The 57671-nt window shown below is 63.6% G+C and carries 49 protein-coding genes, 1 tRNA gene and 3 pseudogenes (2 of these 53 running past the window's edge); 28 read left to right on the top strand and 25 right to left on the bottom strand.

All coding sequences use genetic code 11. The features are described from left to right. The 5 genes from lepB to rpoZ all read right to left on the bottom strand — a co-directional run. A protein-coding gene (lepB, locus tag IVA96_RS28630) for a signal peptidase I (protein ID WP_247277041.1) crosses the window boundary here: on the bottom strand, positions 1-759 show its 5' portion. It extends 6 nt beyond the left edge of the window; 759 of the gene's 765 nt are visible here — the first part of the coding sequence; it begins with the start codon at positions 757-759; its stop codon lies off the left edge, out of view. Between the two features lie 248 nt (positions 760-1007). Continuing rightward, a complete protein-coding gene (gene acpS / locus IVA96_RS28625; RefSeq protein ID WP_247277040.1) occupies positions 1008-1427 on the bottom strand; it encodes a holo-ACP synthase in 420 nt (139 codons plus the stop codon). Then, positions 1424-2176, bottom strand: coding sequence for a pyridoxine 5'-phosphate synthase (locus IVA96_RS28620; protein WP_247277039.1), 753 nt, complete (start codon positions 2174-2176; stop codon positions 1424-1426). Before IVA96_RS28620 ends, acpS begins: the two co-directional genes overlap by 4 nt. A gap of 45 nt (positions 2177-2221) precedes the next feature. Beyond that, the gene (locus IVA96_RS28615) at positions 2222-4507 is read right to left on the bottom strand and encodes a bifunctional (p)ppGpp synthetase/guanosine-3',5'-bis(diphosphate) 3'-pyrophosphohydrolase (RefSeq protein WP_247277038.1); all 2286 of its coding nucleotides are present in this window, start codon (positions 4505-4507) and stop codon (positions 2222-2224) included. A 206-nt stretch (positions 4508-4713) separates the two neighbouring features. Then, on the bottom strand, positions 4714-5106 hold the full coding sequence (gene rpoZ / locus IVA96_RS28610) for a DNA-directed RNA polymerase subunit omega (RefSeq protein ID WP_007603391.1): 393 nt from the start codon (positions 5104-5106) through the stop codon (positions 4714-4716). 329 nt (positions 5107-5435) lie between these two features. Here rpoZ and IVA96_RS28605 point away from each other — a divergent pair, with 329 nt between their 5' ends. Together IVA96_RS28605 and IVA96_RS28600 are read left to right on the top strand one after the other, a co-directional pair. After that, positions 5436-6080, top strand: coding sequence for an NYN domain-containing protein (locus IVA96_RS28605; RefSeq protein ID WP_247277037.1), 645 nt, complete (start codon positions 5436-5438; stop codon positions 6078-6080). Then, the gene (locus IVA96_RS28600; RefSeq protein ID WP_247277036.1) at positions 6061-6735 is read left to right on the top strand and encodes a uracil-DNA glycosylase; all 675 of its coding nucleotides are present in this window, start codon (positions 6061-6063) and stop codon (positions 6733-6735) included. Before IVA96_RS28605 ends, IVA96_RS28600 begins: the two co-directional genes overlap by 20 nt. A gap of 8 nt (positions 6736-6743) precedes the next feature. On the opposite strand, the gene IVA96_RS28595 is transcribed toward IVA96_RS28600, so the two are convergent. Genes IVA96_RS28595 through dapA form a run of 4 tightly spaced genes read right to left on the bottom strand, consistent with a single transcriptional unit; the run spans position 6744 to position 9221 of the window. Beyond that, the gene (locus IVA96_RS28595; protein WP_247277035.1) at positions 6744-7325 is read right to left on the bottom strand and encodes a peroxiredoxin; all 582 of its coding nucleotides are present in this window, start codon (positions 7323-7325) and stop codon (positions 6744-6746) included. A gap of 3 nt (positions 7326-7328) precedes the next feature. Further along, positions 7329-7802, bottom strand: coding sequence for an SsrA-binding protein SmpB (gene smpB, locus IVA96_RS28590; protein WP_145629990.1), 474 nt, complete (start codon positions 7800-7802; stop codon positions 7329-7331). 59 nt (positions 7803-7861) lie between these two features. Next, positions 7862-8278, bottom strand: a complete 417-nt coding sequence (gene mscL / locus IVA96_RS28585) for a large conductance mechanosensitive channel protein MscL (protein ID WP_247277185.1) — start codon at positions 8276-8278, stop codon at positions 7862-7864. 52 nt (positions 8279-8330) lie between these two features. Continuing rightward, entirely contained in the window at positions 8331-9221 is an 891-nt protein-coding gene (dapA, locus tag IVA96_RS28580; protein ID WP_247420669.1) for a 4-hydroxy-tetrahydrodipicolinate synthase, read from the bottom strand. Positions 9222-9500: 279 nt separating this feature from the next. On the opposite strand from dapA, the gene IVA96_RS28575 reads away from it, so the two are divergent. Next, positions 9501-11930 carry a lytic transglycosylase domain-containing protein gene (locus tag IVA96_RS28575; RefSeq protein ID WP_247277184.1) on the top strand — a complete coding sequence of 810 codons (2430 nt, stop codon included), beginning with the start codon at positions 9501-9503 and terminating at the stop codon, positions 11928-11930. A gap of 270 nt (positions 11931-12200) precedes the next feature. Here the strand turns inward: IVA96_RS28575 and IVA96_RS28570 are convergent. The 9 genes from IVA96_RS28570 to IVA96_RS28530 all read right to left on the bottom strand — a co-directional run bounded on the left by IVA96_RS28570 (position 12201) and on the right by IVA96_RS28530 (position 20441). Further along, positions 12201-12294: transfer RNA gene (locus tag IVA96_RS28570), tRNA-Ser, on the bottom strand. Positions 12295-12694: 400 nt separating this feature from the next. Then, complete coding sequence (locus IVA96_RS28565; protein WP_247277033.1) at positions 12695-12961, bottom strand: hypothetical protein; 267 nt, start codon at positions 12959-12961, stop codon at positions 12695-12697. A gap of 1535 nt (positions 12962-14496) precedes the next feature. Then, entirely contained in the window at positions 14497-15975 is a 1479-nt protein-coding gene (gatB, locus tag IVA96_RS28560; RefSeq protein ID WP_247420665.1) for an Asp-tRNA(Asn)/Glu-tRNA(Gln) amidotransferase subunit GatB, read from the bottom strand. Continuing rightward, positions 15972-16274, bottom strand: a complete 303-nt coding sequence (locus IVA96_RS28555) for a hypothetical protein (protein WP_247277031.1) — start codon at positions 16272-16274, stop codon at positions 15972-15974. The genes gatB and IVA96_RS28555 overlap by 4 nt, the downstream gene beginning before the upstream one ends. Next, a complete protein-coding gene (gatA, locus tag IVA96_RS28550) occupies positions 16265-17740 on the bottom strand; it encodes an Asp-tRNA(Asn)/Glu-tRNA(Gln) amidotransferase subunit GatA (RefSeq protein ID WP_247420662.1) in 1476 nt (491 codons plus the stop codon). Before gatA ends, IVA96_RS28555 begins: the two co-directional genes overlap by 10 nt. Next, positions 17737-17949, bottom strand: a complete 213-nt coding sequence (locus tag IVA96_RS28545) for a hypothetical protein (protein ID WP_247277029.1) — start codon at positions 17947-17949, stop codon at positions 17737-17739. Before IVA96_RS28545 ends, gatA begins: the two co-directional genes overlap by 4 nt. An 18-nt stretch (positions 17950-17967) precedes the next feature. Further along, positions 17968-18255, bottom strand: coding sequence for an Asp-tRNA(Asn)/Glu-tRNA(Gln) amidotransferase subunit GatC (gene gatC / locus IVA96_RS28540; RefSeq protein WP_247420659.1), 288 nt, complete (start codon positions 18253-18255; stop codon positions 17968-17970). A 77-nt stretch (positions 18256-18332) separates the two neighbouring features. Beyond that, positions 18333-19409: a nitronate monooxygenase family protein gene (locus tag IVA96_RS28535; RefSeq protein ID WP_247277027.1), complete on the bottom strand. Its 1077-nt coding sequence runs from the start codon at positions 19407-19409 to the stop codon at positions 18333-18335. A 24-nt stretch (positions 19410-19433) separates the two neighbouring features. Continuing rightward, the gene (locus IVA96_RS28530) at positions 19434-20441 is read right to left on the bottom strand and encodes a nitronate monooxygenase (RefSeq protein ID WP_247277026.1); all 1008 of its coding nucleotides are present in this window, start codon (positions 20439-20441) and stop codon (positions 19434-19436) included. Positions 20442-20537: 96 nt separating this feature from the next. Here IVA96_RS28530 and IVA96_RS28525 point away from each other — a divergent pair, with 96 nt between their 5' ends. Continuing rightward, complete coding sequence (locus tag IVA96_RS28525) at positions 20538-21428, top strand: LysR family transcriptional regulator (RefSeq protein WP_247277025.1); 891 nt, start codon at positions 20538-20540, stop codon at positions 21426-21428. Between the two features lie 200 nt (positions 21429-21628). Beyond that, a pseudogene (locus IVA96_RS35920) lies at positions 21629-22562 on the top strand (cyclase family protein). A 206-nt stretch (positions 22563-22768) separates the two neighbouring features. Here IVA96_RS35920 and IVA96_RS28510 read toward each other — a convergent pair. Beyond that, positions 22769-23022 (bottom strand): annotated as a pseudogene (locus IVA96_RS28510) (hypothetical protein). A gap of 45 nt (positions 23023-23067) precedes the next feature. On the opposite strand from IVA96_RS28510, the gene ruvX reads away from it, so the two are divergent. Together ruvX and IVA96_RS28500 are read left to right on the top strand one after the other, a co-directional pair. Further along, positions 23068-23559, top strand: coding sequence for a Holliday junction resolvase RuvX (gene ruvX, locus IVA96_RS28505; RefSeq protein ID WP_247277022.1), 492 nt, complete (start codon positions 23068-23070; stop codon positions 23557-23559). Between the two features lie 3 nt (positions 23560-23562). Further along, positions 23563-24486: an AEC family transporter gene (locus IVA96_RS28500; RefSeq protein WP_247277021.1), complete on the top strand. Its 924-nt coding sequence runs from the start codon at positions 23563-23565 to the stop codon at positions 24484-24486. Here IVA96_RS28500 and IVA96_RS28495 read toward each other — a convergent pair. From IVA96_RS28495 to IVA96_RS28485, 3 genes are read right to left on the bottom strand one after another with little or no spacing between them, the layout of a single operon-like run. Further along, the gene (locus tag IVA96_RS28495; RefSeq protein ID WP_247277020.1) at positions 24483-25247 is read right to left on the bottom strand and encodes a type II CAAX endopeptidase family protein; all 765 of its coding nucleotides are present in this window, start codon (positions 25245-25247) and stop codon (positions 24483-24485) included. The two genes, IVA96_RS28500 and IVA96_RS28495, sit on opposite strands and share 4 nt — an antisense overlap. A gap of 23 nt (positions 25248-25270) precedes the next feature. Next, a complete protein-coding gene (locus tag IVA96_RS28490) occupies positions 25271-26914 on the bottom strand; it encodes an acyl-CoA dehydrogenase family protein (protein WP_247420646.1) in 1644 nt (547 codons plus the stop codon). 22 nt (positions 26915-26936) lie between these two features. Next, positions 26937-27650: a M15 family metallopeptidase gene (locus IVA96_RS28485; protein ID WP_247277183.1), complete on the bottom strand. Its 714-nt coding sequence runs from the start codon at positions 27648-27650 to the stop codon at positions 26937-26939. A 222-nt stretch (positions 27651-27872) separates the two neighbouring features. Between IVA96_RS28485 and IVA96_RS28480 the strand changes: the two genes are divergently transcribed. The 4 genes from IVA96_RS28480 to IVA96_RS28465 all read left to right on the top strand — a co-directional run bounded on the left by IVA96_RS28480 (position 27873) and on the right by IVA96_RS28465 (position 32201). Further along, positions 27873-28820, top strand: coding sequence for an aspartate carbamoyltransferase catalytic subunit (locus IVA96_RS28480; protein ID WP_157334028.1), 948 nt, complete (start codon positions 27873-27875; stop codon positions 28818-28820). Positions 28821-28825: 5 nt separating this feature from the next. After that, positions 28826-30136, top strand: coding sequence for a dihydroorotase (locus IVA96_RS28475; RefSeq protein ID WP_247277182.1), 1311 nt, complete (start codon positions 28826-28828; stop codon positions 30134-30136). A gap of 38 nt (positions 30137-30174) precedes the next feature. Next, positions 30175-30771 (top strand): glycerol-3-phosphate 1-O-acyltransferase PlsY, encoded by a 597-nt coding sequence (gene plsY, locus IVA96_RS28470; protein WP_247277018.1) that lies wholly within the window; start codon positions 30175-30177, stop codon positions 30769-30771. Between the two features lie 215 nt (positions 30772-30986). Then, positions 30987-32201, top strand: a complete 1215-nt coding sequence (locus IVA96_RS28465) for a patatin-like phospholipase family protein (protein ID WP_247277017.1) — start codon at positions 30987-30989, stop codon at positions 32199-32201. Here IVA96_RS28465 and IVA96_RS28460 read toward each other — a convergent pair. Beyond that, entirely contained in the window at positions 32193-33437 is a 1245-nt protein-coding gene (locus tag IVA96_RS28460) for an amidase (RefSeq protein ID WP_247277016.1), read from the bottom strand. The genes IVA96_RS28465 and IVA96_RS28460 overlap by 9 nt on opposite strands. A 91-nt stretch (positions 33438-33528) precedes the next feature. On the opposite strand from IVA96_RS28460, the pseudogene dprA reads away from it, so the two are divergent. Next, positions 33529-34669, top strand: a pseudogene (gene dprA, locus IVA96_RS28455) (DNA-processing protein DprA). A gap of 71 nt (positions 34670-34740) precedes the next feature. On the opposite strand, the gene IVA96_RS28450 reads toward dprA, so the two are convergent. Then, positions 34741-35514 carry an SDR family oxidoreductase gene (locus tag IVA96_RS28450; RefSeq protein ID WP_247277014.1) on the bottom strand — a complete coding sequence of 258 codons (774 nt, stop codon included), beginning with the start codon at positions 35512-35514 and terminating at the stop codon, positions 34741-34743. Between the two features lie 122 nt (positions 35515-35636). Here IVA96_RS28450 and IVA96_RS28445 point away from each other — a divergent pair, with 122 nt between their 5' ends. Next, positions 35637-36107 (top strand): helix-turn-helix domain-containing protein, encoded by a 471-nt coding sequence (locus IVA96_RS28445; protein WP_247277013.1) that lies wholly within the window; start codon positions 35637-35639, stop codon positions 36105-36107. A gap of 165 nt (positions 36108-36272) precedes the next feature. Here IVA96_RS28445 and IVA96_RS28440 read toward each other — a convergent pair whose 3' ends face one another. After that, positions 36273-36512, bottom strand: a complete 240-nt coding sequence (locus IVA96_RS28440) for a hypothetical protein (protein ID WP_247277012.1) — start codon at positions 36510-36512, stop codon at positions 36273-36275. Positions 36513-36740: 228 nt separating this feature from the next. Between IVA96_RS28440 and topA the strand changes: the two genes are divergently transcribed. The 15 genes from topA to IVA96_RS28365 form a co-directional block, all read left to right on the top strand. Further along, positions 36741-39491, top strand: a complete 2751-nt coding sequence (gene topA, locus IVA96_RS28435; RefSeq protein ID WP_247277011.1) for a type I DNA topoisomerase — start codon at positions 36741-36743, stop codon at positions 39489-39491. Positions 39492-39498: 7 nt separating this feature from the next. Then, positions 39499-41856: a ribonuclease R gene (gene rnr / locus IVA96_RS28430; RefSeq protein ID WP_247277010.1), complete on the top strand. Its 2358-nt coding sequence runs from the start codon at positions 39499-39501 to the stop codon at positions 41854-41856. Continuing rightward, positions 41850-42290 carry a DUF983 domain-containing protein gene (locus IVA96_RS28425; protein WP_247277009.1) on the top strand — a complete coding sequence of 147 codons (441 nt, stop codon included), beginning with the start codon at positions 41850-41852 and terminating at the stop codon, positions 42288-42290. The genes rnr and IVA96_RS28425 overlap by 7 nt, the downstream gene beginning before the upstream one ends. Before the next feature lie 32 nt (positions 42291-42322). Then, a complete protein-coding gene (locus IVA96_RS28420) occupies positions 42323-43075 on the top strand; it encodes an NUDIX hydrolase (RefSeq protein ID WP_247277008.1) in 753 nt (250 codons plus the stop codon). Between the two features lie 249 nt (positions 43076-43324). Continuing rightward, entirely contained in the window at positions 43325-44650 is a 1326-nt protein-coding gene (locus IVA96_RS28415) for an LLM class flavin-dependent oxidoreductase (RefSeq protein WP_247277007.1), read from the top strand. Positions 44651-44774: 124 nt separating this feature from the next. Next, a complete protein-coding gene (gene rpmG / locus IVA96_RS28410; RefSeq protein ID WP_007603295.1) occupies positions 44775-44942 on the top strand; it encodes a 50S ribosomal protein L33 in 168 nt (55 codons plus the stop codon). Between the two features lie 456 nt (positions 44943-45398). Then, positions 45399-46859, top strand: a complete 1461-nt coding sequence (locus IVA96_RS28405; RefSeq protein ID WP_247277181.1) for a glucan biosynthesis protein G — start codon at positions 45399-45401, stop codon at positions 46857-46859. Beyond that, positions 46742-48997 carry a glucans biosynthesis glucosyltransferase MdoH gene (gene mdoH / locus IVA96_RS28400; protein ID WP_346015465.1) on the top strand — a complete coding sequence of 752 codons (2256 nt, stop codon included), beginning with the start codon at positions 46742-46744 and terminating at the stop codon, positions 48995-48997. Before IVA96_RS28405 ends, mdoH begins: the two co-directional genes overlap by 118 nt. Positions 48998-49333: 336 nt before the next feature. Beyond that, a complete protein-coding gene (locus tag IVA96_RS28395; protein ID WP_247277005.1) occupies positions 49334-51103 on the top strand; it encodes an adenylate/guanylate cyclase domain-containing protein in 1770 nt (589 codons plus the stop codon). A 1151-nt stretch (positions 51104-52254) separates the two neighbouring features. Next, a complete protein-coding gene (locus IVA96_RS28390) occupies positions 52255-53976 on the top strand; it encodes a PQQ-binding-like beta-propeller repeat protein (RefSeq protein ID WP_247277004.1) in 1722 nt (573 codons plus the stop codon). A 79-nt stretch (positions 53977-54055) separates the two neighbouring features. After that, positions 54056-54424, top strand: coding sequence for a cytochrome c (locus IVA96_RS28385; RefSeq protein ID WP_247420638.1), 369 nt, complete (start codon positions 54056-54058; stop codon positions 54422-54424). 32 nt (positions 54425-54456) lie between these two features. Beyond that, positions 54457-55224, top strand: a complete 768-nt coding sequence (locus IVA96_RS28380) for a transporter substrate-binding domain-containing protein (protein WP_247277002.1) — start codon at positions 54457-54459, stop codon at positions 55222-55224. A 59-nt stretch (positions 55225-55283) separates the two neighbouring features. Then, positions 55284-56168, top strand: coding sequence for a sugar phosphate isomerase/epimerase (locus tag IVA96_RS28375; protein WP_247277001.1), 885 nt, complete (start codon positions 55284-55286; stop codon positions 56166-56168). Between the two features lie 174 nt (positions 56169-56342). Continuing rightward, positions 56343-57239 (top strand): alpha/beta hydrolase, encoded by an 897-nt coding sequence (locus tag IVA96_RS28370; RefSeq protein ID WP_247277000.1) that lies wholly within the window; start codon positions 56343-56345, stop codon positions 57237-57239. A 220-nt stretch (positions 57240-57459) separates the two neighbouring features. Further along, on the top strand, positions 57460-57671 hold the 5' end (the start) of the coding sequence (locus IVA96_RS28365) for a nitronate monooxygenase (protein ID WP_247420633.1). 820 nt of this gene lie beyond the right edge of the window; the window shows 212 of its 1032 coding nt (coding positions 1-212); its start codon is at positions 57460-57462; its stop codon lies beyond the right edge, outside the window.

Raw genomic sequence — 57671 nt, 5'->3', positions numbered from 1 at the left:
GACGATATTGAAGAAACGATTCCAGCGCACCGCCCAAGGCCAGCGCCAGAACATCCAGGCATGCTCGCCTTCGGCGATGGAGAAGAAGATCATCTGCGCGCGGCCGATCAAGTTCTCCTGCGGTACATAACCGACCTGGCCGAGGAAGCGGCTGTCGGTCGAGTTGTCGCGGTTGTCGCCCATCATGAAGAAGTGACCGGGCGGCACCGTGTAGACGTTGGTGTTGTCCATGTAGCCGTTGTCGGCGCAGTCCAGCGTCTCGTAGGACACGCCGTTCGGTAGCGTCTCCTTCCAGCGCTTCACCCGGGAGATGCCCCCGCCTTCGGAGCCGCACGGATCCTCGCCGACGAACTCGCTCATGCGCTGCCGCTCGACCGGGGTATCGTTGATGTAGAGCAGACCGTCCCGCATCTGGATGCGGTCGCCGGGAAGACCGATCACGCGCTTGATGTAGTCGGTGGAATCGTCCTTGGGCAGCCGAAACACGACGATGTCGCCGCGGTCGGGGTCAGAGCCCCAGACCCGCCCCGAGAACAGCGGCGGCGAAAACGGGATCGAATAGTGACTATAGCCGTAGGAATATTTCGAGACGAACAGATAGTCGCCGACCAGCAGCGTGGCCTTCATCGAACCGGACGGGATGTTGAACGGCTGGAACAGGAACGTGCGGATCACCAGCGCGATCAGCAGAGCATGGATCACGACCCGAATCGTTTCGCCGACACCGCTCTCAGTTTTCGTTCCCGAAGTCACGCTCATTGCTCTCTCAATTCCGGCCGGCGGTCACAGAGCGCCCTCCTCCCGCGAACAGCCGATCGGCTCGCGGCCCAAGGAGATTGTCCTGATTCTGATAGTGAGGGCCAATTCCGGCGTAAAGCCGAATTCACCCAGCCTGATTTGCGTCGACGGACTTTTAGACGGTTGTCGGAGACCGCGCAATCAAGGATCGCATCAAAACTGCATAAGATATTGGTATTTCAAATGAATTATGAGATTACAGGATCCGGTCAGGGCTTGGCCAGCGGGACGGCGGAAATGACGACGAAGGCCTGCGCGAGCGGCCAGTCGTCTGTGATCGAAACATCGATCCGCGCCTCGAACCCTTCCGGTGTCAGGGCCTGAAGCCGAGCCAAGGCGCCGCCGGTCAGTTGCATGGTCGGCCGTCCGCCCGGCAAGTTGACCACCCCCATGTCGCGCCACCAGACGCCGCGCCGGATCCCGGTACCGAGCGCCTTGGAGCAGGCCTCCTTGGCGGCAAAGCGCTTGGCGTAGGTCGCCACCACCATCTTCTCGTTCTTGGCGCGCCGCTCCGCCTTGGCCCGCTCGGCCGCGGTGAAGATGCGGTCGAGGAAGCGCTCGCCATGGCGCTCGATCACCTTGCCGACGCGGGTGATGTCGATCAGGTCCGAGCCGATTCCGATGATCATGCCCGGCTCCGGCCGCGGTCCATCGCCGCGCGCATGCTGCGCACGGTCTCGGCGAGCCCTACGAACAGCGCCTCGCCGATCATGTAGTAGCCGATGTTGAGCTCCATGATCTCAGGCAGCGCCGCGATCGTCTCCGCCGTCGTATAGTCGAGCCCGTGGCCGGCATGGACCTCGAGCCCCGCTTCCTTCGCCAGCTTCGCCCCCGCCACGATCCGCTGCCATTCGGCATCGGCCTTGCCGGTCGGGCCGTCGAGGACGGCGTCGCACCAGGCGCCGGTGTGGATCTCGATCACGGGGGCGCGCAGCCGCGCCGCCATCTCGATCTGCGCGGGGTCGGCGGCGATGAACAGCGAGACCCGGATGCCGGCATCGCTCAGCCGCGCGATGTAGGGCGCGAGCGCATCGTGCTGGCCGACGACATCTAACCCACCCTCGGTCGTCACCTCCTGCCGCCGCTCCGGCACGAGGCACACCGCGTGGGGCCTTGTGGCGAGCGAGATCCGCATCATGTCGTCGGTCGCCGCCATCTCGAAATTGAGCGGCTTGGAGATCTCCGCCTTTAGCCGCGCCATGTCCTCGTCGCGGATGTGCCGGCGATCCTCACGCAAATGCGCCGTGATGCCATCCGCGCCGGCCTCGATCGCCACCAGCGCGGCGCGCACCGGATCGGGATTGCGGCCGGCGCGGGCGTTGCGCAGGGTCGCGACATGGTCGACGTTGACGCCGAGGCGGAGCGGAAGTGCGGGCATTGCAGGACTCTCGAGCTCAGGGGGACAGACGCATGCGAGAAGCGTCTATCCATTAACACGTTCGACGCGGGCGACGACCGCCTTGGCGCGCAATTGGGCCAGGATCGCGCTCAAATGCTTCAGATCGTAGACTTCGAGGTCGATCGTCGTCTCCGTGAAATCAGGTGAGCGGCGCTGCATGCTGATGTTGTCGATGTTGCCATCGTGCTCGGCGATCACGGTCGCGATCTGTGCCAGCGCGCCGGGCTCGTTGACGTTCTCGACCTTGATGCGGGCCGGGAAGCGCTGCGGCAAGGAATCCTCGATGTCCCAGCGCACGTCGAGCCAGCGCTCCGGCTCCTCCTCGAAATCCTTCAGGGCGGGCGCCTGGATCGGGTAGATCGTAATGCCCTCGCCCGGCGTCACGATGCCGACGATGCGGTCGCCGGGCACGGCGCCGCCGTTCGGCGCGAACTTCACCGGCAGGTCGGAATTGATGCCGCGGATCGGAATGGCGACCGGGCTGCGTGGCGACTCCGACGACTTCTCCTTGAGCTTGGCGGCGAGCCCCTTCTTGATGCCGTAGCGCGCGATGCGCTCCTCCTTGTAGTCCGGATACATCGCGCGCGCGACGTGGGAAGCCTTGATCTCGCCGCGCCCGACCGCCGCCATGACGTCCTCGATCGAGGTCCGCGCCAGCCGCGGCAGCGCGCCCTTGAGCTTGTCGTCGGCATATTCGATCTTGGCGCGCTCGAACAGGCGCTCGACGATGCGCCGGCCGAGACCGACATATTGATCGCGCATGGCGGTGCGCGTGGCGCGGCGGATCGCGGCGCGCGCCTTGCCGGTGACCGCGAGCGTCTCCCAGGCCGACGGCGGTGCCGACTGCGCTTCCGAGGTCAGCACCTCCACCTCGTCGCCGTTCTGGAGCTCCGAGGACAGCGGCGCGAACTTGCCGTTGATCTTGCAGCCGACCGCGCTATTGCCGACGTCGGTATGCACCGCATAGGCGAAGTCGATCACGTTGGCATGGCGCGGCAGCGCGATCAGCTTGCCCTTGGGGGTGAAGCAGAACACCTGATCATGGAACAGCTCGAGCTTGGTGTGCTCGAGGAATTCCTCGGGATTGGCGCTCTCGGAGAGGATGCCGATGGTGTGGCGCAGCCAGGCGAAGGCGTTGGATTCGCGCTTGAGGTATTCGGTCGGCGAGCCTACGCCCTCCTTATAGAAGACGTGCGCGGCGATGCCGCGCTCGGCGATCTGGTCCATCGCCTCGGTGCGGATCTGGAGCTCGACGCGCTGGTTGCCGGGGCCGATCACGGTGGTGTGGATCGAACGGTAGTCGTTCTGCTTCGGCGTCGAGATGTAGTCCTTGAAACGCCCCGGCACGACCGGCCAGGTGGTGTGGACGATGCCGAGCGCGCGATAGCAGGCTTCGATGTCGCTGACGACGAGGCGAAAGCCGAAGATGTCGGACAATTGCTCGAAGCCGACCGACTTGCGCTCCATCTTGGTCCAGATCGAGAACGGCTTCTTGCGGCGGCCATAGACCCTTGCGCCCAGCCCCCGGTGGCGCAGATTGTTGGAGAGCTGGTCCTCGATCTCGCCGATCAGATTGCGGTTGCGCTCGGCGAGCGCATCGAGCCGCTGCATCACCACCGAATAGGCTTCGGGATCGAGCGTGCGGAAGGACAGATCCTCCAGCTCTTCACGCATTTCCTGCATGCCCATGCGGCCGGCCAGCGGCGCATAGATGTCGAGCGTCTCCTCGGCAATGCGCCTGCGCGATTCCGTCGGCACGAAGTCCAGCGTGCGCATGTTGTGCAGGCGGTCGGCGAGCTTGACCAGAAGCACTCGGACATCGTCGGCAATGGCCAGCAACAATTTGCGCAGGTTCTCGGCCTGTTTGGCCTCCCGCGACACCAGCTCCAGCCGCTTCAGCTTGGTCAGGCCCTCGACCAGAGCGCCGATCTCGGGCCCGAAGATCTGGTCGATCTCGGCCCGTGTCGCTTCAGTGTCCTCGATCGTGTCGTGCAGCAGCGCGGCCACGATGGTGGCGTCGTCGAGCTTGAGGTCGGTGAGAATCGCCGCCACTTCAAGCGGGTGCGAGAAATACGGATCGCCTGAGGCGCGGGTCTGCGAGCCGTGCGCCTTCATCGCATAGACATAGGCACGGTTGAGCAGGTCTTCGTTGGTGTTGGGATTGTAAGACCTGACGCGCTCGACGAGGTCATATTGACGCATCATGCGTGCGCGAGGCTTCGCCGGGCGCGCCACCGGCGCAGTCGGGGCCACGGCAACCGATTCGGTTGCGGCCTGCATCTGCATTGGTTTCCAGCGCCGATACACCATAAGTCCTGCCTTCAAACGGACCCCGACGCGACCCGTTGCATACATCTTAACGCCGATCCCCGGCGCGTCCGATCAATTCAGTGACAGGGCGCAGCGCGAACCGACAACACTATGGTAACCACGAAAACGCCAACAAAAGCAAAGGCCCGAACAACGGTTCGGGCCTTGATAAGATCACAAGAGGTCGATGATTGCGACGGGACGACCTACTCGTCCTCCTCCGGCTGCTCCTCGGGCGGTGCGAGGCCTTCGAGACCCTTTAGGAGCTCCTCTTCGGTCATGCGTTCGACGGCGACCTCGGTATCGTCCGCATCGACGCTCGCGCCCGCGGAACCGATCAGCGGCACCGTATCAGGCTCCGGCTCGTCGACCTCGACGAACTTCTGGAGCGAGTGCACCAGCTCCTCGCGGAGGTCCTCCGGCGAAATGGTCGTCTCGGCAATTTCGCGCAAGGACACAACAGGGTTCTTGTCGTTATCGCGATCAACCGTTAGTTGTGAACCGGACGAAATCATGCGGGCGCGGTGGGCGGCCAGCAGGACCAGGTCAAACCGGTTGTCGACCTTGTCGATACAATCTTCTACGGTGACGCGAGCCATGGACTGTCGCTCCGTTGTGGGTGGGACGAAATATGTGGGTGATCGGGGCTAGTTATAGGGACCGGGCCGCTTTCGCAAGGCCAATTTGTGATTTGGCCTCGCCAAACGGCTCTGCTACCCCCACATTGGGGCTGGGATGGGTGATTTCCCGGGCTGCCATCGAAGGTAACGCCGGGCGTGTGGAAGTCCGCCATAACTATACCTTGATTGCCCCGACTTCTCCGGATTTGCGGTTTCGACGGCTTTCGACGGCGCCTTAGAACTGCGCGGCTTGCTGCCGCCGCGCCAACAATAAACGATCAATCACGACCACTACGCGAGCAAACTGAATGTCAATTTCTCCTACCAACAAGATCGCGCTCTTCATCGATGGCGCCAATCTCTACGCGACGGCGAAAACTCTGGGCTTCGACATCGATTACAAGCGCCTGCTGAAGGAGTTTCAGAGCCGCGGGACTCTGCTTCGGGCGTTCTACTACACCGCTATCATCGAGGATCAGGAATACTCCTCGATTCGCCCGCTGATCGATTGGCTGGACTACAACGGCTACACCGTCGTCACCAAGGCGACCAAGGAATTCATCGACGCCTCCGGCCGCCGCAAGGTCAAGGGTAACATGGACATCGAGCTCGCCGTCGACGCCATGGAGCTCGCCGAGCATATCGACCAGATGGTGCTGTTCTCGGGTGACGGCGACTTCCGCTCCCTGGTCGAGGCCGTCCAGCGCCGCGGCGTGCGGGTCACCGTGGTCTCCACCATTGCCAGCCAGCCGCCGATGATCGCCGACGAGCTGCGCCGCCAGGCCGACGTCTTCACCGACCTCGTCGAGCTGCAATCCAAGCTCGGCCGCGACCCGTCCGAACGCCCCGCCCCGCGTGATCGCGGCGAGCGCGAGGGACGCCACCACGCCCCGCAATTCCTCCAGCGCGCAACCACGATGGCGCCGAGGGGCGATGACGACTTCGAGGAGTGAGGCGGCCCGGCCAAGCCGCCAGCCATCCACCGTCGTTCCCGACCGTGACTGCCCCCTCTGTCCGCGCCTGGTCGCCTTTCGCGAGGCCAACCGCGCGCGTGAGCCGTCGTGGCACAATGCGCCGGTTGCGCCCTTCGGTGACATAAAGGCGCGCCTGCTGATCGTCGGCCTTGCGCCGGGGATGCAGGGAGCCAACCGCACCGGTCGTCCCTTCACCGGCGACTATGCCGGTGATCTCCTTTACGCGACGCTGCTCGAATATGGGTTCGCCAAGGGCACCTATCAGGCGCGCCCCGATGACGGCCTGAAGCTGGTCGATTGCCGGATCGCCAATGCCGTGCATTGCGTGCCGCCGCAGAACAAGCCGCTTCCGATCGAGATCACCACCTGCCGCCGGTTTCTCGTCGCCAATCTGGCGACCATGCCGAACCTGCGCGCCATCGTCGCGCTCGGGCGGATTGCGCACGACAGCGTGCTCAAGCCGCTGAATCTGAAGGGCTCGCAAGCTCCCTTCGGCCACGGCGCCGTGCACCAGGCGGGCGCGGTCAAGCTTTACGACAGCTATCACTGCTCCCGCTACAACACCAACACAGGGGTGCTGACGCCCGACATGTTCCGGTCCGTGTTCGCGAAGGTGAAAGCCGACCTCGATTAGGCCCCGACCTAGCCCCTGACTGGATTGGCCTTCAGCCAACCGAGCACATCGCCGGCGTTCCGGTCCGGCGGAAACACCGGATAGAACACGTGCGTGATCCTGGCGTCGTCGATGATCAGTGCAAGCCGCTTGATCAGCGTCAGGCCTGCGACCTGCATCGTCGGTAAATTCAGGGCGCGCGTCAGCTTCAGCTTCTCGTCCGACAGCACCGGGAACGGCAGATGCAGCCGCGAGGCCATCTCGATCTGGTAGTCGTTGCTCTGGGCCGAGAGACCGAACACGTGCGAGGCGCCAGCCGCCTTCAAATCGGCAAACAGGTCGCGAAACGCGCAAGTCTGAGGGGTGCAGCCGCGCGCGCCCGGGATCATGTCCCAATCGTCGACCAGTGCGATCTTGCCGGGCTCGCCTGTGCGGGGATAGGCGAACACCACGGTCCGGCCGCGCAGCGCCGACAGCGTGACTGACGTGTCGTCCGTCGCGCGCAGGCCGATCGCCGGCAACGTCATGCCCGTCAGATGCGCGGCGCCGCCGTCGTCGGCCGGCGCGGGAATCTGGCTCCAATCGACCTCGAGCAGGTTCCTCTGGATCATCCCCTATCCCCTTGCCCGCATCAGGCGGCCCTTCTCCCGGCTCCAATCGCGCTTCTTCTCGGACTCGCGCTTGTCGTGCAGCTTCTTGCCCTTGGCAATCGCCAGCTGCAATTTGGCCCGACCGCGCTCGTTGAAGTACAGCTTGAGCGGGATCAGCGTCATGCCTTCGCGGTCGACCGCGCCCATCAGCTTGTTGATCTGTCGGCGGTGAAGCAGCAGTTTTCGCGGCCGTTTGGGCTCATGATTGAAGCGGTTGCCCTGGAGATATTCGGGAATGGTGGCGTTGATCAGCCAGATCTCGCCGTTCTTCGAGTCGGCATAGGATTCCGCGATCGTGCTCTTGCCGTTGCGGATCGACTTGACCTCGGTGCCGGTCAGCGCGATGCCCGCCTCGATCGTATCCTCGATGGCGTAGTTGAAGCGGGCCTTGCGATTTTCCGCCATGACCTTGATCGGACGTTCGTTCTTATCGGCCATCGCAGACAAACCTGATCAAGATGCGCACGGATTCTAACAGGTCGGATGAAGCGCGCGCGTCAAGACTTCTTGAGGAGATCACGGATCTCGGTCAGCAGCTCGACCTCGGCCGACGGCTTCGGCGGAGCGGCAGGTGCCGCCTCCTCTTTGCGCTTCAAGGTATTCATGGCGCGGATCACCAGGAAGAGCACGAAGGCGATGATGATGAAGTTGATCGTCAGCGTGAGAAAGCTGCCCCAAGCAAGTACGGCGCCTTGCTTTTTTGCATCGGCTAAGTTGGTGGCTGTGACCTTCGCCGACAAGGGGGTGAAGTAGTTCGAGAAGTCGAGTCCGCCGGTGACGGCGCCGATGATCGGCATGATGACATCGCCGACCAGCGAGTTGACGATGGCACCGAAGGCCGCGCCGATGATGACGCCGACCGCGAGATCGACGACGTTCCCCTTCATGGCGAACTCGCGGAACTCCTTGAGCATACGCGTGCCCTTTTCCTCGACGCTCATGAAAGGCTCCCCGAAGGCCAACGCGTCAGTTGATCAGGCCCGCGTGCACCATCGCGCTGCGCACGGCAACGCGGGTCGGCTCGGAGACCGGCACCATCGGGAGCCGCAGCGTCTCGTCCAGCTTGCCGAGCAGCGACATCGCGTATTTGATCGGCGCAGGATTGCTCTCGATGAAAAGGTTGTTGTGCAGCGGCATCAGCTTGTCATGCAGCTTCAAGGCGGTGGCATGGTCGCCCTTCTGCCAGGCGACGTGGAACTCCGAACACAAGCGCGGCGCGACGTTCGAGGTCACCGAGATGCAGCCGTGGCCGCCATGGGCCATGTAGCCGAGGGTGGTTGCGTCCTCGCCGGAGAGCTGATTGAAATCCTCGCCCATCGCCGCGCGCTGCTGCGACACGCGGACCATGCTGGCGGTGGCGTCCTTCACGCCGGCGATGTTGTTGAGCTCCCACAAGCGCTTCATGGTGTCGACCGACATGTCGATCACCGAGCGCGGCGGAATGTTGTAGATGATGATGGGGATGCCGATCGCGTCGTTGATCGCCTTGAAGTGCTGATACATGCCTTCCTGGGTCGGCTTGTTGTAGTAGGGCGTGACGACCAGCACGGCATCGGCGCCCGCCTTCTCGGCGTGCTGGGAGAGTTCGATGGCCTCTTTGGTCGAGTTGGAGCCGGCGCCCGCGATCACCGGCACGCGGCCCTTGGCTTCAGCGATGCACCATTCGACGACCTTCTTGTGCTCGTCGTGGCTGAGCGTCGGGCTCTCGCCGGTGGTGCCGACCGGGACCAGGCCGTTGGTGCCCTCTGAAATCTGCCAATTCACCAGGGAGCGGAACGCCGCCTCGTCCAGCGAGCCGTTCTTGAACGGCGTGACCAAGGCGGTGAACGACCCCCGGAATTTCGTCTTGGCTGCCATGGACTTCCTCCGTACGCGGCGATCTCTTGAGCAAGGCCCATTCATATCGGGTCTGTCCGGCCGGTAAAAGGCCCGCCGCGTGTGACTCACCGTTTAGGCCGCGATTTTGCCGCGGTGATGGTGCAAATCGGCCCGAGGTAAGCGGCTGTTGGTATTTTGTCCGCATATTCAATCAAATTCAGCTAGATCTTGGGCCACTTGACTGATTCGGGGCGACGAAACGCCGTGACCTCCCTCCCTCGTGCCGCATGGCGATCCACCGGTCTGGTCGTGTGCCTGATGGCAGGGCTGTCGGTCGGCTGTGCTGCCTTGGCCAAGTCCAATGACAAGTCCAACGAGACGACTGCGGACGAGGCTAAGAATTCCGCGAAGCCAGCCGCCAAGGACTCGTCCAAGGGAACCGGCAAGGCAACTTCGAAGGATACGGCCAAGGGGGCCAGCAAGGGTGCCGCCAGCGCCCCGGCGAAAGATACCGCGAAGAAATCTGCCAAGGACGCTGGGACGAACGCCGGCAAGGAACCCGCGAAGGACAGGCCAAAACCCGCGGCAGCGCCCAATCCCACGGCAGCGTCCAAGCCCGCGGCAGCATCCAAGCCCGCGACAGCTCCCCCCGCGCCAGCATCAAAACCGGCCGCCAACGGCGCGCCGCCCAAAACCGCACCCGCCCCGGCTTCAACGGCCACCGTCAGACCGGCCGCCCCGGCCGCGGCCAAACCCGTCGCAGCTCCCGTGCTGGCTCCTGCGACCCGCCAGCATGCAGCGCCGCGCAAGCCGGTCATACCGGCTGCGGTCGCCGCAACGTCGTCGACCTCGCAGGCCGACAAGGACACGCTGGAGACCGTCATCGAGCTCGTGCGCAAGCGCAAGGCGGGCGATGCCACCAATTATGCAGCTTCGATCTTGGATCCCGTCGCGCGAAAGCTCGCGGAATGGATCATCCTGCGCAGCGAGGACAATGGCGCGACCGTGGAGCGCTACCGCGCCTTCCTGTCCGCCAATCCGAGCTGGCCGTCGCAGACTTTCCTCCGCCGGCGCCTGGAGGCCGCGATGTGGGACGACAGGCGCGACGATTCAGTTGCGTGGTCGTGGTTCGAGAATGAGTCGCCGATCTCCGCCAAGGGCCGCTTCACGCTCGCCAAGGCGATGCTGGCGCGCGGCGACCGCGCCAACGCCGAGCGGCTGGTGCGCGACGCCTGGCGCAGCGATCCGATGTCGGAGGACACCGAGAACAACGCGCTCGACCAGTTCGGCGCCCTGCTGACGCCAGGCGATCAGAAGGCGCGGATGGACACTTTGCTCTACGGCAGCGAGAACGAGGCCGCGCTGCGCGCCGCCAAGCGCCTTGGCGCCGGCTATGTCGCGCTCGCCAAGGCTCGCATCGCCGCCGTCAAGAAGGCGCCGAACGCGCGCGCGCTGCTCGACGCCGTGCCGCGTGAGCTGCACAACGATCCCGGCTTCGTCTTCAGCAAGATCCAGCTCCTGCGCCGCGAGGAGAAGTTTGCCGAAGCGGCGCAGCTCATGCTGTCGGCGCCGAAGGATCCGAACCGGCTCTACAATCTCGACGAATGGTGGATCGAGCGGCGCCTCCTGGCGCGCAAGATGATCGACACCGAGGAATTCCGCAGCGCCTATCTGATCGCGCGCGATGCCGCCCTGCCCTCGCGCGACATCTACAAGACCGAGCAGGAATTTACAGCGGGCTGGATCGCACTCCGCTTCCTCAACGATCCCGCGACCGCCGCCCAGCATTTCGCCCGCATCGGGGTCGGCAGCGTCAATCCGACGACGCTAGCGCGCGCCGGCTATTGGCAGGGCCGCGCCGCGGAAGCGATGGGCCGCCAGCAGGAGGCGCGCAACGCCTATGCCCGCGCAGCCGAGCAGTCGACCAGCTATTACGGCCAGCTCGCGCGCGCAAAACTCGGACTGCCCCAGATCGAGCTCCACAGTCAGCCGCGGGGCCGCGGCGCCGAGCGGCTCGAGATCGTGCGCGCCGCGCAACTGCTCTACGAGCTTGACGAGCGTGAGATAGCAGTGCCGTTGCTCGCCGACATGGGCGAGAACGGCGATCCCGAAGCGCTTGCCGGCCTTGGCGAGCTCACCCAGCGCTACGGCGACGCGCGCGGCATGCTGCTGCTCGGCAAGGCCGCACTCAATCGCGGCCTGCCGTTCGACTTCTACGCCTATCCCGTCAACGGCATTCCGCAGTTCACGCCGATCGGGCCCGAGGTCGAGCGCAGCATCGTCTATGCGATCGCGCGACAGGAGAGCGCGTTCAATCCGTCGGTGGTCTCGCCGGCGCAGGCCTACGGGCTGATGCAGGTGACGCCGGACGCCGCGCGCTACGTTTGCAAACGCCACGGCGCGACTTACGACCTGTCCCGGCTGAAGAACGATTCGGTCTACAACGCCACGCTCGGCTCGGCCGAACTCGGTGGGCTGCTCGAGGATTATCGCGGCTCCTACATCATGACCTTTGCCGCCTACAATGCCGGTCGCGGCAGCGTGAAGAAATGGGTCGAGCGCTACGGCGATCCACGCGATCCGAAAGTTGACGCGGTCGATTGGGTGGAGCTGATTCCGTTCTCCGAGACGCGCAATTACGTGCAGCGGATCATGGAAAACCTTCAGGTCTACCGCGCCCGCTTCGGCGGCGGCACCCGGTTGCAGATCGAGGCCGACCTGCGCCGCGGCACCGGCAGCGTGGAATAGCCGCGCCATCTTTCGGGTGAAAGCATGCCCGCCGTATCTGGTCGCCGTGCGCGGGTCGATGCCCGAATCTTGTTCCAGATCAGCTGGATGGCGGCGTCCTGAGCTTGGCTCCCTTGGCCTTAACTCCGGTTAGCCGCCTTCCCTCTCGCAACATACTGTCCTGGTTACAGTTTCTGCGATAGCGCCATGCGGTCACGGCGACACCCGCCGTAGAGGCGGCAGTATTCTAGGGGCGGGCGCGGGGGATATTGAAGATCAGTACAGCTCGGCTGGCGGAGACGGAGGGATTCGAACCCTCGATAGGCCTTTACAAGCCTATAACGGTTTAGCAAACCGCCGCCTTCAGCCACTCGGCCACGTCTCCAATATGCCGGGTATGCCCGACACGGCGGCGAGCCGCAAGCGGCAGAATTGAGGTCGGCGGGTTCTTTTCACCTGAAAGCTGCCAGGCGGGCGGCTGCTCAGGCACGCGAAAGGATCCGCAGCGCGCGACCACCGATGCGTGCCGCCTTATGTATGTCTCCGCCTCGGGCGACCGGACCGCCGGATCGCCAATGCGAGGACGAGATCGGCACCGCCTCGCCGGCCAGACGTTGAACCAGACGCCGGATTGCGCCGGCATGGAAAGTCCGAGACCTTGATCTTGGACACACCGGCCTCGTGCAGCCGGCAGGGTTCCAGGTCATCAGGCGATCTGAATCGCAGCCCTGCCCCATGCTCAACCGGACGTACCCGTAAGGGCGGTTCCGGATGCGATTTTCCGCTCAGTGAGCGGAAACCCACGCCCTCGCCTCACGCTGCGCGGCCGAGATCTCGGCCTCCGACATCTGCCCGGCGACTTCCTGGCGCAGCGCGACGGCGTCCTTGCGGCCCTTCAGCGCGGCGAGGTTGAACCATTTATGCGCGGCGACGAGGTCGACGAGGCCGGAGCGGCCGCTCGCCCAGTACATCCCGCGTTCGAACAGCACGTCCGAGAGCGCGCTCGCGCCGATCGGCGTCGCCGTCTCCAGATCGAAAGTACCCTGAAACATGTCGCATCCCCTTTTTCTTATGCCGCCCCGTTTCCCCGAGCGCGGCTCCCGTCCAACTCTGATTTCGCATGATCCTTCCCGGAAAACCGGAAGACCACTTTTGCGCTGTTCAACTCATCCCCAAGGCTTTTGCCCATGCCGTTTGCCGGCTTGTGGAGCGATGATGGCGGGCAAATTTGAATGGCAGTTTAAGTATCGCGATGAAGCAGACGTAAACGCGAGCGCGCGGTGCTTGCGCACGGAATTCAAAAAGCGCCTGATTTGCAAGCACTTCTGCGCTTCGTCAGATTCGGTTTACCCTGCGATTTTGGGAGAACGATAACCATCGCGCAGGGTCGGACGCGCATTGTGGGGGTCCCGCGTGCCGCTTGCTGTCCTCGCCCGCGCAGGCGCGTGACCCGGTGTTCCGCCGATAGCAGTCATCAGTCGAGACGCCGCAGGTACTGGATCGCCCGGTCCAAGCCGGGCGATGACACCGCACACGTAGAACGGCGCTCGGGCTAGAGCAGACAGGCGACGTGGGCGCACGCCCCAGCCTTGCCCAAGGCAGGGCGAGCAAGCGCGCGGCCGCGTCGCAATCAGATCAGCAATGTCTGGGGAAAGGAATGCCGGCAATGCCCCGGCCTCAAGAGAACGAGGGCGTCGGCGAACACGTCAGGACCAGATTTCACGTTGGCGCGAAGGCCGCTTGTGAAATTGCGGAGCCCTTGAGGAGAACCGCACCGAACGAAGAAAACTCGTTTCTTCTGCCGGGCCGCAAGAGACGACCCGACCGTTGACCTGATGTCTCGCCGACACCCTCTATCGTCGACCAGAACCCTTAGGAGGCGCTGATGACGTGCCGGCTATCTAGAGCCGGCAACTTCAGAAGCGAAGTTACTTCTTCTTCTTCGCGACCTTGCGGGTCTTCTTCGCAGTCTTCTTCACTGCGCTCTTCGCCTTCTTCGCCTTCTTCGCTTTCTTGGCCATGTTGCCCTCCGATGTGTGAGATGGCTTTAATCGCTGCGTGCACTCGGGGATCGAATGCACTCATCCCGAATACACCAACACGAAGAAAAAAACAGCGTCTCGCTTAAAGAAGTGTTGACGACGCAACGCGCGTGCGCTTGGCGAGCGCGGCGCAAGCGCACTGCATTACATGTGCTTGCGATCGCAGAGAGTGGGCGCATCGTCGGCGTCTGCAACAGATGCGATTGCAGAAAAACACTATGCAGAAAGTATTTTTCTGCACACATGCATCGCGCATGATCGATGTGATGACGTGCCTCTTCGATCCCACGATTGCCGCGCGAAGGCGTTTCGCGGACTCTGAGTCGCGAGTTTTGGCAACGAAAAAATTTTCATGCTTAACGGCACGAAGGCCCGCCTGATCGTGTGCAAACCGCCGTTTTGCGCGAATCGCGTGCCTGCGATTCGGTCGCCGCATCGCTGTCGATGCGATGAAGTTCTGCCGCCGAGGATGCGCGCGAGCGCCGCACCGAGAGCCGACAACGAGGTGACGAAGCGTACTCGTCACCTCGTTCGAATGCGCGAGGCTAGACGCCGAGCTTGGACTTGAGCAGGTCGTTGACGCTCTGCGGGTTGGCCTTGCCGCCCGACGCCTTCATCACCTGGCCGACGAACCAGCCGAGCGACTGCGGCTTGTCCTTGACCTGCGCGGCCTTGTCGGGATTGGCCGCGATGATGTCGTCAACCACCTTTTCGATCGCCGAGAGGTCGGTGACCTGCTTCATGCCGCGGCTTTCCACCAGCGCGCGGGGGTCGCCGCCCTCCTGCCAGACGATCTCGAACAGATCCTTGGCGATCTTGCCTGAGATCGTGCCCTCGCCGATCAGGTCGATGATCGCGGCGAGTTGCTCGGCGTTGACGGGAGAGCCCGTAATATCCCGGCCTTCCTTGTTGAGACGGCCGAACAGCTCATTGATCACCCAGTTCGCCGCCATCTTGGCGTCGCGCGCGCGGTTGGCGAGCTTGTCGAGCACCGTCTCGTAGAACACCGCGCTCTCGCGCTCGGCGACCAGCACGCTCGCGTCATAGGCCGACAGGCCGAAGTCGGCGACGAAGCGCATCTTCTTCTTGTCCGGCAGCTCGGGCAGCTTCGCCTTCAGATCGTCGACGAACTCCTGGCTGAACTCCAGCGGCAGCAGGTCGGGATCGGGGAAGTAGCGGTAGTCATGCGCCTCTTCCTTGGACCGCATCGAGCGTGTCTCGCCCTTATTGGGGTCATAGAGCCGCGTCTCCTGCTCGATCGCGCCGCCGTCTTCCAAGATCTCGATCTGACGCCGCGCCTCGTACTCGATCGCCTGACCGATGAAGTTGATCGAGTTCATGTTCTTGATCTCGCAGCGGGTGCCGAGCGGACCGCCGGGCCGGCGTACCGAGACGTTGACATCGGCACGCAAGCTTCCCTTCTCCATGTCGCCGTCGCAGGTGCCGAGATAGCGCAGGATCGAGCGCAGCTTGGTCACATAGGCCTTGGCCTGCTCGGCATCGCGGATGTCGGGCTTGGAGACGATCTCCATCAGCGCCACGCCGCAGCGGTTGAGATCGACAAAGGACATGCTTGGCGACTGGTCATGCAGCAATTTGCCTGCATCCTGCTCCAGATGCAGCCGCTCGATGCCGATGGTGACGCTGCGGCCGCCGTCGAGCTCGATCAGCACCTCGCCCTCACCCACCACCGGCGATTTGTATTGGCTGATCTGGTAGCCTTGCGGCGAGTCCGGATAGAAATAGTTCTTGCGGTCAAACACCGAACGCAGATTGATCTTTGCGTTGAGGCCAAGCCCGGTCCGGACAGCCTGCCTGACGCATTCTTCGTTGATGACGGGCAGCATGCCCGGCATCGCGGCGTCGACCAGCGACACGTGGCTGTTCGGCTCCCCGCCGAATGTGGTCGAGGCGCCCGAGAACAGTTTTGAGTTCGAGATCACCTGGGCATGGATCTCCATGCCGATGACCATCTCCCAATCGCCGGTGGCGCCCTTGAGAAGCTTGTGCGTGGCCGTGCTCATGTCTTGCTCCCAAGCAGCGTGGCAGCGATCCGCTCCCACTCTGCTTCCAATGAATCCTTTGCCGCGGGCTGACCGGCCTGGCGGTACCAGTAGCCAGCATTGCCGAGATCACCTTCGACGCGGTGCAGATACGCATGCACCCACGCCGCCTCGCGGCTGCTCTCGTCCTGGACTATTCTGTGTGCGCGCTCCCAGTCGCCCTTGGCCGCCCACCAGAGGCCGGCGAGCGACGCGTTCAATTCCGGCGCAGGCGCCGCGCCGTCAAGGCTCGCGATGAACGCGGCGACATTCACCACCACCTCGCGGGCCTGAAGCGGCCGGCAGCCTGCTCGATCACCTCGCCGAGCGAGAACAGCGTCTCTTCGTCGAAGGGACGGCCGATCAGTTGCAAGCCGAGCGGCAGGCCCTGCGCGTCCTTGCCGGCGGGCACGGCGATGCCGGGCAGGCCCGCCATGTTCACGGTCACCGTGAAGATGTCGTTGAGGTACATCTCGACCGGATCGGCGCCGCCCTTCTCGCCGATGCCAAAGGCAGCCGACGGCGTCGCCGGCGTCAGGATGGCATCCACGCCTTTGGTGAAGCAGTCCTCGAAGTCCTTCTTGATCAGCGTACGTACTTTTTGCGCCCGCAGGTAATAGGCGTCGTAATAGCCGGCCGAGAGCACATAGGTGCCGATCATGACGCGGCGCTTCACCTCTGCGCCAAAGCCCTCGGCCCGGGTGTTTTCGTACAGCTCGATGATGTTCCTGCCCTGCTCGCGCAGGCCGTAGCGCACACCGTCATAGCGCGCGAGGTTGGAGGACGCCTCTGCCGGCGCCACGATGTAATAGGCCGGCAGCGCATATTTGGTGTGCGGCAGCGACACCTCGACAAGCTCGGCGCCGGCGCTCCTGAGCCAGTCCGCGCCCGCGCTCCAGAGTTTCTCGATCTCGGCCGGCATGCCGTCGAGACGATACTCCCTGGGGATGCCGATCTTCATGCCCTTCACGGACTTGCCGATCGCAGCCTCGTAGTCCGGCACGGGGATGTCGACCGAGGTCGTATCCTTCGGATCGTGCCCGGCCATCGAGCGCAGCAGCATCGCGGCATCGCGCACACTGCGCGCGATCGGGCCGGCCTGGTCGAGCGAGGAGGCAAAGGCGACGATGCCCCAGCGCGAGCAGCGGCCATAGGTCGGCTTGATGCCGACGGTCGCGGTGAACGCGGCCGGCTGGCGGATCGAGCCGCCGGTGTCGGTCGCGGTCGCGCCCATGCAGAGCAGCGCCGCTACGGCCGAGGCCGAACCGCCGGACGAGCCGCCCGGCACCAGCGTTGCGTTCGAACCGTCGCGCCGCCAGGGATTGCCGACCGGGCCGAAGCACGAGGTCTCGTTCGACGAACCCATCGCGAACTCGTCATTGTTGAGCTTGCCGAGCAACACCGCGCCGTCGCGCCAGAGCTGCGACGTCACGGTCGATTCGTAGGTCGGCACGAAATTGTCGAGGATCTTCGAGCACGCTGTGGTGCGCACGCCCTTGGTCGCGAACAGATCCTTGATCCCGAGCGGGATGCCGGCGAGCGGACCGGCGTCGCCCCTGGCGATTCTGGCGTCCGCCTCGCGCGCCATGCTGCGCGCCTGGTCCGGCGTCTCCATGACGAAGGCATTGAGCACGCGCGCAGCTTCGATCGCGGAAAGATGCGCATCGGTCAGCTCGAGCGACGTGAAAGTCTTGTCGGCGAGACCCTTGCGGGCCGCGGCGAGCGTCAGCGATGTCAAATCGGTCATTTATTGATCGGGCTACAGAAGAACGGAGACAGGGTCTTGTCGTTGGCCGGGTCGTCTTTTTTGGCGGCTGCTTTTGCGGCGGCCTCGATCTCGTCGAGCACGGCATTGACGGCGACGTCGGGATCGGCAGCCTTGCCCTGCCGCTCCATCTTGTCGAGATAGGTCATGTAGGCCTGATAGGCCTTCTCATCGTCGCAAAGCAGACACATCGGACCACGTCCTAAAAGTTACTCGACGACCTTCGGCACCTGGAAAAAGTGACCTTCGGTCGCGGGCGCGTTGGCAACGATATCATCGGCGATCCCGCCGTCCGTGACGACGTCCTGCCGTTTCTTCATCTGCATCGGCGTGACCGAGGTCATCGGCTCCACGCCCTCGACATTGACGTCCGAGAGCTGCTCGACGAAGGCGAGCATGGCGTTGAGTTCGCCCTGCAAATGCGGAACCTCGTCCTCGGAAACCGCAATGCGCGCCAGATGCGCGATGCGGCGGACGGTCGTGGCGTCGACGGACATTATATAAGGCCTCTCACGGCAAAACCTATGTGCCGTATAGCAGAGGCCGGTTTTGCGCCGCAACCGGCGCTTCCCACCTATCCAGCGAGCGCTTTCATGCGAGCTAGCGCCGATTTGGCGAGATCGCGGGTCAATTCGGCCGCGGGGACGTCCCGGCCGAGGGCCACGGCCTGCCCAGCCCAGAGATTGGTGAAATCCACCCTCCCCTGCTTTTCGGCAGCCGCTTTCAGGGGCCCGAGCGCGGTCGCAGCATGGGGAAAGGGAGGTGCATCCGGCGAGATCGGGCCAGCCTCGCGCATCAGCCGGTTCTGGACACCGCGCGCCGGACGACCGGTCATGACATTGGTGATGACAGTGGATTCGTCGCCCGCCTCGGCGAGGGCCTTGCGGCCTCCCGCCGTGACCTTGGATTCAGGACAGCGCAGATAGGCGCTGCCGATCTGCACACCGGATGCACCGAGCGCAAAGGCCGCGGCAATGCCGCGCCCATCCGCAATACCGCCGCAGGCGATCACCGGCACCTTCACGGCATCGACGACCTGCGGCACCAGCGCAAAGGTGCCGGGCTGCTCCGCGATCTTGTCGGTCAGGAACATGCCGCGATGACCGCCCGCCTCCGCGCCTTGCGCGATGATGGCGTCGACGCCGCGCTGCTCGAGCCAGACCGCTTCCTTCACCGTGGTGGCCGATGAGATCACGAGGCAGCCGGCTGCCTTCACACGCTTGAGCAGAGTTTGCTCCGGCAAGCCGAAGTGAAAGCTGACGACTTCCGGCTTCAGCTCCTCGACGACCTCACAGAAGGCCGCGTCGAACGGCGCACGGTTCGCCGCAGCGATCGGCGCCGCCGGATCAAGACCGTGCTCGGTGTAATAGCCCGCGAGCCGCTGCTTCCAGCGTGCCTCGGCCTCGGTCGTGAGTTCGACCGGCGTGTGGCAGAAAAAGTTCAGATTGACCGGCGCCTTCACGCTCTGGCGGATGAGACCAACCTGCTCGCGCGCCTTCTCCGGCGAGATCATCGCGCAAGGCAGCGACCCCAGCGCCCCGCCCCGCGCGGCCGCAATCACCAGCTCTGTATCCATCACGCCCGCCATCGGCGCTAGCACGATCGGGAATTCGATCTTGAAGAGATCGATCAGTCGACGGTCAGGCCACATGGTGTGTCTCTTTCTCGTTTTTGCTTACCCTCCCCTGGAGGGGGAGGGTGAAGAATTCTGCGCCGCGACTATCGAATTCCGCCGGCCCTCCAGCAACTGCTCCGCCTCAAGCGCAATCCGCTCGACGATCTCCGCGGCGGACGGAATGTCATGGATCAGTCCGACCGCCTCGCCGGCAAAAACCGCCGCGATCTCGAAATTGCCCGCGGCCTTCGCCGCAGCATACTCCACGGCGACCTCGCTTGCGCGCTGCATCAACTCGATCTCGCGGCCGGTCCAGCGCTTGATGTGATCATTGACCAGCGAGCGCGCGGTGAACGGCGCCGGCCAGAACAGATTTCGCGACCAGTCGAAGACGACGCCGCGCACGGTATTATTGCTGTCGGCGTCACGAATGCGCCGCTTCGCTTCCTCCGCGCCATTGGCCTCCACGCTCGCATAAAAGCGCGTGCCGATCAGCACGCCGGATGCGCCCAGCATCAACATTGCAGCGAGACCCCGGCCATCCGCGATACCGCCGGCCGCAACGACCGGCACGCGCCCTGCCGCGAGATCGACGATCGCAGGCACGATGTCGATCGTAGTGCGCGATGCGCCATGGCCGCCAGCCTCGGTACCCTGTGCGATCAGGATGTCCGCGCCAGCATCGAGCGCCTGCTTCGCCATGTCCTCACTCTGCACCTGGCAGATCAATCGCGCGCCGCCCGCCTTGATGCGCGGCGCGAACGGCGCGGGATCGCCAAACGACAGCATGATGGCCTGCGGCTGGGCGTCCAACGCAATGTCGAGGAGCTCCGGCTGTTTTGCCAGGCTCCAGGTGATGAAGCCGACACCGAACGGCGCAAGACCCTTCAGCTCCTTGGTTTCGGCCTCCAGCCGGGCCCGGTCGCCGTAGCCACCACCCAAGATTCCGAAGCCGCCGGCACCGCTGACGGCACGGATCAACCGGCTGCCTGCAATGGTGTCCATGGGAGCCGACAGAATGGGATGCTTGATCCCCAGAAGCTCGGTCAGTGGCGTGGCGATCGGCATGCGTCCTCCCACTCTGGACAGGAACACTAGCCGCGAATAGCATTCTCTAAAATTGAATTCTAGAGAACGCTGCCATCTCAAATGCGGAACGATGCCATGGAACTCAGTGATCTCCAGACCTTTGCCGTGGTCGCCCGTACCGGCGGCATCACGCGCGCCGCCGAAGAGCTCAATACCGTGCAGTCCAACGTCACGCAGCGCGTCAAGGCGCTGGAAGCCGAGATCGGCACGCCGCTGTTCGAACGTCACAGCCGCGGCATGACGCTGACCGGTGCCGGCAAACGCCTCCTGCCCTATGCGCAAAAAATGGCGGCGCTCTCGCGTGAAGCCGTGCTCGCCGCGCAAGATGACGGTGAGCCGAAGGGACCGCTCGCGATTGGATCGATGGAGACCACCGCGGCCGTGCGGCTGCCGCCCGTGCTGGCGGATTTCCACCGCCGTTTTCCTGCCGTGCGCCTTTCTCTGCGCACCGCGCCGACCGCAGACCTCGTCGCCGCCGTGCTCGACGGCTCGCTCGACGGCGCCTTCGTCGCGGGTCCCATCGCGCATGCCGAGCTCATTGCGACGAGCGCCTTCCGCGAAGAGCTGGTGCTGGTCAGCGCGCGGCGCTGGGCTTCGTTGGCCGAGCTGCGCGCCGGCACGCCGGAGCCCGGCCCGACGGCGCTGGTGTTCCGCACCGGCTGCACCTACCGCCAACGGCTCGAGCAGGTGTTCGTCGAGTTCGGCTGGCCGTCGGCGGCGCGCTTCGAGCTCGGCACGCTGGATGGCATGATCGGCTGCGTCGCTGCCGACATGGGCGTGACGCTGCTGCCGCGCATTGTGGTCGAACGCAGCGCGATGAACGGAAGCGTGTCGATCCACGCGCTGGGCGCCTCGCACGCCCGCGCCGAAACGCTTTTCATCCAGCGCTGCGCCGGACACCAAACCAGCGCGCTCTCCGGTTTTGCCGCGTGCCTGACGAAGGATGACGACGTCATCGCGGCCTGACGCGGCGCAATTCGTTCCACCGCGCGAAATTCGCTGTCACAACTCTGTCGCACCTGAATTCGTCGTGCCCTGCGGATGCCGTGCTCGGCCGTCGCAGCGCAATACGTCGAAAAGTTTGAAGCGTCCGACTGTTCTGCGTTACGATGCGTCACTGGCCGGCGCGAAACCATAACGAAGCCAAAACATCGGGAGGACTATCAATGCGCAATACCCTCGTGTTGTGCTGTGTCGCTGCGTTGTCGGCGATAACAGGAACTGCAAGTGCACAGGACTGGACCAAATCAAAATGGGGTCCGAACGACGAGATCGGCGCCGCCAACTACATGACACCCGAACTCGTGGTGAAAGCCGCCTCACTGGTGAAGACCGGCAAGACCTATGCCTTCGGCATTCCCGTCACGCCGCAGACACCAGCCTATCCGCCGCGCGCGTTCAAGCTGACCATTGTGCAGCCCGGACAAGCCGGCAGCCCGGGTCTCGGTCCTAACAAGGCGACCTATAACGACGACATCCTCGACACCTGGGTCGGCATCGGCAGCCAGCTCGATGGGCTCGGCCATCTCGGCATCGAGCACGTCTTACAACGGCAACAAGCTCGCCGATTTCGCCGATCCTAACGGGTTGAAGAAGCTCGGCATCGAGAAGGTGCCGCCGATGGTCACCCGTGGCGTCCTGCTCGACATGGCCGCTTATTTCAAGACCGACGTGGTGAAGGAAGGCACCGCCTTCAACGTCAAGGAGATCGAGGAGGCCGCCAAGCAGCAGAACGTCGAAATCCGTCAGGGCGACGTCGTCATCTTCCACACCGGCTGGCTCAGCCTGATCGGCAAGGACGATAAACGCTATTCGGCCGCCGAGCCCGGCCTCGGTGTCGAGGGTGCGAAGTACCTGACCGGCAAGGGCGTCGTCGCGGTTGGCGCCGACACCTGGGGTCTCGAGGTGCTGCCGTTCGAATCCAAGAACGTGTTTGAGGTACACCAGATCCTGCTCGCGATGAACGGGACCTACATCCTGGAGAACATGGACACGGCTGCGCTTGCCCGGGACAAGGGCTACGAATTCCTGTTCGTACTTGGCCAGCCGCGCTGGACCGGCGGCGTACAGGCGATGATCAATCCGATCGCGATCCGCTGACGCCTGTAACGGGCCTAGAGCATGATCCGGAAAAGTTGCGGCGGTTTTCCGAAGAGATCATGCTCAACAAAAACCCAAAGCGCGATGGCAATTCATCCTAATCTCCTCGCGTTTTGGCCGAAGCCGGGTGAGGGTCCTTCAGCGTCTCTGTAGAGCGCACCGCTACCCTCACCCGAACGCCGCGTCGGTTTCGCGGCCCGGCCGATTTAGAAAGGCTCTCTTCGGGTGGGTCCGAAGACGAGCCTCCGTCGCTGGCCCTTCCGGTGCCACCGCCGCAGCGCCACGAGAGTCCAGATCGCCTCGACGAGCCCGAACGGCCAAGCGCCCTGCAAGAAGCCATAGGCCGAGCCGAGTGCGCAGCACGCCGCGAACAGCGGCACGAACCAATGGCTGCGGTCTTCCAATGCATAGCAGACCAGCATCGCCGTCACGGCAAGCCGAATAGTGTCACTGCATCCATGTCCAGGGTTCACTCCGCAGCGCGACGCGTGATATGCGCTAAGCCATGCCGGCTCTTATCCTGCCTCTCGTCGATGCTGCAACACACTGGCCCGCGCGCGGCGCGCTGGTCGGGCTTGACTTAGGCACGAAAACCATCGGCGTTGCCGTGTCCGATCCCGACCGGCGGTTGGCTACCGGCGTCGAGACGATCCAGCGCAAGGCGTTCAAGCAGGATGCCGCCCGGCTGCTCGCCATCGCGGCTGAACGCAGGGCAGCCGGTTTCGTGCTCGGCCTGCCCATCAACATGGACGGCAGCGAGGGCCCGCGCGCGCAATCCACCCGTGCCTTCGCCCGCAATCTTGCCGGCCTGACCGCGCTCCCCATCGGCCTCTGGGACGAGCGCCTCTCGACGGCGGCAGTCGAGCGCGAGCTGATCGGCATGGACGTCAGCCGCGCCAAGCGCGCCGAGGTGATCGACGAGCACGCGGCGATCTTCATCCTGCAAGGCGCGCTCGACCGCCTTGCCAATCTTCGCGCTGGCCCGGGGACGGACTGATTCATGGCCGTCGTGATCGCGGCGCTGCTGCCGGTCTTCATCCTCATCGTGCTCGGTGTCGTGCTGAAGCGCAGCCTGATGCGGCTCGATGCGCAGTGGCAAGGGTTGGAGCGGCTGACCTACTTCGTGCTGTTTCCGATGCTGCTGATCCAGACGCTGGTGAAGGCGGACCTCTCCAAGGTACCGGTCGCCGGGGTCGGCGGCGCGCTGCTGCTGTCAGCGCTCGCGATGTCACTCTTGTGCCTTGCACTGCGCCCCGCCCTTACCCGGCTCGGCATCGACGGCCCCGCCTTCACCTCGATTTTTCAGGGCGCAACGCGCTGGCAGACCTTCGTCGGACTGTCGGTCGCAGCCAATATGTTCGGCGACGTCGGGCTGGCGCTCGCCTCCGTAGCGATGGTCGCGATCATTCCCCTGGTCAACGTGTTGAGCGTCGTGGTGCTCGCCCATTACGCCGCCCCCGAAAAGCAGTCCGCACGCGCCATCGTCATGACGGTGGTTCGTAATCCCCTGATCTGGGCCTGCGTGATCGGCCTTGCCGTCAATCTGACGCACCTGCCGCTGCCGAAACTCTGGCACGAGGTGGCGGATGCGCTGAGCCGCTCCTCGCTGGCGATCGGCCTGCTGGTCACCGGTGCCGGCCTGCATCTCGAAGGTCTCTTGCGCCCGAGCCTCGGCGCGGCCACCGGCGTCGTTTTCAAGCTCGCGCTGATGCCCGCGCTCGCGCTGGGGCTCGGCGCCTGGTTCGGGCTCTCCGGCGACAGCCTCGCGATCGTCGCGATCTGCGCGGCGGTGCCGACCTCGCCCAGCGCCTATGTCTTGGCCCGCCAGATGGGCGGCGACGCGCCGCTGCTGGCGCAGATCATCACGCTGCAAACGATTTTTGCGGCCATCACGATGCCGGTCGCGATCGCGCTGGCCGCCTAACTTGCCAACCACATCGTCAGCACCACTGCGGTCAGATTGTTGAGCGCATGCAACACGACCGTGAGCCAGAGCGAATTGGCACGGTAGCGCATGTAGCCAAACCACAGGCCGATGGTGAAAACCTCGGCGAGAAAATACATGTCGTATTGCAGGTGCACGATTGTCCACACCAGCGACGACAGGATGATCGCGCCGGGCACGCGCAAGAAGCTCGCAGACCAGCCGCGATAGAGGAAGCCCCGCGCCAACACTTCTTCCGACATGGGCGCCGCCACACTGAAGGCAAACAGCAGCACCATTGCGGCGCCCTTGTCGCGACCTGATTTCAACAAATCTGTCATGAAGCCCGGCGTCGCCTCGCGGCCGAGCGCGCGCGACATTGTCTCCCAGGCCAACACGATCAGGACCAGGCCGACCGCGCCGAACAGCAGCTGCTTCCAGGACGGCCAATGCAGCGCGAGATAATCCACGAAGGACGCCTTCTTGATGCGAATGGCAAGCCAGACCACGGCCAGCGTCGACGGCAGGCCCATGGCCACTGACAGCGCAAGCGCCTGGGGCTCATGGCCGACGACTTGCAGCGAGGCGAGATCCATGGGCAGACCACGCTGCGCTACCAGCAGAACGATCGCGCCGATCTGCCCGACGAACATCGCGAGGAAGATGAGGAGACCCCACAGTGCGGTGCTCCAGAACATCCAGACCCGCGGCGTCGCAGGCGTCATGGTGAGCGGCGGATGGTCGGGATTGAGGGAATCCATCAAAAGGCTTTCGTTTGGGAGACTCACGGCAGCGCTCGCTCCAGCAGCGCGCACACGTCGGCGCTCTCCAACTCCACGGCGCCGTACATGCTGGCGTGATTGGCAGCAAGGCGCGTTGCGGCGAACAATTCGGCATTGCGCGGTGACACGCCACCCAGCGCCGCAGCCGCGGCGAGCAATGCCAGCTTCTCGACTGGCAGCCGCGCGACGCGCTCGCCGTCGGCACGGCGAAAGGTCTTGCCGATGAACGCGGCGGCCTCACCCGCTCCGGGCAGTCCTTTTGTTTCGGCCGCAAGCGATTGCAGCACGGCCATCGCCGCCTCCGGCTCGCGCGAGAGCGCGCGGAGCACGTCGAGGCACATGACGTTGCCCGAGCCTTCCCAGATCGCGTTGACCGGAGACTCGCGATAATGACGCGCCAAAATGCCGTCCTCGACATACCCGTTGCCGCCGAGGCACTCCATCGCCTCGTAGAGGAACGGCGGCGCGCTCTTGCAGGTCCAATATTTGATCGCGGGCGTCAGCAGCCGCATATAGGCGGCCTCCGCCGCAGCGTGCGGCGTGCGGTCGAAGGCGCGGCAGAGCCGCATCACCAGGGCGGTGCTCGCCTCGACATGCAGCGCCATGTCTGACAGCACGGCCTGCATCAAGGGCTGATCGGCGAGATGCTTCTGGAACACGCTGCGGTGACGGGCGTGATGCAGCGCATGCGCGAGCCCCGAACGCATCAGGCCGACAGAGGCGATCGCGCAATCCTGGCGCGTCAGCTGCACCATCTGGATGATGGTGCGGATGCCCTTGCCCTCCTCGCCGACCCTTTCTGCATAGGCACCGACGAACTCGACCTCGGAGGAGGCGTTGGAGCGGTTGCCGAGCTTGTCCTTCAGCCGCTGGAACTGGATCGCGTTCACCGAGCCGTCCGGCGCAAAGCGCGGCATGAAGAAGCAGGTTAGGCCCGCGTCTGCCTGCGCCAGTACCAGGAACGCATCGCACATCGGCGCTGACATGAACCATTTGTGGCCGGTGATGCGATAGGCATCCCCGTCGCGTACGGCGCGCGTCATGTTGGCGCGCACGTCGGTGCCGCCCTGCTTCTCGGTCATGCCCATGCCGAGCGTCATGCCGCGCTTTTGCCACCACGGTACGAAGCTGGGATCATAACTCCTCGTTGACAGCACCGGCATCACGCGCGCGAGCAGATCGGGCTGCATCGCCAGCGCGGCCACAGAGGCTCGTGTCATCGTGATCGGGCAGAGATGACCGGTCTCGACCTGGGCGGCGATATAGAATTTTGCGGCGCGGATGACCTCCGCCGCATCGCCAGCGGGCTTTCCATCCGCCGTCCACGTCGAATTGTGCACGCCCGCATGCGCGCTGTGCGCCATCAGCTCGTGATAGGCCGGATGAAACTCGACGTGGTCGCGGCGATTGCCCTTGGCATCGAAGCTGCGCAGCTTCGGCGTGTTCTCGTTCGCGACGCGTCCGCGATCGGCCATCGCGGCCGAGCCCCAGTGCCTGCCGAACTCCGACAGCTCCCGTTCCGCCGCCGCGCCGCCATTGGCCCTCACCGCATCGACCAGCGGACGGTCGGCCGCGAACAGGTCGACGTCCTCGAACGGCGGCGACTGGTTGAAGACCTCGTGGGTCGCAAAGCTCGGCCGGGTCATATGCGCCTCCTCGAACCGGACCTTAGTTCCGCCGCGGCTTGATCGGGAAATCATAGGCCGCCCCACCCGCCCCCGGCAGCGAAAAATGCCACCACTCCTTCGAATAGTTCACAAAGCCTTGCCTGGCCATCGCAGCCACCAGCCGCTTGCGCCAGGCGCGCTGCTCCGCATTGATCGACGGTGCCGCAGTATGCCCCTTCGCGTCGGTACAGTCGTAACCAGTGCCCATGTCGACGCTGCCCTCCGGCGCCCGCGCCTCGGCTGGCGCCGTGCAATCGGCATAGGCCTTTGATGGGTCGTATTTGGCGGAATTGTCGGCCTTGAGATCGACCAAAGTGAGATCGAGTGCCGCCCCGGTCGAATGCTGCGAGCGGCTCGCGATGTAGCCGAGCCGAAATAGCTCGGTCTTGGGAATCTTCGGATTGTAGCGCCGCCCGGCGGCGCGCTCGGGGCCGTTCTGCGACCACTTCACCATGTCGAGCGAGGCCCGTGCCGGCCGGTAGCAGTCGAACATCTTGAGCGAGAGATTTTGCGCGGCCAGTTCCTCCTGAACCGCCTTCAGCCGCAACCCGACCTCGCGCTTCACCACGCATTCGCCGGCGCCATACCCGGCGAGCGGCCGGCCGACGAAATTGTTCGAGGTGGCATAGCGGATGTCCTGGATGATGCGGGGGTCGACGTCGCGCAGGTACACGAAGCCGCCGGGCAGCGATTGGGCGCGGGCGGATGAGCTCATGATGATCGATATAAGTGCACCAAGAAGTGGTTTCACGATGCCGTCCCATCCTTCGTCATTCCGGGGCGGCTCGAAGAGCCGAACCCGGAATCTCGAGATTCCGGATCTGGCGCTTACGCGCCATCCCGGAATGACTGAGCGGGTGACAGATCAGGGGATAACTCACTTCCCCATCTTTGCCCCTTGCTCCCCCCGCCGTCGCCCCCTATAGCTCTGCTTTTAATGACATCGAAATCGACCTTCGTCCTCGGCCACCGGCATTTGCTGGGCATTGAGGGCCTTTCCGCGGCCGACATTACCGGCCTCCTCGACCTGTCCGAAGAATATGTCGAGCTCAACCGCCAGGTTGACAAGAAGCGCACCGTCCTACGTGGACGGACGCAGGTGAACCTCTTCTTCGAGGCTTCCACCCGAACCCAGTCCTCGTTCGAGCTAGCCGGCAAGCGCTTAGGCGCCGACGTCATGAACATGTCGGTGTCCTCGTCCTCGATCCGCAAGGGCGAAACCCTGATCGACACCGCGGTGACTTTGAACGCGATGCACCCGGACATCCTGGTGGTGCGCCATCACGCCTCGGGCGCGGTGGAACTGCTCGCGCGCAAGGTCGACGGTTCCGTGATCAATGCCGGCGACGGCGCGCATGAGCACCCGACCCAAGCGCTGCTCGACGCGCTCACCATCCGGCGCAACAAGGGGCGGATCGAAGGCCTCGTGGTCGCGATCTGCGGCGACGTGCTGCATTCGCGCGTCGCCCGCTCCAACATCATCCTGCTCAACACCATGGGCGCCCGCGTCCGCGTCGTCGGCCCTTCCACGCTGCTGCCGCCCGGCATCGAGCGGATGGGAGTCGAGGTCGCGCGCGACATGCGCGAGGGCCTGGAAGGCGCCGACATCGTCATGATGCTGCGGCTCCAGCGCGAGCGCATGAACGGCTCGTTCGTGCCCTCGTCATCGGAATATTTCCACTACTTCGGGCTCGACCAGAAGAAGCTCGCCTACGCCAAGCCGGATGCATTGGTGATGCATCCCGGTCCCATGAACCGCGGCGTGGAGATCGACTCGATCGTGGCCGACGGCGCCCAGTCCCTGATCCGCGAACAGGTGGAGATGGGCGTCGCCGTGCGCATGGCCGTGCTGGAAGCGCTCGCCCGCAACCTGCCGAACGCGTGATGCCGATGCTGACCGACCGCCGCCCCATCCTGCTCGCCAACGCCCGCGTCGTCGACCCCTCTAGGGATTTCGACGGCATCGGGGACGTCCTCATTGCCGACGGCACCATCCGCGAGACCCGCCGCGGCATTGGCGCAGCCGGCGTGCCTGAAGGCACCGACATCATCAACTGCTCCGGCAAGATCGTCGCGCCAGGCCTGATCGACTTGCGCGCCTTCGTCGGCGAGCCCGGTCTCAGCCACCGCGAGACCTTTGCCTCGGCGAGCCAGGCCGCCGCGACCGGCGGCATCACCACCATCATCTGCCAGCCCGCCACCTCGCCGGTCATCGACAATTCGGCGACGGTGGACTTCGTGATGCGCAGAGCCCGCGACACCGCGATCGTCAATATCCAGCCGATGGCGGCGCTGACCAAGGGCATGCTCGGCGAGGAGATGACCGAGTTCGGCCTCTTGAAGGCCGCCGGCGCGGTCGCCTTCAGCGACGGCGACCGAAGCGTGACCAACGCCCAGGTGATGCGACGCGCGCTGACCTACGCCCGCGACTTCGACGCGCTGATCGTGCATCACACCGAGGATCCCAACCTCGTGGGCGAAGGCGTGATGAACGAGGGCGAGTTCGCGACCCGGCTCGGCCTGATGGGCATCCCGAATGCCGCCGAAGCCGTCATGCTGGAGCGCGACTTACGACTCGTTGCACTCACCGGCGGCCGCTACCACGCGGCGTCGCTGACCTGCATTGACTCCCTGGAGATCCTCGAGCGCGCCCGCGACGCCGGGCTCGCCGTCAGCGCCTCGGTCTCGATCAATCATCTGGCGCTGAACGAGAACGACATCGGGCCCTACCGTTCGTTCCTGAAACTGTCGCCGCCCCTCCGGACCGAGGACGACCGCCGCGCGGTCGTGGCGGCGCTCGCCTCCGGGCTTCTCGACGTCATCATGTCCGACCACAATCCGCAGGACGTCGAGGTCAAGCGCTTGCCGTTCGCGGAAGCCGCCCCCGGCGCCGTCGGGCTCGAGACCATGCTGCCGGCGGGCCTCCGCCTCGTGCATAATGGCGAGATGGAACTGAAGACGCTGATCCGCGCAATGTCGACGCGGCCGGCCGAGCTGCTCGGGCTACCAGGCGGAACGTTGCGCGTCGGCAGCCCGGCGGACGTCATTGTGATCGACCCCGATACGCCGTGGGTGGTCGATCCGGCCGACCTGAAATCGCCCTGTAAGAATACCCCGTTTGATGAGGCCCGCTTTACAGGCCGCGTCGTGCGCACCATTGTCGGCGGTCGGACGGTCTACGAGTATGTCGGACATGGGTGATCGTTCGGCACGGAGACCCAGTCTTTGGAGATGCCGCCATGGGGCTTGAAGCATTCCTGCCGGTGGCCTTCGTCATCGGCTATCTCCTCGGCTCAATCCCGTTCGGGCTGATTCTCACCAAGCTCGCGGGCACGCAGGATATCCGCTCGATCGGCTCAGGCAGCATCGGCGCCACCAATGTGCTGCGCACGGGACGCAAGAGCCTTGCCGCGGGCACCCTGCTGTTCGACGCGCTCAAGGGCACCGTGGCCGTGGTGATCGCCGGCTACCTCGCAGGTCCCAATGCCGCCATGGTGGCCGGGCTCGGCGCGTTCCTCGGCCATCTCTTCCCGGTCTGGCTCAAGTTCAAAGGCGGCAAGGGCGTGGCCGTCTACATCGGCATCCTGCTCGGCCTGTTCTGGCCTGGCGCCGTCGTGTTCTGCCTGCTCTGGCTGGCGACCGCCTTCACCACCCGCTATTCCTCGCTGTCGGCGCTGGTGGCGGCGTTCATCACGCCGATGTTCCTGTGGTGGTTCGGGCACCTGGCATTGTCTGCTTTGTCAGCAGTGCTGACGCTGCTGCTGTTCTACGCGCACCGCGAGAACATCAAGCGCTTGCAAGCGGGCAAGGAAAGCCGGATCGGCGAGAAGGCCTAGAGCCGAAGTGGATGCCGGTTCGCGTCAAGAAAACGCGTCAGAACAAGAATCCAAAGCCGGGCATCTACGGATACCGAAACGGCCCTTCTGCATTATATGCCAAAATCCTGTTCGCAACTTGCGGCCGAATCACGGTTGTATTGGCAAGCGGGTCCCGAGCCTGTCATCCTGACAGCCTGTCATCCCGACAGTGGAAATGATGGCGGTTGCTCAGAATGAGCGAGAAGATTGTCGGCGCGCATGACGGGGTTGGTTCGCGGGGTGCTTCCGGCACCGCAGCGAGCCGACTGCTTTCGATGACCAATATCTGGTCCGATGCGCCCTCGCCGCCTGTCGACACGCCTGCGCCCATTTCATCGCAGGCGCCGCAGCCTGAGCCCCTCGCGAAAGCCGACGCTCCACTCGATATCGTGGTGAGGAAGACTCTACCGGTCGTCACCGCGCGTGCACATTCCGCCCAATGGCCGCCGCGAAAACTCTCGCTGGCGCTGCAGGGCGGCGGCACTTTTGCGGCCTTCACCTGGGGCGTGCTCGAGCGGCTGCTGGAAGAGCCTGACATCGCGATCGATACCATCAGCGGCGCCAGCGCCGGCGCCATTAACGCGCTGCTGCTCGGCTCCGGCTTTGCCGAAGGTGGCCGCGAAGGCGCCCGCGCCCGGCTGAATCGGTTCTGGCTCCGGCTGATGCACGAAGCTTCGTTCCGCGCACTGATGCTGGTCGGCGGCTTCTCGCCGGCGGGAAGCTCGGTCGCGTTCGGGCCGACGCTGCGCTCCGGTCACTTTGATCCGTTCGATCTCGATCCGCTGCGGCAGGCGCTGTCGCGCGACATCGATTTCGCCGCTCTGCGCCATCCGAACTGCCCGAAGCTTCTGATCGCAGCGACGCGGATCCGCGACGGCCAGCAGCAGATCTTCCGCAACGAGGCAATCACCACCGACGTCGCGCTGGCCTCGACCTGCCCGCCGCTCGTCCACTGCGCCGTCGAGATCGACGGCGAAGCCTATTGGGACGGCGGCCTTGGCGGCAACCCGCCGCTGCTGCGCCTGGCGCAGGACGCGACGACCGCCGATGTGCTGCTCGTCCAGGTCACGCCGGCGCGCGACAGCTACGTACCGATCACACTCGCCGCGATCGACCGCCGGCTCGACCAGATCGCGGCCAACGCCGCCCTCAATGCCGAGATCGCCGCGATCGAATGGGCGCAGTCGCAAGCCGCGCCGTCGCTGCGGCTCACCAGGATCGCGGCAGAAGATTCCGTTGACGGGCTGGCGCAGCGCTCATCCACCGATCTCGGCCGCGGCTTCATTCGCCTGCTGCACCGGAGCGGCCGCGAGGCCGCCGAGCGCTGGCTGAAGCAAGGTGCAGATAACAGCGCAGCGCCGGCTGCATCCGGCCATCGCATTGCTGCCCCCGAACCTGCGCTAGCCTGATTTCGCCAGCGCCTCCTCCAGGAACCAGGCCGCCGCAAGTGCGCGCGGATCGTTGCCGAAACGCGCGATCACCTGCACGCCGATCGGCAGGCCGCCGACCTTCAGCACCGGCACATTGACGCAAGGATTGCCCATCAGGGTCCAGAGCCTGTTGTAACGGGGATCGCCCGTGGTCGCGAGCTCCTTGGCGGGCGCGGTGCCCGGCGCGGAATAGGTCAGGAGCACGTCGACGCCTTCGAACAGCTCGCCGAGTTCACGGCGGCCGCGGCGGCTGATCCGCCGCGCTTCGTCATAGTCCTTCGGCGTCAGGCCAACCGTCGCATCGAGACTGGCACGCAGCATCGGCGCGATCTCGTCGTGGCGTTCGGAAAACTCCCAGGCCAGCGCGCGATGCGCCTCGAAATCCTGAATGATCGGATGGATGCGCCAGGCCTCCTGCACCGCTTCGGGCAGATCGATGGTCTGGACGCTGGCGCCGGCGCGCGTCGCCGTCTTGATCGCGGCTTGCAGCCCCTCTTCGGCCGCCGGCTCCACTGCGCCGGCGAATTCCTGCCTGACCACGCCGATGCGCGGCGACGTCGCGGCGGCAATGCCGGAGAATTCGCCGCGCCCCGTCATCGCCAACAGCCCGCGCGCGAGATCTTCCACGCGCGCGCCGAACAGGCCGACGGTATCCAGTGCCCACGAGTAGCACTTCACACCGACCGTCGGCAGCATGCGGAACGACGGCTTGATCGCAGCGGTCCCGCAATAGGCGGCGGGACGGATCACCGAGCCACCGGTCTGGGTGCCCAGCGCCAGCGGGATCATGCCGGCGCCGACGGCTGCCGCCGAACCGGAGGATGAGCCGCCCGGCGAATGGCCGAGATTATGCGGATTGCGCGTCGGGGTGGGATCGCGCGAGGCGAACGCCGTGGTCGTGGTTTTGCCGATGATGGTGGCCCCGGCCCGCTTCAGCATCATCACGACGGGCGCATCCGAGCGCGGCTGCCACCCGCGATAGATCTCCGAGCCCATCTCGGTCGGGAAATCGGCGGTATCGATGATGTCCTTGATCCCGACCGCGATGCCGCGCAGCGGACCGGCGCTTTGCGCCTTCGCAGCCTTGTCGTGGCGAACGAAGGCGCGGACGTCCTTCTCCTTGGCCTCGATCGCCGAATGCGATTGCGCGATCGCGGAATCGGGCGACAGCTCCCCCGCTTCGATGCGGCGCTGGAGGTCGGCGAGTGAGATCATGGCAAAATCCTTCTTATTGGCATCGCTTTTAGCATCGGGGCGCGGTCGCGCAAGCGCACGTCACTGTTGCGCAACGCCCTCAGGTTGTTCCATGCTGTGCCTGCAAGGAGACGCCGTGGACGCCATCAATCCAAGCGTGGAGCTGACCGAATCTGAGCGGATCGACCGCCTGCGGCTGATCCGCTCCGACAATGTCGGGCCGCGCACCTTCCGTTCGCTGGTCGACCATTTCGGCACCGCGCGCGCCGCGCTGGAGCGGCTGCCGGATCTGGCGCGCCGCGGCGGCGCGGCACGGTCGGGGCGCATCTGTAGCGCCGACGAAGCCAAGGCCGAGCTCGCCGCAAGCCGCAAGTTCGGCATCGCCTGGCTCGCGCCCGGTGAAGACGGCTATCCGGCGCGTCGCAACGCTCGACGATGCACCGCCTTTGCTCGCCGTGCGCGGCGACACGAAAAGCTTGATGCGGCCGATGATCGCGATCGTCGGCTCGCGCAATGCTTCCGGCGCCGGGCTGAAGTTTGCCGGCCAGCTTGCGCGCGAGCTCGGCGAAGCCGGTTTTGTCGTCATCTCGGGTCTCGCCCGCGGCGTCGACCAGGCCGCGCATCGCACGAGCGTCGAAGGCGGCACGATCGCCGTGCTCGCCGGCGGGCATGATTGCATCTATCCGCCCGAACATGCCGATTTGCTCGCAGCGATCCTCGACCATGAGGGCGCGGCAATCTCCGAAATGCCGCTCGGCCACGAGCCGCGCGCCCGCGACTTTCCCCGCCGCAACCGACTGATCTCCGGTGCCTCGCTCGGCGTGGTCGTGGTGGAAGCGGCGCACCGCTCGGGCTCGCTGATCACCGCGCGCATGGCGGCCGAACAGGGCCGTGAGGTATTCGCCGTGCCCGGCTCGCCGCTCGATCCGCGCGCCGCCGGCACCAACGATCTGATCAAGCAGGGCGCAACCCTCGTCACCGAGGCCGCCGACATCATCAACGCGGTGCAGCCGATCATGGAGCGGCCGCTGATGCATCCCGCAGGCGAGCCCGACAGCGAGCCGTTCGATCGCGATCCGCAAGGCCACGACCGCGACCAGATCACCGCCCTGCTCGGGCCTGCCCCGATCTCGATCGACGATCTCGTGCGGATGTCCGGCGCCTCGCCCGCAATCGTGCGCACCGTGCTGTTGGAGCTCGAGCTCGCGGGCCGGCTCGAACGGCACGGCGGCGGATTGGTGTCGCTGCTCTAGGGCTCGCGGCCGCTGAACCGTCCGGCGCAACAGCCGAGTTGCGCCAGAGGGAATCGAGTTCGCTTGAGCAATCAGCCCCGATAGATCGGCGCGCCGCTCGGAGATGCGACCGCGCCGCCGTCCACGAAGATCTCCTGGCCCTGCACATGCGCGGAATCATCGGAAGCGAGGAACAGCACGGTCTTCGCAACGTGATCCGTTTCGCCCATGCGCCCCAGCGGCGTCGACAGCGCGATGCGCCTCTCGAATGCCTTCTCAGCCTCGGGCGTCGCCACCGCAGGTCCCCAGATCGGTGTGCGGATCGCGCCCGGCGCGACCACGTTGACGCGGATGCCGCGCGGCGACAGTTCCGAGGCCATGGTCCGCGCCATCGCGCGAACGCCGGCCTTCGCGGCACCGTAAGCCGAGTAGCCGGGAATGCCGAGCACGGAGATCACCGAGCCGTTGAGGATGATCGAGGCATTGTCGTTGAGGTAGGGCAGCGCGGATTGAACGGTGAAGAACACGCCGGTGAGGTTCGTGCGGATCACGGTCTCGAAGACCTCAAGCGTGGCTGAGCCGAGCGGCGTGCCGCCGGCGATGCCGGCATTGGCGAAGGCGATGTCGAACTTGCCGAACCTGTCCGCGCCCTTCTTGATCGCGGCCTCCGTCGCGGCGATGTCGGTGGCGTCGGCAACCAGCGCAAGCGCGTTCGGCCCGAGCTCTTTCGCAGCGGCCTCCAGCGTCCCCTTGTTGCGGCCGGTGATCACCACCTTGGCGCCCTCGGCCACGAACAGCTTTGCAGTCGCAAGGCCAATGCCGCTGTTGCCGCCGGTAATCAGGGCCGTCTTGTTCTTCAATCTCACGCTCGCCTCCAGTAGTTGCATTATGAAACTAAGTTGTCATCTAAGACAAATGGTTTTATGATGCAACCACACAAGCGCGTGATCGGCGCGGCACGCGGGCGAACGCGACAGGACGAGAGACAATGGTGAGACGAACGAGCTTCGACGGCGATTCCTGCCCGATCGCACGGTCGTTGGAGGCGCTTGGCGACTGGTGGTCGCTGCTGATCATCCGCGAGGCACTGTTCGGCGTGCGGCGCTTCGGCGAATTCCAGAGCAAGCTCGGCATGGCCAAGAACATTCTGGCCGCGCGCCTGCGGTCACTGGTCGAGCACGGCATTCTGGCGACCGCCCCCGCTTCCGACGGCAGCGCCTACCAGGAATATGTGCTGACGCCGAAGGGCCGCGGCACCTTCCCGGTGCTGGTCGCGCTACGGCAATGGAGCGAGGAGTTCGACGACCACCCCGACGAGATCGCGACCATTCTGGTCGATCGCGCCAAAGGCCGCCCGGTGAAGAAACTCGAATTGCGCGCCGAGGACGGCCGCCTGCTCTCGCCGGCCGATACCACGCTGAAACCGCGGCCGGCGCCGCGGCGAAGGGCGGCGGGATAGCCGTCGCGCACGATCTCTCCTCAACGTCGTCCCGGCGACGCGACCCATAACCACCGGGAGCAGTTTGGCGAAGACAGGCAGCGATCCTCCGCCGGTGCGGATGGTGCGCACTCTCGATAGTTCACGTCCTATGCGTCCCAGCTTCGCCGAGACGACTTTAGAATCTCACGATAGCTTGCGCTTGGTCCGCAATCTCAGATGCTCGTCGGCCTCGAGCTGGGTCATGCCCAATAAATAATGCAACATGTGCAGCTTGTGGCGCTCGGCGAGCTTGCGCAGGGCGGCCGTCTGCTCCGCGATGAATGCGACCGCCTCATCCGCCCCGCCTTCCCCCGGTTCCTCGTTGCGCGAGCCTCCCGGCGCGCCTGATCCGGCGCGCGCCCGTTTCCTTGCTGGCTTAGCCACCAGACCCCACCCCGAATCCATGCCCCGCAGAAACCTTACGCCGACATCGATCGCAACTCCAAGATGGTATTTTGCAACTTTTTCGATATGAAACTTTTCCTACCGCGGCGGCCTTCAACACGCCCCGATTTGACAGGGACGGCCTCACCACCCATGTTCGGGTCGAAACGGCCGACCCGAATCCTTTGGTTTTCGGCCCAAGATTTTCCCGTAAGTTACTGGAACTACATGAATATCGTTATTGTGGAGTCGCCGGCGAAAGCCAAGACGATCAACAAATATCTGGGCTCGTCCTACGAGGTCCTGGCTTCGTTCGGCCATGTCCGCGACCTTCCCGCCAAGAACGGTTCCGTCGATCCTGACGCCAATTTCAAGATGATCTGGGAGGTCGACCCCAAGGCCGCCGGGCGGCTGAACGATATCGCGAGATCGCTGAAGGGCGCTGACCGCCTGATTCTCGCCACCGACCCCGATCGTGAGGGCGAGGCCATCTCCTGGCACGTGCTGGAAGTGCTGAAGGAAAAGCGCGCGCTGAAGGACCAGAAGATCGAGCGCGTGGTGTTCAACGCCATCACCAAGCAGGCTGTCACCGACGCGATGAAGCATCCGCGCCAGATCGACGGCGCCCTGGTCGACGCCTATATGGCGCGCCGCGCGCTCGACTATCTGGTCGGCTTCACCCTCTCCCCCGTGCTGTGGCGCAAGCTGCCGGGCGCGCGCTCGGCCGGCCGCGTGCAGTCGGTGGCGCTGCGCCTCGTTTGCGATCGCGAGCTCGAGATCGAGAAGTTCGTCGCGCGCGAATATTGGTCGCTGGTCGCGACCCTGCTGACCCCGCGCGGCGATGCCTTCGAGGCCCGTCTGGTCGGCGCCGACGGCAAGAAGATCCAGCGCCTCGACATCGGCACCGGCGCGGAAGCCGACGACTTCAAGAAGGCGCTGGAAGCGGCCGCCTACGCTGTGACCGCGGTCGATGCTAAGCCCGCGCGGCGCAATCCGCAGGCGCCCTTCACCACCTCGACGCTGCAGCAGGAAGCCAGCCGCAAATACGGCTTTGCGCCGGCGCACACGATGCGCATCGCCCAGCGGCTCTATGAAGGCATCGACATCGGCGGGGAGACCACCGGACTCATTACTTATATGCGTACCGACGGCGTGCAGATCGCACCTGAAGCGATCACCCAGGCGCGTAAGGTGATCGGCGAGGATTACGGCAACGCCTATGTGCCGGACGCTCCCCGCCAGTACCAGGCCAAGGCCAAGAACGCCCAGGAAGCGCACGAGGCGATCCGCCCGACGGATCTGTCGCGCCGGCCCGACAGCATGAGCCGCAAGCTCGATTCCGACCAGGCGAAACTCTACGAGCTGATCTGGAAGCGCACCATCGCAAGCCAGATGGAAGCGGCCGAGCTCGAGCGCACCACGGTCGACATCACCGCGAAGGCCGGCGGCCGTACGCTGGAGCTGCGCGCCACCGGTCAAGTCATCAAGTTCGACGGCTTCCTCGCGCTCTACCAGGAAGGGCGCGACGACGAGGAGGACGAGGATTCCCGCCGCCTGCCCGGCATGAGCGCCGGCGAAGCCCTGAAGCGGCAGTCGCTCGCCGTCACCCAACATTTCACCGAGCCGCCGCCGCGCTTCTCGGAGGCATCCCTCGTCAAGCGCATGGAAGAGCTCGGCATCGGCCGTCCCTCGACCTATGCCTCGATCCTCCAGGTTCTGAAGGACCGCGGCTACGTCAAGCTGGAGAAGAAGCGCCTGCACGGCGAGGACAAGGGCCGCGTCGTGATCGCGTTCCTCGAAAGCTTCTTCAGCCGCTATGTCGAATACGATTTCACCGCCGGCCTCGAAGAGCAGCTCGACCGCATCTCCAACAACGAGATCTCCTGGCAGGAGGTGCTGAAGGATTTCTGGCGCGACTTCATCGGCGCCGTCGACGAGATCAAGGACCTGCGCGTCGCGCAGGTGCTGGACGTGCTCGACGAGATGCTCGGCCCGCACATCTACCCGCCGCGCGCCGATGGCGGCGACGTCAGGCAATGCCCGAATTGCGGCACCGGCCGGCTCAACCTCAAGGCCGGCAAGTTCGGCGCCTTCGTCGGCTGCTCGAACTATCCGGAATGCCGCTACACCCGCCAGCTCGCCGCCGATGGGGAAGCTAGCGCCGACCGCTCGCTCGGCCAGGATCCCGACACCGGCTTCGATGTCTGGGTCAAGGCCGGCCGCTTCGGCCCCTACATCCAGCTCGGCGAGCAGAAGGATTATGCGGAAGGCGAGAAGCCGAAGCGCGCGGGCATTCCGAAGGGCACCTCGCCCAGCGATGTCGACCTCGAGCTTGCGCTGAAACTGCTGTCGCTGCCGCGCGAGATCGGCAAGCACCCAGAGACGGGGCAGCCGATCACCGCCGGCCTCGGCCGCTTCGGGCCGTTCGTGAAGCACGACAAGACCTATGCGAGTCTCGAAGCCGGCGACGAAGTATTCGACATCGGCCTCAACCGCGCGGTGACGCTGATCGCCGAGAAGGCGGCGAAGGGCCCGAGCCGCCGCTTCGGCGCCGATCCCGGCAAGACGATCGGCGACCATCCGACGCTCGGCACCGTCACCGTGAAGAGCGGCCGCTATGGCCCCTATGTCACCGCAGGCGGTGTCAACGCGACGATCCCGGCCGAGTTCGAAAAGGATGCCATCACGCTGCCGCAGGCGATCGCGCTGATCGACGAACGCGCGGCCAAGGGCGGCAGCAAGACCAAGGCGAAGAAGGCGGCAAAGCCTGCCAAGGCCAAGAAGACTACTGAGAAGGCTGCGGACGGCGAGGACGCCGCGCCGAAGCCGAAGAAACCGGCGGCGAAGAAAGCCCCGGCCAAATCGAAAACCGAATCCACCAGCAAGGCGCGCGCCGCCGTCTCGTCGACTGCCAAGACGTCGCCGACCAAGGCGGCCGCCACCAAGGCCCCGGCCAAGAAGAGTGCCGGCAAGAATTAGAGGTTAAGTGAAACGCAAGAATGACCATGGCTTTCCCGACAGGGCAGCCATCGTCGCCTTCATCAAGGCAAACCACGGAGAGGTCGGGACCCGCGAAATTGCGCGCGAGTTCGGCCTGAAGAACGCCGATCGCGCCGAGCTCAGGCGCATGCTGCGCGAGCTCGGCGACGACGGCATCATCAAGAAGAAGCGCCACAAGGTCTCCGAGCCCGACACGCTGCCGCCGACGCTGCTCGCCGATATCACCGGCCGCGACTCCGACGGCGAGTTGATCGCCTCCCCCGCCGAATGGGACGAGGTCGAAAGCGGCGAGCCGCCAAAAATCCTGATCGAGATGCCGCGCCGGCCCAAGCCTGGCACGGCCGCCGGTGTCGGCGACCGCGCATTGCTGCGCGTCGAGCGCTCGGACGAGGACGCAGGTCCCGCCTATCGCGGCCGCATCATCAAGGTCATCGACAAGGCCAAGAGCCGCATCCTCGGCGTCTTCCGCAGTCTTTCCGAAGGCGGCGGACGACTCGTTCCCGTCGACAAGAAGTTCGCCGACCGCGAGCTGAACATCGCGAAGACCGATACACAAGGCGCGCAAGACGGTGACCTCGTCAGCGTCGACATCGTCCGCTCGCGCGGCTTTGGCCTGGCCTCCGGTCGCGTCAAGGAGAGGCTCGGCTCGGTGAAGTCGGAGAAGGCGATCAGCCTGATCGCGATCTACGCCCACGACATCCCCTTGCAATTCTCGCCCGCGGCCGAGCGCGAGGCGGAGGCGGCGGAGCCTGCGAACCTGAAAGGGCGCGAGGATTGGCGCGACGTGCCGCTCGTCACCATCGATCCGCCGGATGCGAAGGATCACGACGACGCGGTCCACGCGCAGCCCGACGACGATCCCAACAACAAGGGTGGCTTCATCGTCAACGTGGCCATCGCAGACGTGAGCTTCTATGTCCGGCCGGGCACCGCGCTCGACCGCGACGCGCTCGATCGCGGCAACTCGGTCTATTTCCCCGACCGCGTCGTGCCGATGCTGCCCGAGCGCATCTCCAACAATCTCTGCTCGCTGGTGCCGGGTGAGCCGCGCGGCGCACTGGCGGTGCGCATGGTGATCGGACCCGACGGCCGCAAGCGCTCGCACAGCTTCCACCGCATCCTGATGCGCTCGGCGGCGAAGCTGCATTATGCGCAGGCACAGGCTGCGATCGACGGTCGGCCCGATGATACCACGGGCCCGCTGCTCGATCCGATCCTGAAGCCGCTCTACGCGGCTTACGCCTGCGTCAAGCGCGCGCGCGACGAGCGCGATCCGCTCAATCTCGACCTGCCCGAGCGCAAGATCCTCTTGAAGAGCGACGGAACGGTCGACCGCGTCGTCGTGCCGGAGCGTCTCGATGCGCACAAGCTGATCGAGGAGTTCATGATCCTCGCCAACGTCGCCGCGGCCGAGATGCTGGAGAAGAGATCGCTGCCGCTGATCTACCGGGTGCACGACGAGCCGACGCTGGAGAAGGTCCACGCCCTCAGCGAGTTCCTGGAGACACTGGACGTCCCCTTCACGAAATCAGGTGCGCTGCGCCCGACGCTGTTCAACCGCGTGCTGGCCCAGCTCGAAGGCCACGATTATTACCCGCTGGTGAGCGAGGTCGTGCTGCGCGCGCAGGCCCAGGCGGAATACTCTTCGGAAAACTACGGTCATTTCGGCCTAAACCTGCGCCGCTATGCGCACTTCACCTCGCCGATCCGCCGCTATGCCGATCTCGTCGTGCATCGCGCGCTGGTCCGCGCGCTCGGCCTCGGCGAAGGCGCCCTGCCCGACAGCGCGACGCCCGAATCTCTCGGTGAAGTCGCCGCCCATATCTCGCTCACCGAACGGCGCGCGATGAAGGCGGAGCGCGAGACCGTCGATCGCCTGATCGCGCACCATCTCGCCGACCGCATCGGCGCGAGTTTTCAGGGCCGCGTCTCCGGCGTCACCCGCGCCGGCCTGTTCGTCAAGCTCGCCGAGACCGGCGCCGACGGATTGATCCGGATCCGATCCCTCGGCACGGAATATTTCAACTATGACGAGAGCCGCCACGCGCTGGTCGGCACGCGCAGCGGCACCATGTATCAGCTCGGTGACGTCGTCGACGTTCGTCTGATCGAAGCGGCTCCCATCGCAGGAGCGCTGCGCTTCGAGCTGCTGTCATCGGCCGGTGAGACCGGCTCCCGCGAACGCAGGCCGTTCCGCCCGCAGCGCAAATCGTCGACGCCGCATCCGGGACGCAGTCCCGAGAAGAAGCGCAGGCCGGAGAAACAGAAGACATCCGGCAAGGGCAAGAAGGCCAAGGGGAAAAGCAAGAGCAAAAGCAAGGGACAGAAGGGCAAGGCATGGTGACGATGAGCACGGCGCCGAAGATCTGGACGCGCGAGACCGGCCTTGTCGAGAGGCGCGACGTGTGGGCTGCGATGAAGCATGGCTTTCGCGGCCGCTGCCCGCGCTGCGGCGAGGGAAAGCTGTTCCGCGCCTTTCTGAAGACGGCGGACAATTGCGCCAAATGTGACCTCGATTTCACCCCGCATCGCGCCGACGATCTGCCCGCCTATCTCGTGATCGTCATCGTCGGCCACATCGTGGTACCGGCCATCCTCTGGATCGAGACCAACTACACGACGCCGGTGTGGCTCAGTTTCGTGGCCTATCTGCCTTTTACCTTCCTCGCCTCGCTCGCGCTGTTGCAGCCCGTCAAGGGAGCTGTGGTCGGCTTGCAATGGGCTCTGCGCATGCACGGGTTTGACGAGAACCCTCCCGATGGTATTCCGCCTGTGTAAGCAAAACAAACAAGAGCGGTTTGGGTGAGGACATGACGGATATTTCGCCGGCAGAGGAGAAGGCTAAAGTTCACGAGGAGAAGGAAGCCGACCACCATCCCTATTTTCGTCCGAGGGATGCAGCGACACTGATCCTGGTCGATCGCAGCGGGCCTATTCCCAAAGTGCTGGTCGGCAAGCGCCACGACAAGGTGGTGTTCATGCCCGGAAAGTTCGTTTTCCCCGGCGGCCGTGTCGACAAGGCCGATTATCGCGTGCCCTGCGCCGCCCCCATCACCGCGGAGCTCGAAGCCAATCTCGCCAAGGGCAGCCCGAAGACTCCTCCCTCGCGCGCCAAATCGCTCGCCATTGCCGCGATTCGCGAAGCCTGCGAGGAGACCGGTCTCTGCCTCGGCCGCAAGGCTGAAGGCAAGGCGCCGAAGCTCGAGGGCCCCTGGAAGCCATTCGCGGATGCCGGCCTGCTGCCCGATCCCTCCGGCCTGTTCCTGATCGCCCGCGCCATCACTCCGCCCGGCCGCGTCAAGCGCTTCGACACCCGCTTCTTTACCGCGGATGCTTCCGCGATCACCCATCGCGTCGAGGGCGTGATCCATGCCGATGCCGAGCTGGTCGAGCTGGTCTGGGTCGAGCTCGGCTCAAAACCACTCGCAGACCTGCATCCGATGACACGCAACGTGCTCAACGAGCTCGACACCCGCCTTGCCACCGGCCCGCTCCGCCACGATGCACCGGTGCCGTTCTTCCATTTCTACGGCGGCAAGATGCAGAAGGATGTTTTGAGCTAGGCCGTCATTCACGGCGCGGCTCTTTCCTCTGGTCATTCCGGGGCGCGCGCAGCGCGAGCCCGGAATCCATTTCTCCATCGTCTCCACGGCTCGATGGATTCTGGGCTCGCCTCTACGCGGCGCCCCGGAATGATGCGAATTTACTGAGCCCACATCGAAAAACAAAAAATTCTTTCCGCCCTCCCCAATGGCGGAGTTGCCCGGCATGCCTATGTGTTCCCGAGCGTCACCAAGAACGGATAGCGGGCGATGGCACAACGGCAACTCAAGCTTGGCGCGTTCATGCGCCCGATCAGCATCCACACCGGCGCCTGGCGCTATCCCGGCGCCTGGCCTGACGCCAATTTCAATTTCGGCCACATCAAGACGCTGATCCGCAAGCTCGAGGCCGGCAAGTTCGACGCTTTCTTCATGGCCGATCACCTCGCCGTCTTGAACATGCCGATCAACGCGCTCAAGCGCAGCCACACCGTGACCTCGTTCGAGCCGTTCACGCTGCTGTCGGCGCTCTCGGCCGTCACCGAGCGCATCGGCCTGATCGCTACGGGATCGACCACGTTCGATGAGCCCTATCACGTCGCGCGCCGTTTCGCCTCGCTCGATCACATCAGCGGCGGGCGTGCGGGGTGGAATATCGTCACCACCTCGAATCCGGACGCGGCGCTCAATTTCGGCCGCGACGATCACATGGAGCACGCCGAACGCTACAAGCGCGCCCGCGAGTTCTACGACGTCGTCACCGGGCTCTGGGACTCCTTCGCCGACGATGCGTTCGTGCGCGACGTCGAGACCGGCCTGTTCTTCGATCCCGCGAAGATGCACACGCTCGACCACCAGGGCAAATATCTGAAAGTGCGCGGTCCCCTCAATATCGCCCGCCCCGTGCAGGGCTGGCCAGTGATCGTGCAGGCTGGCGCCTCCGAAGATGGCAGGCAGCTCGCGGCAGAGACGGCCGAGGCCGTGTTCACCGGCGGCGGCAGCCTCGCCGACGGGCAAAAGCTCTATGCCGACATCAAGGGCCGCATGGCGAAGGTCGACCGCGATCCCGAGCACCTGAAGATCCTTCCCGGCGCCTTCGTCGTGGTCGGCGACAGCGTTGATGAGGCGAAGGAGAAGCGCGCGCTGCTCGACAGCCGCGTGCATTACGACAGCGCCATCGCCTCGCTCTCCGTCATTCTCGGCACCGACGCTTCCGGCTTCGATCCGGACGGCCCGCTCCCCGATATTCCCGAGACCAACGCCAGCAAGAGCGGTCGCCAGCGCATGGTCGATCTCGCCGCGCGCGAAAAGCTCACCGTGCGCCAGCTTGCCCAGCGCGTCGGCGGCTATGGGGGCCTTTCGTTCGTGGGCACGGCCAAGACCATCGCGGATCAGATGGAGGAATGGCTTGTCGGGCGCGGCTCCGACGGCTTCAACATCATGTTCCCGTTCCTGCCCGCCGGTCTCGACGATTTCGTCGACAAAGTGGTGCCGGAGCTGCAGCGCCGCGGGATTTTCCGCAAAGAGTATGAAGGGGCCACTTTGAGGGAGAATCTGGGCCTGCCGCGGCCGAAAAACCGCTTCTTCGAGGCCTGATCGGGCCGATTTGGGTGGTTTCTGCCCCCTAAAACCTTGACATCAGGCGGTTTCTGGCTAGGTTGCCGGCCAACGCGGGCCGTTTGGCCGGCTCCAGATTTCCTTCATTCCTGAGGTTTTGAACATGGCCAAAGCGGTCACCATCAAGGTCAAGCTCGTGTCTTCGGCCGACACCGGCTTCTACTACGTCGCCAAGAAGAATTCGCGCACCATGACCGACAAGCTGGTCAAGAAGAAGTATGACCCGGTCGCGCGCAAGCACGTCGAATTCCGCGAAGCCAAGATCAAGTAAGTTCGGCGCAGCGTTGCAGAGCTTTGCGGGGCCCTTCAGGGCCCCGTTTTATTTTGGCTCTCGCCCTCGGCGCGCTGCAGCGCCTGAGCAAGCCACACAGCGATCCAGGGCCATGGGCCCGGCTCTGCAGCACACCACCGAGATGACCCTGCGCTGCGTCCGGGTCGCGAGAGCTGAGCTAATCTGAGCGTGCGGACTTGGGAAACGCCAAACACCGCGAGCTCCGGCAGTTGGCAGACCAGCCGCGAGAGCTGCCCCGCAGTTCACGCCAGTCTTGCTTCAAATCCCCTCCTCAGTCCATTCGAACATTCTGCTGAAGTCACCAGTGGCAGATCCTCCTACCCGCACGGAACTCCGGGGAACATAGGCCGTTTTCCCACCTGTTTCGAACCGGGAGACGTGAGCGTGAACCGCCGGCAAGTCCTTCGCGTATCGGCTGCGTTCTCAGTTGCCAACATGCTACTGCGTGCAGGGAAGGCTGAGACGGGGCCCGCCCAGCCATTCAGCCCATCCTACGTGCGCGAACTTGCCCGCGCGCTTGCCGCGAAATCATTCGCGCCTGCCGACGAGAAGCTGCCGGATGCACTGAAGAATCTCAACTACGACCAATACCGATCAATTCGCTTCGCGCCTGAGAAGGCGTTGTGGCGTGATGAGAAGCTACCGTTCGAAGTGCAATTTTTTCACCGCGGCTTTTTCTACAAGAACCGGGTCGACATTTTTCAGGTGGTGAATAGGAGCGTCATACCGATCCCGTATCGGCGCGACGACTTCTCGTTCGGAGAGGGTCTCGGACAATGGCCGGATGTCAACATCGGGTTCAGCGGATTCCGCATTCACGCGCCGATCAACAGGCCGGATTATTACGATGAAGTTTGTGTGTTCCTGGGCGCCAGTTACTTTCGAGCAGTCGCGAAAGGACTGACGTATGGCCTGTCGGCGCGCGGGCTAGCGATCGATACCGGCGAGAGCAAGGGCGAAGAATTCCCGGTGTTCAAGGCTTTCTGGCTGGAGAAGCCGACGCCAAATGCCTCGTCCATCGTGGTGCACGCGCTGCTGGACAGCAAGAGCGCGGCCGCAAGCTACCGATTCACGATCCGGCCAGGCCAAAGCACGGTTTTCGACGTCGAGATGGTTCTCTATCCCCGGGTAGACATCGAGCATGCCGGGCTCGCGCCTATGACCAGCATGTACTTCTTCGGGCCGAACGATCGCAAAGATTTTGACGATTTCCGCCCCGCGGTTCACGACTCGGATGGACTTGCGATCTTCAACGGCAGAGGTGAGCAACTCTGGCGTCCCCTCAACAATCCGCACGATCTGCAGGTCAGCAGCTTTGCCGATGTCAATCCGGGCGGCTTCGGACTGATGCAGCGGGAGAGGAACTTCTTCGCCTATCAGGATCTCGAATCCAACTTCGAAAAGCGCCCAAGTCTATGGTTCGAGCCGATCGGAGATTGGGGCGAAGGAGCGGTGAAATTATTCGAGATACCTACCAAGGAGGAGATTCACGATAACATCGCAGCGCTCTGGCAACCCAAGCACCCGCTGACCGCCAAAAGCGAACACATCTTCACCTATCGGCTGCACTGGGGTCCGGACGCCCCCAAACCGGAGGCGCTCGCACGGTTCACGCGAACGGCGATCGGAAGCCGGGGAGATGATAGCAAACTGTTCGTGCTGGAACTGATGGGGGAGCGACTCAAAGGCATCGATGCCAAGACCATCAAAGGTGTGGTGACCGCTGCACAAGCCGAAATCAGCAACATCGTCACGCAACCTAATCCCATGACAGGCGGATGGCGTCTGAGCTTCCAATGCTCGGTCAAGAAGCAAGCCGCCATCGAATTACGAGCTTTCTTGGCGCAAAACGAAGCGCCAGTCTCCGAAGTGTGGACCTATCGATGGACGCCCTGAGGCCGTCGCCGACGCCGTCGCCGGACGCACCTGGCAGCACATTCCTCCCGCCAGAAAGCCCGATGCCGATGCTGCCGTGCCGGCTGGATCGCGCGACTGAGGCTAACCCGTCGCCGGTACATTCGGGCACCGCCTTGACGCTCCGCCGCCTCTTTATTTTTGTCGGGACTGGGGTGCTGACGCTTGCAGGCGGCTACGGCATGTATGACGTGGTGAAGGTTGGCGGTGTAACCTTCCTCGAGGCGATGCTGCTCGGCTTTTTCCTCGTGCTGCTCGCATGGGTCGCCTTCTCCTTCATGTCCGCGTTCGCCGGATTCCTCGTGCTGCTCACGCGCACCCGGTCTTGTCTGCCGATCGATACGACGGGCCCCCTGCCTCGTGTAACCTCCCGCACAGCCATGCTGCTACCCACCTATAATGAGGACCCGCATCATCTCATGGCGCGACTGCGCGCCATGTATGAATCAGTTCAAGCTACCGGATATGGGGACCAGTTCGACTGGTTCTTACTGAGCGATACGAGCGACCCCGACATCTGGATTCGTGAAGAGATGACGTTCATTGGGCTGCGCCGCGCCTGCTGCGCCGCGCGGCTGTACTACCGGCATCGCTCCAACAATATCGCGCGGAAATCCGGCAACATCGCCGACTGGGTCATGAGGTTTGGGTCGGCCTATGATCACATGATCGTTCTCGACGCGGACAGCCTCATGGAGGGCGACACAATAGTTCGCCTTGTCCACGCGATGGAGTCCCATCCCGCTGCTGCGCTGATCCAGACGCAGCCGGTCATCGTCAACGCGCGCACAATTTTCAGTAGGCTGCAGCAATTCTCGGGGCGTGTTTACGGCCCCATCATTGCAGCCGGCAATGCCTGGTGGCACGGTGGCGACAGCAATTACTGGGGCCACAACGCCATCATCCGGGTGCAGGCGTTCGCTGCGGAGGCCGGCCTGCCGGAGCTGAGCGGTCGTAAGCCTTTCGGGGGTCACATCCTAAGCCATGATTTTGTCGAGGCCGCGTTGATGCGCCGCGCGGGCTGGAAAATCTATCTGGCACCGGCCCTTGGCGGCAGCTTCGAAGAAGTCCCGCCGTCACTGCTGGACTTTGCGGCAAGAGATCGCCGCTGGTGCCAGGGTAACCTTCAGCATCTGGCGGTGTTGCCCGCCCGCGGGCTACATTGGGTCTCGCGGTTGCATTTGCTTACGGGCATCGGCTCCTATGTCACCGCGCCGCTGTGGTTTCTATTCCTGGTACTCGGCCTGCTGATTGCACTGCAGGCGCATTTCATCCGACCGGAGTATTTTCCCAAAGGCTTCAGTTTGTTTCCGACCTGGCCGCAACAGGACCCGGTGCTTGCCGCCCGGGTCTTTGCAGCGACAATGGGACTTCTGATCCTGCCGAAGCTGCTCGCCTACCTGGTGCTGATCGGCAATCGAAAAGAGCGGATCGGATTCGCAAGGAGTCCTCGCGTACTGGCCGGAGTCGCTTGCGAGACGTTTCTTGCGGCTTTGATCGCTCCATGCATGATGATCCTCCAGACCAAGGCCGTGTTTGAAATTCTAGCTGGTCGGGACGCCGGCTGGCAGGTGCAGCGCCGGAGCGATGGCGAGCTGGCTCGCGGCGAAATCTATCGCAAGCTCGCCGGCCCTACGCTCTGCGGATTGGCGCTATCGCTCAGTGCCTACGCGGTCTCTCTGCCCCTGCTGCTTTGGATGTCGCCTGTCGTACTGGGTCTTCTGCTTTCAATCCCGTTGGGTCTCATGACGTCTGCACGACTGAAGACGCCTGGACTTTTTGCCACGCCGGAAACCAACAACCCGCCCGCTGTGGTGCTCCGTGCAAACGAACTCGCCGCATCTGAGCCCACCGCGATGGCCGGGGCACTACACCAGCTCAGCCAGGATCTGGAATTGTTAGGCGCGCATTTGGGATCACTATCGCTTGCCAGTCCGCGCAAATTCGGCCCCGTCGACGTGCCATTGGCGACGGCAACCATCAAGCTCGAGGAATGCCAAAGCTTTGAGGACGCAGCAGCATGGCTCGACAAACCGGAATTGCGCGCCGTTCTTGGCCATCCCACGCTGCTCCAGAGGGTCCTTGAGATGCCTCGCGCAGGTAAGAATGGAGCTGGTTGAAGAGCTCGACCTGGGCCGCTGAGCGCTGCTGCGCCGAGCCGGGATCCAGAAAGCCGCAGCTTTGGGCCCCGGCTCGGCAGCGCACCGTCGGAAGTGACGCTGCGCTGCGTCCGGGGCACGAGAGTGTTGACTGGCGCGTGCCTCCGCAATTGTCGCATTCGCTTTGCGCGCAGAAGCCGACGTGGCAGCAGAATGGCTCCACGTCGGCCTTGGGCCACAAGCGGCGATCGAACCAAGCGCCGCCCGTCGTCCGCTTCACCGTCGACAGCCGAGATCGCACGGCTTACCCCGCGGGCTGGTTTCGGCTAAACTCGCTCCTTTAGATGGAGCGGAGCCATGAACAACCCTCCGATCACAAGGCGTTTGGCCGCGATCATGGCAGCAGATGTTGCGGGCTACAGCCGCCTGATGTCGGCGGATGAAGAGGCGACCTTGCAAACTTTGGACGGGTATCGTCGCACGATATCCGATCTAATCGCCGAACACGCAGGCAGGGTTTTTGGGACCGCAGGCGACAGCGTGATTGCGGAGTTCAGTAGTGCAGTCCAGGCGGTGCGCGCCGCCGTGGCCATCCAGCGCTCTCTTGATCGCCACAACGCCGATCTTCCTCAGGACCGCAGGATGGAGTTTCGGATTGGCATCAATGTTGGCGACGTCATGGCGGATGGCGATGATGTACTGGGCGATGGAGTGAATGTCGCTGCGCGACTCGAAGGGGTGGCTGAACCAGGCGGAATTTGCATTTCAGGTACGGTGCGAGATCAGATCGAAGGCAAGCTGAACTTTGCACTCACTCCGCTCGGACAGCGCTCACTGAAGAATATCAGTCGTCCAGTCTCGGTTTACTCGGTGGATTGGCAACCTGAGCATCCGGTAAGTACCGGCATCCTGGGTGGTTCGCTCGCACTCCCAGATAAGCCTTCCATCGCGGTACTTCCGTTCTCGAACATGAGTGGAGATCCCGAGCAGGAATATTTCGCAGATGGCATCACAGAGGACATAATTACCGCTCTGTCCCATAACCGCTGGTTTTTCGTCATCGCCCGAAATTCGACGTTCGTGTACAAGGGGCGCGCAGTTGACGTGAAACAGGTCGCTCGCGAACTTGGCGTTCGATATGTCCTCGAGGGCAGTGTACGACGGGCTGGGCAGCGCGTGCGGATCACGGGACAGCTGATCGAAGCACAAACAGGAAATCACCTCTGGGCGGAGCGCTTCGACCGCGATTTGGCCGACATATTCGCCATTCAGGACGAGATCACGCAGAGCGTAGTCGGTGCCATCGAGCCTGAGATGCTGCTGATCGAAGGGAGACGAGCGTTTCGAAAAAGCGTCAGGAATCTCGATGCCTTCGACTGCTGTATGCGTGCGATGTGGCACTTCTCGCAGCTCGCACCTGAAGAGCACGAAGAGGCGATAACTCTTATAAGACAGGCGTTAGCGCTTGATCCGAACCTCGCTCAGGCTCACATGACGCTTGCCCGTACACTGAATGCCCGCATTTGGTATGGCTGGAGCAGCGATCTCACGAAAGATGTGTCGGACATCTATACTGCGGCCGCGCGCGCAGTCGCGCTCGACGACCGCGATCCCTACTGCCACTACGCCCTGTGTTGGGCCAGCTTATTGAGGCAGATGCACTCCCAAGCGCTTGCCGAGGCGCAACGTTCAATCGACCTTAATCCAAATTTCGCATTAGGGTTTTTCTCCCTTGGTTTGGTTCGGGTCCATATCGGGCATTTCACTGAAGCTCTGGATTCGTTATTGCGCAGCTTACGCCTGAATCCGAACGATCCACAGGCCGGAAGCTTCCTTAGCTTCGTTGCGCTGGCCCATTACCATCAGGAGAACTACGAGGAGGCAGTGCATTACGGCGAACTAGCGATCCAGCTACGACGTCCTTATCTCGCTCTCAGAGCCCTTCTTGCGAGCCTGGGGCAACTTGGACGCATAGAAGAAGCACAGCCTTTGCTGCAGGAGTTTATATCCCGACAACCGAAGGACCCGCGGCGGCAATTCGAAATAACAACTCCATACCTCGACTTGAGATATCGCGAACACCTCGCGGACGGACTAAGCCGTGCCGGCGTAACGAACTTACGATAATAGACCGTGGTACGGGCACGGACATCCGTTTGGGTGGTCTGCCACTTGCTTCCGCCCTAGCTTCATCAGCTGACCAGATCAACGCGCCGCCGATGCGCCAGGCCATGGTGTAGGAGCCGAGCGGGTCGCAAGCGACCGGGGTTCTGTGGCGGTGCAATACGGCGCAAGGGCCATGTGTGACGGCTCCGGGTTGGCAAGAAGAAGCTGCACTTTGCAGCGGTGGTCGGAGCAGCCATGTGTTCGGCCGCCCTGTGAGGAACGTTGGATGGCGCGTCAGCATTGAGAGGCGTCGGCATTCCAGCCGGCTCTCAAGGAGGAGATTCGTCCATGAGGAAGATTCTTCTGTCAACGGCGATCAGCGCCGCATTGTTAGCTGTCGGTACATTCGCAAACGCACAAGGAACTTCGACGGGTGGGTCGAGCGGTCATGATACCAAGCAATGCTGGGACGTAGCCAATAAGGTCGTTCGCGACATGAGTGGCACCACTGCAACTGGACCATCTGGAAACACGACGGTCGGTTCAACAACGTCGCCCGGCGCAAGCACTGGCTCTCCTTCCACACCTTCTGCCGCGACCAGTGCCAACGCCAATGCCTCAGCGCGTCCACCAGGAATACCGGACTGCTAGGCTTCCGATCACGGCGAGTAGACCGTCGCTCGGTTGTGGCGAGCCCGCCGCCCGCTTTACGGGGGTCTTTGCCCATATCGAAAATTGACGCCGCAGCGCCGCGCCGCTCATGAACATGTGGCGGCCGGCCTAGCCCTGGATTCTTTGGCATCGTGCACAGCGGCCGATCGCTCTTCGCGGGATCTCGCTTTTTGCGTTGCTCTAGGCGACATCCTGACGACGCAGCTATTCGAAAGAAAACATTTATCAAAAGGTAAGCCGGTCTGTCATTTTGCGCCAGGCGCATTTCCGACATTGCACTCCGCGTGATCCGGCGTACTCTATGATCGCAAGCAGAAGTGCAACGACAACCCAACGAACGTGGACTTGTAGCTTCTTTGGCGATTTTCGCCGGAGAGATCGAAGCTTGCTGGGAACTCACGCGCGATTGGAGATGAATCGATGAGGCACTGAACTGCATGCAACTCACGGTCGGCGCTTGAAAAATGCAGGTCGATAAACAAAAACGGGAGGACGTATACATGAAGAGGCGGTGGCGCAAATCTGGTTTACCTCTTGTTGCCATTGGCGCGACACTGATTGTGTCGTCAGCATTGGCTCAATCCGTGGATACAGCTCGGATCGAGGCCGCTGGTCAGAATGATTGGCTGACCTATCACGGCTCTTACAAATCCTATCACTACAGCCCGCTGGCGCAGATCAACGCAAGCAACGTCGGCAATCTGGGTGTTGCCTGGATCCATATTCCCGGACGCTCGACGCGCGGCCTGCAATCAATGCCGCTCGCGGCCGACGGGGTTCTTTATTACACGGGCTCCTACAGCCGGGTTTTTGCGCTAAACGGCGCGACCGGCGAGGTGATCTGGTCCTATTTCCCTGAGCTCGACGAGGCGCTGATCGCGCGCCAGACCCATTCCCCCTACAATCGCGGCTTGGCGCTCGGCGAAGGCAAGGCCTTTGTCGGCACGATGGACGGCCGTCTGATCGCACTCGATATGAAGTCAGGGAAGGTTCTCTGGGATACCAAGCTGATCGATTCGCAAAAACTTACAGTCGGTTTCACCGGTGCGCCGCTTTACGCGAAGGGTACGGTGATCATCGGCTCGCAAGGCGGAGAGTGGCCGGGCCGCGGTCCGATATTTGCTGTCGATGCCGCCACCGGCAAAAAGAAGTGGGAGTTCCTGACGGTCGCAGGCACTGATGAAGCGATGAAGTCCTGGGGAAACGATTCCTGGCGCACGGGTGGAGGTGGCGGCTGGATGCCGGGCACCTACGATTCCGAGACCAACACGATTCTGTGGGGCACCGCCAACCCGGCGCCGCTCTACGATTGGTCGGGCGCCGACTACAAGACGCAAGGCGCGCGGCCCGGCGACAATCTCTACACGACGTCGGTGATCGGTCTCGATCTCGATACTGGCAAGCTGAAGTTCTACCATCAGGAGCTGCCTCATGATGCCTGGGATTTCGACAGCGCCGTCGGCGAGTTCTTGATGCTCGATCGTGACGGTCAGAAGCTTGTCGTCCATCCGAACAAGAGCGGTTTCATCTTCGTCTATGACCGCAATCTCGCCGTCAAGAACGTTTGGCGGCTCGTTGAGAACATCAATTTCGTCAAGGATATCGACCCCAAGACGGGCGCGCTGATCGGCCGGCGCGACTTCTCCGCGGGCAAAGTGACCGAACCGCCGCTGTGTCCATTCATCGGAGGTGGCGTCAGCTGGAATTCCGGCTCGTACAGCCCTAAGACCGGACTCTATTATAAAATCGGCCAGGAATGGTGCATGACGCTCGATATCCAGAAGACGACGCCTGTCACCACGCCACAGGTCCAGCTCAACATCGGCGCCGATTTCAAGATGGCGCCGCCTCCGGGCGGTGAGATCTATGGTCACCTGGATGCGCGCGATCCCGTCACCGGGGCGAAGAAATGGGAGGTTCGCTATCCCGAGCCGCCGCTTGGAAGTGTGCTCTCGACCGCGGGAAATCTCGTGTTCGTACCTGACTCCCGCGGCACACTTCACGCCTACGATGCCGAAACCGGGGGTGAACTGTGGAATCACTCCGACGGAACCGGCCATCAAGGCGGCATCATCAGCTACTCCGCCGGAGGCAAGCAATATATCGCCGTGGTCGCGGGCTTTGGCGGCATGTTGTCCGACGAATATGCGCCAAATTTCGGCGGCGTTTACAAGAGCATGCCGCGCGACGACGGTGCGCTCATCGTCTACAGCCTGAAATAGGCTATCGCAAATTGATCTGCCGGGGAGCGGGCGCAAGCTTGCTCCCCGGACGTTGAACTCGCCGGACGTGTTTCAGGACATGGAGCTGGATGCCTTGAAATCGCAATCGAACAAGATCACCGCGCTGCGATCGGCGCTGTTGGGCGCTTCGTTATTGTGTCTCACCGGGTTGGTTCAAGCGCAGCCTGCTACCCCTGCGCCAGAGAACGGAACGTTCGATGTCGAGCAGTTGTTCGCGGGGACCTGCGGCTTTTGCCACTCCGATGGCGGACGGGCTGCCGGCAAGGGGCCGCAGCTGATGAATTCGCCGCGCGATGACGATTTTCTGCACAACCGCATCAAGCACGGCAAGCAAGGCGCGATGCCGGCATTTGACGGCGCCCTCACCGACGCGCAGATCGACCAGATCGTCAAATATATCCGCGCCTTGAAGCCGCGCGAGGGCTGAGCCGCTGGGGCCCCATCTACGCGGGGACGCGAATGAAGACAATTCTTCTGCTCGTCATCGGCGCCGTCATCGGAATGTCGGGGCCAGCGCAAGCGCGGACCCTGGACGCGATCCGTTCGTCCGGCGTGCTCGGGCTCTGCGCCCATCCCAACTCGCTTCCCTTCGCGAGCAAAACCGGTGATCCTCCCGGCTTTCAGATCGAATTGGGTCAGGCGCTCGCGCGCGAACTCGGCGTCTCGCTGAGGCTAGATTGGATCATCACCCAGTACCAGATGCGTAGCGCCGGCTGCGACATTCTCCTGGATGTCATCGCCGACCGCGACGCGCAAGGCGAAACCCGCTTGAGAATTTCAAAGCCCTACTATCGCACTGGCGTCGCGCTGGTCGTGCCGTCATCCAGCCCACTCACCTCGTTCAAGAGCCTCAACGAGCATACCAAGGTGGGAGTGCAGGTCGGATCCGTCGCAGCCATGATCATCGGTCAACGGCACGTACCCACGTCGACCTTTGGCTTCGAGAGCGACAGCCTCGACGCCCTGTCAAACCATGAGATTGACGCCGCTGCGGTCACGCCCACGTCGGCGAGCTATTTCAATCTGACGCACCCGGACAAAGCATTTCGCATCCTGGATCGCGACGAGACCGTGGCCGATCTCAACTGGAATGTCGCCGTTGGCATGGTTCGGCCGGATGATGCACTGCGCGAAGCCATCAATGGAGCGCTTGAACGGCTGCGAAACGACGGCACGATTGGTCGGATATACGGTCGTTACGGGGTCGTACTGCAAACGCCGAAGTAGCTGCGCGACAGTCTCGGCAACCCGGCAATCAATGGTGGGCATCGAGAGGCAGTGGGATTGTGGTCCGCCGGTCGACAACTTTCTCCGTTGGTTCCCCGCGCGCGGTCCTCAGCAGACGCGATATTCTCGCCGGTATCGCGGGAGGTGCCGCGATAGGGATTGCGCCGGTATCCGGTCGGGAGCTGTCGAAAATTGGTCTCCAGCTCTATACGGTCCGCGATCTGCTGAAAGCCGACTTTGACGGGACCCTACGGAAGGTTGCCCGTCTCGGCTATCGCGAGGTGGAGTTTGCCGGCATTCTCGGCCCCAATGTGCGGCGCACCCGGAAACTTTTGCTGGGCCTGGGTCTCACTGCGCCGTCGCTGCATATCGACTACGGCAACCTGCGAGACAATACCGGATCATCGTTCGACATCGCTCATTTGCTTGGCAGCCGGTTTGTCGTGTGTCCATGGCTGGACCAGTTGGAACGGCAGACAATCGACGATTGGAAGCGGATTTGTGACAGATTGAATAGGATCGGTGAATTGGCGGCGCGTTCCGGGCTGACACTTGCCTATCATAATCACGATTTTGAGTTCGCGAACCTCGCAGGTGGCGTCCAGCCTTACGACATTCTGCTCAGCCGTACGGATCAGCGCTTTGTCAAGTTCGAGCTCGATGTTTACTGGGCAACCAAAGGAAACCTCGATTCCGTGAAAGTCTTGAAGACACATCCATCTCGATTCCGCTTGGTGCATCTCAAGGATATGGCGAGCGACGGATCGACCACCGAGCTAGGCAACGGCACGATCGACTTCGCAAAAATACTCGACGCGTCGTTTCGGTGCGGCGTGCAGCATTTTTTCGTCGAGCAAGATGTTTCGGCCGATCCGTTGCAAAGTATAGAGACGAGCATCGCCTTCCTTCGCCACACGCGTATTTCGCCGCGAACGCCCCGATAGTTTCGTAACGCGAATTGAGGACCCGCAATGAGCGAATGCACTGCCGAGTTGCCACATGCGCCAACACCTCCAGCGCCTGGCCCGGCAGACAAAAATAAGGGCGGGCCACCAGCCCTGAGATTGCCTCGAATTAGCCTCACTGCCGTGGGGCTATAAGCCATAAGGGAGACTGCAATGCTCCGCCTCGTCGCTAAGTTCGCCGCAGCGTCGTGTATTTTTCTCGAGGTTTCCAGCGCCCACGCAGAAGACATAAAGCGCGTCACTGCCAATGGGACTGAACTTGCCTACGTGGAAGTTGGTCAAGGCGAACCGGTTATATTTGTTCACGGCGGTCTTCAAGATTACCGAATGTGGCTGCAGCATCTTCCAAAGTTCGCCGATCGCTATCGCGCCATTGCCTACAGCCGCCGCAACCACTTCCCAAATGAGGCAAGTCCTGAGAGCATGCCGGATGGCGCTGCGGATGCGCACGGCGAGGATCTTGCCGCGTTTGTGCGGGCTCTAGGCTTGTCGAAGGTCAGGGTCGTTGCGCATTCGTCTGGCGCGCATGCGGCGCTTTTCTTTGCCGCCGTGCATCCGGAAAAGTTGGTCAGCCTGACGCTCAACGAACCGCCCGCGACGGGCATCCTGGCCGGCGTTCCCGGGCTCGGCGACATGTTGAAAGAGTGGGGCAATGCCCAGGCACCGGCGAGGGAGGCAGTCAAGGCAGGCGACGTGAAAACCGGCATACCGCTGTTCGTGAACGCCGTCGGCGGACCGGGCGCCTATGAACGTCGATCCATTGCCGACCAGAAGATGAACTTCGATAACGTGGCGTCCTTTCAAGCCGACGCCACAACAAAACGCCCGAGGCCGGCGTTCACGTGCGAAATGGCCAAGTCGATCAATGCGCCAACGCTTCTGTCCAATGGCGAGCGAAGTCCCAAATTCTTCTATCGAATTGTCGACCAGCTAGAGACCTGCCTACCAAACCGCGAGAGGATCATCATTGCCGGAAGTTCGCACACCGTGCCTGCAGAAGCTCCTGACGCGTACGACCAGGCTGTCCTTACGTTTATCGGCAAACATTAACACCGTAGTCCGGTTTGGATCACGAGCGTCGCCCTCTACAATAGTCGGTTGTCGGACAATTTCCGCTATGTCCTGTTAGCGACCGAGTTCTTGTGGCGGTGCAATACCGCTCAGGGCCAACACCGGATTGTTGGAGCACGCGCCACCTTGAGTCCGCCCTCTGGGCGATGTTTACTTCCGCTGCGGTGGCGGGGGTACACCGAATGCAATGGAGGCTGTCATGCTGCGCACCGCGCTCTGCCATCTGTTGGCGATTGATGTGCCCGTCTTTGCCGCACCGATGGGGTTTATCACCGGGCCCGAGCTTGCGGCAGCGGTGAGCAACGCTGGCGGACTCGGCATTATGTCATTTAGCGGCAACCCGCCGCCGGTGCTGCGCGAGGAGATTGGGCGCCTGCGATCGCTCACCGAAAAGCCGTTCGGGGTCGGTAT

Source organism: Bradyrhizobium sp. 159 (assembly GCF_023073795.1).
Taxonomy (GTDB): domain Bacteria; phylum Pseudomonadota; class Alphaproteobacteria; order Rhizobiales; family Xanthobacteraceae; genus Bradyrhizobium.
Note: the sequence above shows the minus strand (reverse complement) of the source record. Positions and strands in the feature narration are given on the sequence as shown.

What these genes read in the sequence shown, in the direction of transcription:
- IVA96_RS28525 (WP_247277025.1), top strand. Translation starts at nt 20,538, where the DNA reads ATGGAACTCAGTGATCTCCAGACCTTTGCCGTGGTCGCCCGTACCGGC.
- topA (WP_247277011.1), top strand. Translation starts at nt 36,741, where the DNA reads ATGAATATCGTTATTGTGGAGTCGCCGGCGAAAGCCAAGACGATCAAC.
- IVA96_RS28480 (WP_157334028.1), top strand. Translation starts at nt 27,873, where the DNA reads ATGACATCGAAATCGACCTTCGTCCTCGGCCACCGGCATTTGCTGGGC.
- IVA96_RS28530 (WP_247277026.1), bottom strand. Translation starts at nt 20,441, where the DNA reads ATGCCGATCGCCACGCCACTGACCGAGCTTCTGGGGATCAAGCATCCC.
- IVA96_RS28390 (WP_247277004.1), top strand. Translation starts at nt 52,255, where the DNA reads ATGAAGAGGCGGTGGCGCAAATCTGGTTTACCTCTTGTTGCCATTGGC.
- IVA96_RS28475 (WP_247277182.1), top strand. Translation starts at nt 28,826, where the DNA reads ATGCTGACCGACCGCCGCCCCATCCTGCTCGCCAACGCCCGCGTCGTC.
- IVA96_RS28385 (WP_247420638.1), top strand. Translation starts at nt 54,056, where the DNA reads ATGGAGCTGGATGCCTTGAAATCGCAATCGAACAAGATCACCGCGCTG.
- IVA96_RS28485 (WP_247277183.1), bottom strand. Translation starts at nt 27,650, where the DNA reads ATGAGCTCATCCGCCCGCGCCCAATCGCTGCCCGGCGGCTTCGTGTAC.
- IVA96_RS28465 (WP_247277017.1), top strand. Translation starts at nt 30,987, where the DNA reads ATGAGCGAGAAGATTGTCGGCGCGCATGACGGGGTTGGTTCGCGGGGT.
- rpmG (WP_007603295.1), top strand. Translation starts at nt 44,775, where the DNA reads ATGGCCAAAGCGGTCACCATCAAGGTCAAGCTCGTGTCTTCGGCCGAC.
- gatB (WP_247420665.1), bottom strand. Translation starts at nt 15,975, where the DNA reads ATGAGCACGGCCACGCACAAGCTTCTCAAGGGCGCCACCGGCGATTGG.
- IVA96_RS28425 (WP_247277009.1), top strand. Translation starts at nt 41,850, where the DNA reads ATGGTGACGATGAGCACGGCGCCGAAGATCTGGACGCGCGAGACCGGC.
- IVA96_RS28460 (WP_247277016.1), bottom strand. Translation starts at nt 33,437, where the DNA reads ATGATCTCACTCGCCGACCTCCAGCGCCGCATCGAAGCGGGGGAGCTG.
- IVA96_RS28595 (WP_247277035.1), bottom strand. Translation starts at nt 7,325, where the DNA reads ATGATCCAGAGGAACCTGCTCGAGGTCGATTGGAGCCAGATTCCCGCG.
- IVA96_RS28535 (WP_247277027.1), bottom strand. Translation starts at nt 19,409, where the DNA reads ATGTGGCCTGACCGTCGACTGATCGATCTCTTCAAGATCGAATTCCCG.
- IVA96_RS28565 (WP_247277033.1), bottom strand. Translation starts at nt 12,961, where the DNA reads ATGTTTCAGGGTACTTTCGATCTGGAGACGGCGACGCCGATCGGCGCG.
- IVA96_RS28395 (WP_247277005.1), top strand. Translation starts at nt 49,334, where the DNA reads ATGAACAACCCTCCGATCACAAGGCGTTTGGCCGCGATCATGGCAGCA.
- IVA96_RS28600 (WP_247277036.1), top strand. Translation starts at nt 6,061, where the DNA reads ATGACGACTTCGAGGAGTGAGGCGGCCCGGCCAAGCCGCCAGCCATCC.
- IVA96_RS28495 (WP_247277020.1), bottom strand. Translation starts at nt 25,247, where the DNA reads ATGGATTCCCTCAATCCCGACCATCCGCCGCTCACCATGACGCCTGCG.
- rpoZ (WP_007603391.1), bottom strand. Translation starts at nt 5,106, where the DNA reads ATGGCTCGCGTCACCGTAGAAGATTGTATCGACAAGGTCGACAACCGG.
- IVA96_RS28490 (WP_247420646.1), bottom strand. Translation starts at nt 26,914, where the DNA reads ATGACCCGGCCGAGCTTTGCGACCCACGAGGTCTTCAACCAGTCGCCG.
- ruvX (WP_247277022.1), top strand. Translation starts at nt 23,068, where the DNA reads ATGCCGGCTCTTATCCTGCCTCTCGTCGATGCTGCAACACACTGGCCC.
- acpS (WP_247277040.1), bottom strand. Translation starts at nt 1,427, where the DNA reads ATGATCATCGGAATCGGCTCGGACCTGATCGACATCACCCGCGTCGGC.
- IVA96_RS28620 (WP_247277039.1), bottom strand. Translation starts at nt 2,176, where the DNA reads ATGCCCGCACTTCCGCTCCGCCTCGGCGTCAACGTCGACCATGTCGCG.
- IVA96_RS28575 (WP_247277184.1), top strand. Translation starts at nt 9,501, where the DNA reads ATGGCAGGGCTGTCGGTCGGCTGTGCTGCCTTGGCCAAGTCCAATGAC.
- gatA (WP_247420662.1), bottom strand. Translation starts at nt 17,740, where the DNA reads ATGACCGATTTGACATCGCTGACGCTCGCCGCGGCCCGCAAGGGTCTC.
- mscL (WP_247277185.1), bottom strand. Translation starts at nt 8,278, where the DNA reads ATGCTCAAGGAGTTCCGCGAGTTCGCCATGAAGGGGAACGTCGTCGAT.
- IVA96_RS28500 (WP_247277021.1), top strand. Translation starts at nt 23,563, where the DNA reads ATGGCCGTCGTGATCGCGGCGCTGCTGCCGGTCTTCATCCTCATCGTG.
- IVA96_RS28415 (WP_247277007.1), top strand. Translation starts at nt 43,325, where the DNA reads ATGGCACAACGGCAACTCAAGCTTGGCGCGTTCATGCGCCCGATCAGC.
- plsY (WP_247277018.1), top strand. Translation starts at nt 30,175, where the DNA reads ATGGGGCTTGAAGCATTCCTGCCGGTGGCCTTCGTCATCGGCTATCTC.
- IVA96_RS28605 (WP_247277037.1), top strand. Translation starts at nt 5,436, where the DNA reads ATGTCAATTTCTCCTACCAACAAGATCGCGCTCTTCATCGATGGCGCC.
- IVA96_RS28445 (WP_247277013.1), top strand. Translation starts at nt 35,637, where the DNA reads ATGGTGAGACGAACGAGCTTCGACGGCGATTCCTGCCCGATCGCACGG.
- mdoH (WP_346015465.1), top strand. Translation starts at nt 46,742, where the DNA reads ATGGCGTCTGAGCTTCCAATGCTCGGTCAAGAAGCAAGCCGCCATCGA.
- IVA96_RS28545 (WP_247277029.1), bottom strand. Translation starts at nt 17,949, where the DNA reads ATGTGTCTGCTTTGCGACGATGAGAAGGCCTATCAGGCCTACATGACC.
- smpB (WP_145629990.1), bottom strand. Translation starts at nt 7,802, where the DNA reads ATGGCCGATAAGAACGAACGTCCGATCAAGGTCATGGCGGAAAATCGC.
- IVA96_RS28615 (WP_247277038.1), bottom strand. Translation starts at nt 4,507, where the DNA reads ATGGTGTATCGGCGCTGGAAACCAATGCAGATGCAGGCCGCAACCGAA.
- IVA96_RS28370 (WP_247277000.1), top strand. Translation starts at nt 56,343, where the DNA reads ATGCTCCGCCTCGTCGCTAAGTTCGCCGCAGCGTCGTGTATTTTTCTC.
- dapA (WP_247420669.1), bottom strand. Translation starts at nt 9,221, where the DNA reads ATGGCAGCCAAGACGAAATTCCGGGGGTCGTTCACCGCCTTGGTCACG.
- gatC (WP_247420659.1), bottom strand. Translation starts at nt 18,255, where the DNA reads ATGTCCGTCGACGCCACGACCGTCCGCCGCATCGCGCATCTGGCGCGC.
- IVA96_RS28420 (WP_247277008.1), top strand. Translation starts at nt 42,323, where the DNA reads ATGACGGATATTTCGCCGGCAGAGGAGAAGGCTAAAGTTCACGAGGAG.
- IVA96_RS28405 (WP_247277181.1), top strand. Translation starts at nt 45,399, where the DNA reads ATGCTACTGCGTGCAGGGAAGGCTGAGACGGGGCCCGCCCAGCCATTC.
- IVA96_RS28380 (WP_247277002.1), top strand. Translation starts at nt 54,457, where the DNA reads ATGAAGACAATTCTTCTGCTCGTCATCGGCGCCGTCATCGGAATGTCG.